Origin of the sequence: Arthrobacter globiformis NBRC 12137, assembly GCF_000238915.1 — a bacterium.
Taxonomy (GTDB): domain Bacteria; phylum Actinomycetota; class Actinomycetes; order Actinomycetales; family Micrococcaceae; genus Arthrobacter; species Arthrobacter globiformis.
This window is the reverse complement of the sequence record NZ_BAEG01000051.1, coordinates 1-55,391: the sequence shown is the minus strand read 5'-3', so window position 1 is coordinate 55,391 and position 55,391 is coordinate 1. Positions and strand designations below refer to the sequence as shown.

56 protein-coding genes, 6 tRNA genes and 1 riboswitch (1 of these 63 running past the window's edge) are annotated in these 55,391 nt (G+C 67.4%); of the genes, 37 read left to right on the top strand and 25 right to left on the bottom strand.

The window, feature by feature from the left end; translation table 11 throughout:
• Positions 1-725, top strand: the 3' portion of a protein-coding gene (locus tag ARGLB_RS09600) for a thymidine kinase (RefSeq protein WP_003801626.1). 49 nt of this gene lie to the left of the window's left edge; the window shows 725 of its 774 coding nt (coding positions 50-774); its start codon lies beyond the left edge, outside the window; the stop codon is at positions 723-725.
• Positions 726-728: 3 nt separating this feature from the next.
• Here the strand turns inward: ARGLB_RS09600 and sepH are convergent, their stop codons facing one another.
• On the bottom strand, positions 729-2,219 hold the full coding sequence (gene sepH, locus ARGLB_RS09595; RefSeq protein WP_003801623.1) for a septation protein SepH: 1,491 nt from the start codon (positions 2,217-2,219) through the stop codon (positions 729-731).
• 259 nt (positions 2,220-2,478) lie between these two features.
• On the opposite strand from sepH, the gene ARGLB_RS09590 reads away from it, so the two are divergent.
• On the top strand, positions 2,479-2,778 hold the full coding sequence (locus ARGLB_RS09590) for a DUF4193 domain-containing protein (protein WP_043418614.1): 300 nt from the start codon (positions 2,479-2,481) through the stop codon (positions 2,776-2,778).
• Positions 2,779-2,845: 67 nt separating this feature from the next.
• Here ARGLB_RS09590 and ARGLB_RS09585 read toward each other — a convergent pair whose 3' ends face one another.
• Positions 2,846-3,334: a DUF3093 domain-containing protein gene (locus ARGLB_RS09585; protein ID WP_003801620.1), complete on the bottom strand. Its 489-nt coding sequence runs from the start codon at positions 3,332-3,334 to the stop codon at positions 2,846-2,848.
• A gap of 59 nt (positions 3,335-3,393) precedes the next feature.
• Here ARGLB_RS09585 and dut point away from each other — a divergent pair, with 59 nt between their 5' ends.
• From dut to ARGLB_RS09565, 4 genes are all read left to right on the top strand, one after another.
• Entirely contained in the window at positions 3,394-3,939 is a 546-nt protein-coding gene (gene dut / locus ARGLB_RS09580; protein WP_003801618.1) for a dUTP diphosphatase, read from the top strand.
• 71 nt (positions 3,940-4,010) lie between these two features.
• A complete protein-coding gene (locus ARGLB_RS09575; RefSeq protein ID WP_003801615.1) occupies positions 4,011-4,724 on the top strand; it encodes a DUF3710 domain-containing protein in 714 nt (237 codons plus the stop codon).
• Positions 4,717-5,046, top strand: coding sequence for a single stranded DNA-binding domain-containing protein (locus ARGLB_RS09570; protein WP_003801613.1), 330 nt, complete (start codon positions 4,717-4,719; stop codon positions 5,044-5,046). The genes ARGLB_RS09575 and ARGLB_RS09570 overlap by 8 nt, the downstream gene beginning before the upstream one ends.
• On the top strand, positions 5,043-5,798 hold the full coding sequence (locus ARGLB_RS09565; RefSeq protein ID WP_003801611.1) for a DUF3159 domain-containing protein: 756 nt from the start codon (positions 5,043-5,045) through the stop codon (positions 5,796-5,798). The genes ARGLB_RS09570 and ARGLB_RS09565 overlap by 4 nt, the downstream gene beginning before the upstream one ends.
• Here the strand turns inward: ARGLB_RS09565 and ARGLB_RS09560 are convergent.
• Both ARGLB_RS09560 and ARGLB_RS09555 read right to left on the bottom strand, forming a co-directional pair.
• Entirely contained in the window at positions 5,768-6,550 is a 783-nt protein-coding gene (locus ARGLB_RS09560) for a potassium channel family protein (protein WP_003801608.1), read from the bottom strand. The genes ARGLB_RS09565 and ARGLB_RS09560 overlap by 31 nt on opposite strands.
• The gene (locus ARGLB_RS09555) at positions 6,551-7,222 is read right to left on the bottom strand and encodes a potassium channel family protein (RefSeq protein WP_003801606.1); all 672 of its coding nucleotides are present in this window, start codon (positions 7,220-7,222) and stop codon (positions 6,551-6,553) included.
• A 94-nt stretch (positions 7,223-7,316) separates the two neighbouring features.
• On the opposite strand from ARGLB_RS09555, the gene ARGLB_RS09550 reads away from it, so the two are divergent.
• The 12 genes from ARGLB_RS09550 to ARGLB_RS24290 all read left to right on the top strand — a co-directional run bounded on the left by ARGLB_RS09550 (position 7,317) and on the right by ARGLB_RS24290 (position 22,537).
• Complete coding sequence (locus tag ARGLB_RS09550) at positions 7,317-9,293, top strand: APC family permease (protein WP_245531507.1); 1,977 nt, start codon at positions 7,317-7,319, stop codon at positions 9,291-9,293.
• On the top strand, positions 9,290-10,651 hold the full coding sequence (locus tag ARGLB_RS09545; RefSeq protein ID WP_003801604.1) for a class I SAM-dependent RNA methyltransferase: 1,362 nt from the start codon (positions 9,290-9,292) through the stop codon (positions 10,649-10,651). Before ARGLB_RS09550 ends, ARGLB_RS09545 begins: the two co-directional genes overlap by 4 nt.
• 149 nt (positions 10,652-10,800) lie before the next feature.
• Positions 10,801-13,626 (top strand): aconitate hydratase, encoded by a 2,826-nt coding sequence (locus ARGLB_RS09540; protein ID WP_003801602.1) that lies wholly within the window; start codon positions 10,801-10,803, stop codon positions 13,624-13,626.
• Between the two features lie 139 nt (positions 13,627-13,765).
• Positions 13,766-15,739 (top strand): 1-deoxy-D-xylulose-5-phosphate synthase, encoded by a 1,974-nt coding sequence (gene dxs / locus ARGLB_RS09535; protein WP_003801600.1) that lies wholly within the window; start codon positions 13,766-13,768, stop codon positions 15,737-15,739.
• Complete coding sequence (locus ARGLB_RS09530) at positions 15,736-16,281, top strand: DUF402 domain-containing protein (protein ID WP_003801598.1); 546 nt, start codon at positions 15,736-15,738, stop codon at positions 16,279-16,281. Before dxs ends, ARGLB_RS09530 begins: the two co-directional genes overlap by 4 nt.
• Positions 16,278-16,838: a hypothetical protein gene (locus ARGLB_RS09525; RefSeq protein WP_003801597.1), complete on the top strand. Its 561-nt coding sequence runs from the start codon at positions 16,278-16,280 to the stop codon at positions 16,836-16,838. Before ARGLB_RS09530 ends, ARGLB_RS09525 begins: the two co-directional genes overlap by 4 nt.
• A gap of 40 nt (positions 16,839-16,878) precedes the next feature.
• Positions 16,879-17,097, top strand: a complete 219-nt coding sequence (locus ARGLB_RS09520; RefSeq protein WP_003801595.1) for a helix-hairpin-helix domain-containing protein — start codon at positions 16,879-16,881, stop codon at positions 17,095-17,097.
• A gap of 88 nt (positions 17,098-17,185) precedes the next feature.
• The gene (locus tag ARGLB_RS09515; RefSeq protein ID WP_003801592.1) at positions 17,186-18,163 is read left to right on the top strand and encodes an aldo/keto reductase; all 978 of its coding nucleotides are present in this window, start codon (positions 17,186-17,188) and stop codon (positions 18,161-18,163) included.
• Positions 18,163-19,194: a nucleoside hydrolase gene (locus ARGLB_RS09510; RefSeq protein WP_003801591.1), complete on the top strand. Its 1,032-nt coding sequence runs from the start codon at positions 18,163-18,165 to the stop codon at positions 19,192-19,194. The genes ARGLB_RS09515 and ARGLB_RS09510 overlap by 1 nt, the downstream gene beginning before the upstream one ends.
• 124 nt (positions 19,195-19,318) lie before the next feature.
• On the top strand, positions 19,319-20,140 hold the full coding sequence (locus ARGLB_RS09505; protein WP_003801589.1) for a hypothetical protein: 822 nt from the start codon (positions 19,319-19,321) through the stop codon (positions 20,138-20,140).
• 19 nt (positions 20,141-20,159) lie between these two features.
• Positions 20,160-20,948, top strand: a complete 789-nt coding sequence (locus ARGLB_RS09500) for an energy-coupling factor transporter transmembrane component T family protein (RefSeq protein ID WP_003801588.1) — start codon at positions 20,160-20,162, stop codon at positions 20,946-20,948.
• Positions 20,945-22,537 carry an ABC transporter ATP-binding protein gene (locus tag ARGLB_RS24290; RefSeq protein WP_003801586.1) on the top strand — a complete coding sequence of 531 codons (1,593 nt, stop codon included), beginning with the start codon at positions 20,945-20,947 and terminating at the stop codon, positions 22,535-22,537. The genes ARGLB_RS09500 and ARGLB_RS24290 overlap by 4 nt, the downstream gene beginning before the upstream one ends.
• A 117-nt stretch (positions 22,538-22,654) precedes the next feature.
• On the opposite strand, the gene ARGLB_RS09490 is transcribed toward ARGLB_RS24290, so the two are convergent.
• The 11 genes from ARGLB_RS09490 to ARGLB_RS09440 form a co-directional block, all read right to left on the bottom strand.
• Positions 22,655-24,823 carry a 3-hydroxyacyl-CoA dehydrogenase NAD-binding domain-containing protein gene (locus ARGLB_RS09490; RefSeq protein ID WP_003801584.1) on the bottom strand — a complete coding sequence of 723 codons (2,169 nt, stop codon included), beginning with the start codon at positions 24,821-24,823 and terminating at the stop codon, positions 22,655-22,657.
• 139 nt (positions 24,824-24,962) lie between these two features.
• Positions 24,963-26,294, bottom strand: coding sequence for an HRDC domain-containing protein (locus ARGLB_RS09485; protein WP_003801582.1), 1,332 nt, complete (start codon positions 26,292-26,294; stop codon positions 24,963-24,965).
• A 130-nt stretch (positions 26,295-26,424) separates the two neighbouring features.
• Entirely contained in the window at positions 26,425-27,792 is a 1,368-nt protein-coding gene (efeB, locus tag ARGLB_RS09480) for an iron uptake transporter deferrochelatase/peroxidase subunit (protein WP_003801580.1), read from the bottom strand.
• Positions 27,789-28,985, bottom strand: coding sequence for an iron uptake system protein EfeO (gene efeO, locus ARGLB_RS09475; protein WP_003801578.1), 1,197 nt, complete (start codon positions 28,983-28,985; stop codon positions 27,789-27,791). Before efeO ends, efeB begins: the two co-directional genes overlap by 4 nt.
• Before the next feature lie 91 nt (positions 28,986-29,076).
• Positions 29,077-29,928, bottom strand: a complete 852-nt coding sequence (gene efeU, locus ARGLB_RS09470; protein ID WP_003801576.1) for an iron uptake transporter permease EfeU — start codon at positions 29,926-29,928, stop codon at positions 29,077-29,079.
• A gap of 136 nt (positions 29,929-30,064) precedes the next feature.
• Positions 30,065-30,736, bottom strand: coding sequence for a DUF3000 domain-containing protein (locus tag ARGLB_RS09465; protein WP_043418649.1), 672 nt, complete (start codon positions 30,734-30,736; stop codon positions 30,065-30,067).
• A gap of 68 nt (positions 30,737-30,804) precedes the next feature.
• A complete protein-coding gene (locus ARGLB_RS09460) occupies positions 30,805-31,917 on the bottom strand; it encodes a threonine aldolase family protein (protein ID WP_043418647.1) in 1,113 nt (370 codons plus the stop codon).
• A 21-nt stretch (positions 31,918-31,938) separates the two neighbouring features.
• Positions 31,939-32,730: an SDR family NAD(P)-dependent oxidoreductase gene (locus ARGLB_RS09455; protein WP_003801568.1), complete on the bottom strand. Its 792-nt coding sequence runs from the start codon at positions 32,728-32,730 to the stop codon at positions 31,939-31,941.
• Positions 32,727-34,130 carry a DUF6421 family protein gene (locus ARGLB_RS09450; RefSeq protein WP_003801566.1) on the bottom strand — a complete coding sequence of 468 codons (1,404 nt, stop codon included), beginning with the start codon at positions 34,128-34,130 and terminating at the stop codon, positions 32,727-32,729. Before ARGLB_RS09450 ends, ARGLB_RS09455 begins: the two co-directional genes overlap by 4 nt.
• A gap of 145 nt (positions 34,131-34,275) precedes the next feature.
• Positions 34,276-34,734: a peptide-methionine (R)-S-oxide reductase MsrB gene (gene msrB, locus ARGLB_RS09445; RefSeq protein ID WP_003801565.1), complete on the bottom strand. Its 459-nt coding sequence runs from the start codon at positions 34,732-34,734 to the stop codon at positions 34,276-34,278.
• Positions 34,735-34,748: 14 nt separating this feature from the next.
• Entirely contained in the window at positions 34,749-35,240 is a 492-nt protein-coding gene (locus ARGLB_RS09440) for a hypothetical protein (protein ID WP_003801562.1), read from the bottom strand.
• Between the two features lie 147 nt (positions 35,241-35,387).
• On the opposite strand from ARGLB_RS09440, the gene ARGLB_RS09435 reads away from it, so the two are divergent.
• A complete protein-coding gene (locus ARGLB_RS09435; protein ID WP_003801560.1) occupies positions 35,388-36,674 on the top strand; it encodes an alpha/beta hydrolase in 1,287 nt (428 codons plus the stop codon).
• Here the strand turns inward: ARGLB_RS09435 and ybaK are convergent.
• From ybaK to ARGLB_RS09420, 3 genes are read right to left on the bottom strand one after another with little or no spacing between them, the layout of a single operon-like run.
• Positions 36,662-37,165: a Cys-tRNA(Pro) deacylase gene (ybaK, locus tag ARGLB_RS09430; RefSeq protein WP_003801558.1), complete on the bottom strand. Its 504-nt coding sequence runs from the start codon at positions 37,163-37,165 to the stop codon at positions 36,662-36,664. The genes ARGLB_RS09435 and ybaK overlap by 13 nt on opposite strands.
• A 14-nt stretch (positions 37,166-37,179) precedes the next feature.
• Positions 37,180-37,638, bottom strand: a complete 459-nt coding sequence (locus ARGLB_RS09425; protein WP_003801556.1) for a SufE family protein — start codon at positions 37,636-37,638, stop codon at positions 37,180-37,182.
• A gap of 50 nt (positions 37,639-37,688) precedes the next feature.
• Positions 37,689-38,612 (bottom strand): sulfurtransferase, encoded by a 924-nt coding sequence (locus tag ARGLB_RS09420; RefSeq protein ID WP_003801554.1) that lies wholly within the window; start codon positions 38,610-38,612, stop codon positions 37,689-37,691.
• Between the two features lie 218 nt (positions 38,613-38,830).
• On the opposite strand from ARGLB_RS09420, the gene zapE reads away from it, so the two are divergent.
• Positions 38,831-39,868 carry a cell division protein ZapE gene (gene zapE / locus ARGLB_RS09415; RefSeq protein WP_003801552.1) on the top strand — a complete coding sequence of 346 codons (1,038 nt, stop codon included), beginning with the start codon at positions 38,831-38,833 and terminating at the stop codon, positions 39,866-39,868.
• 150 nt (positions 39,869-40,018) lie between these two features.
• Here the strand turns inward: zapE and ARGLB_RS09410 are convergent, their stop codons facing one another.
• The 6 genes from ARGLB_RS09410 to ARGLB_RS09385 form a co-directional block, all read right to left on the bottom strand.
• Complete coding sequence (locus tag ARGLB_RS09410) at positions 40,019-40,255, bottom strand: antitoxin (RefSeq protein WP_003801548.1); 237 nt, start codon at positions 40,253-40,255, stop codon at positions 40,019-40,021.
• A gap of 148 nt (positions 40,256-40,403) precedes the next feature.
• Positions 40,404-40,475, bottom strand: a tRNA-Val gene (locus tag ARGLB_RS09405).
• A 52-nt stretch (positions 40,476-40,527) separates the two neighbouring features.
• Positions 40,528-40,600 (bottom strand) — tRNA-Gly (locus tag ARGLB_RS09400).
• Positions 40,601-40,657: 57 nt separating this feature from the next.
• Positions 40,658-40,732: transfer RNA gene (locus ARGLB_RS09395), tRNA-Val, on the bottom strand.
• A 38-nt stretch (positions 40,733-40,770) separates the two neighbouring features.
• Positions 40,771-40,841: transfer RNA gene (locus tag ARGLB_RS09390), tRNA-Cys, on the bottom strand.
• Positions 40,842-40,888: 47 nt separating this feature from the next.
• A tRNA-Gly gene (locus ARGLB_RS09385) sits at positions 40,889-40,961 on the bottom strand.
• A 308-nt stretch (positions 40,962-41,269) separates the two neighbouring features.
• Here ARGLB_RS09385 and ARGLB_RS09380 point away from each other — a divergent pair.
• From ARGLB_RS09380 to hisF, 15 genes are all read left to right on the top strand, one after another.
• Positions 41,270-41,341: transfer RNA gene (locus tag ARGLB_RS09380), tRNA-Val, on the top strand.
• Between the two features lie 96 nt (positions 41,342-41,437).
• Positions 41,438-42,283 (top strand): hypothetical protein, encoded by an 846-nt coding sequence (locus tag ARGLB_RS09375; RefSeq protein WP_003801547.1) that lies wholly within the window; start codon positions 41,438-41,440, stop codon positions 42,281-42,283.
• 117 nt (positions 42,284-42,400) lie between these two features.
• Positions 42,401-43,003, top strand: a complete 603-nt coding sequence (gene def, locus ARGLB_RS09370) for a peptide deformylase (RefSeq protein WP_003801545.1) — start codon at positions 42,401-42,403, stop codon at positions 43,001-43,003.
• A complete protein-coding gene (gene fmt / locus ARGLB_RS09365) occupies positions 43,000-43,920 on the top strand; it encodes a methionyl-tRNA formyltransferase (RefSeq protein ID WP_043418609.1) in 921 nt (306 codons plus the stop codon). Before def ends, fmt begins: the two co-directional genes overlap by 4 nt.
• Positions 43,917-45,542 (top strand): RsmB/NOP family class I SAM-dependent RNA methyltransferase, encoded by a 1,626-nt coding sequence (locus tag ARGLB_RS09360; RefSeq protein ID WP_003801542.1) that lies wholly within the window; start codon positions 43,917-43,919, stop codon positions 45,540-45,542. The genes fmt and ARGLB_RS09360 overlap by 4 nt, the downstream gene beginning before the upstream one ends.
• Positions 45,543-45,615: 73 nt before the next feature.
• On the top strand, positions 45,616-46,278 hold the full coding sequence (rpe, locus tag ARGLB_RS09355; RefSeq protein ID WP_003801541.1) for a ribulose-phosphate 3-epimerase: 663 nt from the start codon (positions 45,616-45,618) through the stop codon (positions 46,276-46,278).
• A gap of 114 nt (positions 46,279-46,392) precedes the next feature.
• Positions 46,393-46,541: riboswitch (FMN riboswitch) on the top strand.
• Positions 46,542-46,636: 95 nt separating this feature from the next.
• Complete coding sequence (gene pnuC, locus ARGLB_RS09350) at positions 46,637-47,347, top strand: nicotinamide riboside transporter PnuC (RefSeq protein WP_003801539.1); 711 nt, start codon at positions 46,637-46,639, stop codon at positions 47,345-47,347.
• Between the two features lie 50 nt (positions 47,348-47,397).
• Positions 47,398-48,525, top strand: a complete 1,128-nt coding sequence (gene ribD, locus ARGLB_RS09345; protein ID WP_083839632.1) for a bifunctional diaminohydroxyphosphoribosylaminopyrimidine deaminase/5-amino-6-(5-phosphoribosylamino)uracil reductase RibD — start codon at positions 47,398-47,400, stop codon at positions 48,523-48,525.
• Complete coding sequence (locus ARGLB_RS09340) at positions 48,525-49,193, top strand: riboflavin synthase (protein WP_003801535.1); 669 nt, start codon at positions 48,525-48,527, stop codon at positions 49,191-49,193. The genes ribD and ARGLB_RS09340 overlap by 1 nt, the downstream gene beginning before the upstream one ends.
• Before the next feature lie 38 nt (positions 49,194-49,231).
• Positions 49,232-49,918, top strand: a complete 687-nt coding sequence (ribB, locus tag ARGLB_RS09335; RefSeq protein ID WP_085929196.1) for a 3,4-dihydroxy-2-butanone-4-phosphate synthase — start codon at positions 49,232-49,234, stop codon at positions 49,916-49,918.
• Positions 49,915-50,616, top strand: a complete 702-nt coding sequence (ribA, locus tag ARGLB_RS09330) for a GTP cyclohydrolase II (protein WP_003801530.1) — start codon at positions 49,915-49,917, stop codon at positions 50,614-50,616. The genes ribB and ribA overlap by 4 nt, the downstream gene beginning before the upstream one ends.
• An 18-nt stretch (positions 50,617-50,634) precedes the next feature.
• On the top strand, positions 50,635-51,117 hold the full coding sequence (gene ribH / locus ARGLB_RS09325) for a 6,7-dimethyl-8-ribityllumazine synthase (protein ID WP_003801528.1): 483 nt from the start codon (positions 50,635-50,637) through the stop codon (positions 51,115-51,117).
• A 153-nt stretch (positions 51,118-51,270) separates the two neighbouring features.
• Positions 51,271-51,534, top strand: coding sequence for a phosphoribosyl-ATP diphosphatase (locus ARGLB_RS09320; RefSeq protein WP_003801526.1), 264 nt, complete (start codon positions 51,271-51,273; stop codon positions 51,532-51,534).
• A 58-nt stretch (positions 51,535-51,592) separates the two neighbouring features.
• The gene (gene hisG, locus ARGLB_RS09315) at positions 51,593-52,453 is read left to right on the top strand and encodes an ATP phosphoribosyltransferase (protein ID WP_003801524.1); all 861 of its coding nucleotides are present in this window, start codon (positions 51,593-51,595) and stop codon (positions 52,451-52,453) included.
• 48 nt (positions 52,454-52,501) lie between these two features.
• Positions 52,502-53,278, top strand: coding sequence for an imidazole glycerol phosphate synthase subunit HisF (hisF, locus tag ARGLB_RS09310; protein WP_003801522.1), 777 nt, complete (start codon positions 52,502-52,504; stop codon positions 53,276-53,278).
• 57 nt (positions 53,279-53,335) lie between these two features.
• On the opposite strand, the gene ARGLB_RS09305 is transcribed toward hisF, so the two are convergent.
• Positions 53,336-53,980, bottom strand: a complete 645-nt coding sequence (locus ARGLB_RS09305) for a TIGR03085 family metal-binding protein (RefSeq protein WP_043418603.1) — start codon at positions 53,978-53,980, stop codon at positions 53,336-53,338.
• A 281-nt stretch (positions 53,981-54,261) separates the two neighbouring features.
• On the opposite strand from ARGLB_RS09305, the gene ARGLB_RS09300 reads away from it, so the two are divergent.
• The gene (locus ARGLB_RS09300; protein ID WP_003801518.1) at positions 54,262-55,002 is read left to right on the top strand and encodes a hypothetical protein; all 741 of its coding nucleotides are present in this window, start codon (positions 54,262-54,264) and stop codon (positions 55,000-55,002) included.
• Positions 55,003-55,167: 165 nt separating this feature from the next.
• Positions 55,168-55,391, top strand: a 224-nt coding sequence (locus ARGLB_RS09295; protein ID WP_043418600.1) for a phosphoribosyl-AMP cyclohydrolase, incomplete at its 3' end; no start/stop codon positions are given.

Below are 55,391 nucleotides of genomic sequence, written 5' to 3'. Positions count from 1 at the left end.
CCCTCGCCCTGCAGATGGACTACAACCACCGCGCCCGCGGCCGCGGCGGGGTGCGGTTCAGCCGCAATGACCGCGCCGGAGACTCCCGGATCTCCAGCCGCCTGGGGCTGCAGGCCGAGGCCGTGGAAGTCGTCGACACCACGGACTTCTGGGACGAGGTGGTGCTCCGCCGCACCCAGGGGATTCGCGTGGACTACCTCATCTGCGACGAGGCACAGTTCTATTCAGCCGCCCAGGTGGAGCAGCTGGCGCGCGTAGTGGACGAGATCGAGGTGGACGTCTTCGCCTTTGGCATCACTGCGGACTTCCGGACCCGCCTCTTCCCGGGTTCGCAGCGCCTGATTGAGCTCGCGGACCGGGTGCAGGTCCTGCAGGTTGAAGCGCTGTGCTGGTGCGGCCGCCGCGCCACCCATAACGCCAGGACGGTCGACGGCGTGATGGTCACCGAAGGCGCCCAGGTGGTGGTCGGCGATGTGGACATGGCCATAGATCCTGCGGCAGGCGATCCCGACGGCGACGAAGGCCACGTGCCGGTGGTGGGCTACGAAACGCTGTGCCGCCGGCATTTCATGCGCCGGGTGACTGCCCACGGCGCCAGCATCATTGCCCAGCAGGACGAGCTGCTCCCGTTCGAGGTGGACGCCTGCCTGTGGCACGGTGCTGGTGGAAAGGCGGGCGCCAATGGAAAGGCCGGTGCCAGTGCCAGCGGAAGGGCCTGGAGCTAGTACTCAGTCCCCGCGGGTGCCGAAAACGATTTCGTCCCAGCTGGGAACACTTGAGCGCTTCGGCCGGGACGGCTGGCGTTCCGGTTCCTCCTGATCGGCACGGGACGTCCCCTGGCCAGGCTGCGGCCGGGTCCCCTCAAGGCGGCTTCCTTCAAGGCGGCGGCGGGCATTGCCGCGGCCCAAAAGTTCGTCCAGCCCTGGGTTGGCAGGCCCCGGGCGGCCGGTAACCGGGCCGGGGGACTGCGCCGCCGGTGAGGCGGGATCCTTGGGGTTGGCCGGGCTGGGCTTGGCCGGACCCGGCTGACCCGGGACTATGGTGATTTCGCGCGTGTGGGTGCTGACGCCGTCGTGAAGCTTCAGCGACTCGTCCTCCGTGTCCTCATGCCTGGGCACCAGGTTGAGCCGGGAAACCATCGAAGGCCTGCCGTCACGGCGCCGGGCCAGGGTGAACTCCGCCGCCGGAGCCTCGGCGGCGCCGTCGCCGTCGTCCTCCTGCGCTTCGGATTCCGGACCAGGTTCCGCACCGTCATGTGATGCACTCTCGGAATGGGCTGCACTGTCGGAATGCGCTGAATCACCTGCATGTGCCGAGCCCTCCGCCGGCGGTTCGGCCTCCGTGACCGCGGCCGCCTCCTCCGCCCGAGGGTGGGCGGCCGGAACACCGTTTGCCAGCAGCAGCGCCAGGGCGTCGTCGCTGTCCTCGTCCACGCCAAGCCGCTGGCCGCGCCGCGAACGCAGCATGTCCAGCAGGCCGTCAGGGTCCTTCTGCTGCTCTATGCCTGCACCAATGCCGGTGCGGGCCGCAGCGTCCGCGTCAGTTTCGAAGTCGAAAGGCCTGTCGGACACCGCGGAAAGCCGCCGGGCCGGCACAGGTCCGTCCAGTGGCTCCAGTTCGCTGAGCTGCTGGGCCCAGCGGTTCGCGTTCTGCAGGGATTTCCGGGTGGGGTTGAACGTCCACATCGCGGGAGGTTCCTCGCCAATGCTTGCGTGGCCGCCGGCAGCGGCTTCAAACTTGGCCACCACGGTCCAGGTACCGTCCGGACGGCGCCATGAATCCCATTCCAGCGTTGAGGACTGGATGCCGTGGGCGGTCAGCCGGTGGGCCACCATGTCGCCGAGGGTGGCGGGGTTGTCGCCGAACGCCGAACGGTAGACGTCGTGCCCCGGGGCCGGGGAGGCGACCTCCACCTTCTGGGCCTGCTGCGCGATGTACGCGCGTTCGGCCAGGACCGGCCCTTCATACCGCTCGACCTTTTCCTGCGGCATGCCGGAGGCGGCGGCAACCTCGGCAGCGGTGGAACCGCTGCGGATTTTCGCCTGGATGTCGCGCGGAGACATGGCCACGGGGGTACCCGCGGACGGGCGCGCGGAGGGCCGGCTGGCAGCCAGCCTGAGCGCCTCATTGATCGGCAGCCGGAACATTGCGCCGGCGGTACCGCTTAACAGGAGATGCTCCCCGTCGTCGTGGACGCCTACAAGCCGTAGATCCTGCATACAATCCTCCACCCTGGCATTACTATCATTCGAAACTCTGCCACCCCGCACTGTCTTTTCCCGTTAGGGCAGAGGGCGCGCCGCGAAATTCCGGGAGTTTCGGGCAGCCGGTGGAGGTGCAGGGGAGCCGCTGGATGTGGCTATGGCTTTTCCGCCCGGCGTGGAGAAAAATGTGCGCCTACCGGGCACAAACCAGATTCACCCGGCGTTGTCCCGGATGAATCATTCAAGCGATTCGACGGAGTGTGAGCAGCAGGCCATGGCGACTGATTATGATGCGCCGCGGAAGTCCGAAGAGGACCTCAACGAGGACTCGATTGAGGAGCTGAAGACCCGCCGCGCCGATAAACCAACGGCAGTGGTGGAGGAGGACGAGGCCGACCTCGCCGAAGGCTACGAGCTGCCCGGAGCCGACCTGTCCGGCGAGGAGCTCATGGTCCGTGTCATGCCCGCCCAGGCGGACGAGTTCACGTGTGCCTCGTGCTTCCTGGTCCGGCACCGCTCCCAGATCGCCCGCGAAAAGAACGGGCTGCTGTACTGCCGCGACTGTGAAGGCTAGGCGCGACTGCGGATTCTAGGCGCGACTGCGAAGGCCAGGCCAGGCCAAGGGTGAAGGCTGTCTGAGGCTACTTGCCGGTCAGCGCGGCGACGAGTTCTTCCGGGCGCCGCGTGGAGGTCAGCCAGTACGGCGTGGGGTCCGACGGGTCGGCGATCTCGATCCTGACCACCGGGTCAATCCACCCCCGGATGCAGAGATAGGCCAGGCCGTTCAGGCGCGTGCCGCGCTCCGCCGTCGCCTCCTTACCGCGGTACGCCGCTGCCGCGCCGATCAGGGTGCGTTCGATGCTGGCCCGGCCCACCTGCAGTGTCCGCGCGGTCACCACCACTGCCGGCGTGGACAGGACCAGCAGCACTGCCTCGATGGCGAACAGCACAGCCGCCGCCGTGAAGCCGGCAGCCGGGCTGATGGGGGCGAAGACCAGGATGCCTGCCGATGCGATGCCCACTGCGACCACCCAGATCCACACGCCGGGCCACAGCTTTTCGGAGAAAATTGCGGTTTCATCCGGTGAAGACGGGTTGCGGGCGGGGACGGCGGCGCTTGATTCGGGCATGCCCCCAAGCTTAGTGGCCAGTATGAGGAGGAGCCGCGCGGGCGATAGAGTGAGGGACTGTGACTGACGAATCAACGGCCATGACATCCCTTGCGCAGCAGGCCCCGGCGACTGACGCGGCGCAGCCGCCCAGGGCGGAGTTCGGAGCACCCACCGTGCAGGTGCAGCTGAAAATGCTCGACGACGGCCTGGAACCTCCGTCGTACGCCCACCCCGGTGACGCCGGTGCGGACCTGCGGGCCCGCGAGGACGTGGTGCTCGAGCCGGGCGAGCGGCGGCTCGTCCCCACCGGTGTAGCCATCGCCCTGCCGGATGGCTTTGTAGCCCTCATCCACCCCCGCTCGGGCCTCGCCACCAAGCACGGGCTCACGGTCGTGAACGCACCCGGAACCGTCGACGCCGGATACCGGGGGGAGATCTCGGTGACCCTGCTCAACACCGACCGCGACCAGGCCATAGAACTGCGGCGCGGCGATAGAATTGCACAGATGGTGATCCAGCGCGTGGAGCACGCGCAGTTCGTCGCCGTGGGGGAGCTGAACGACTCTGTCCGCGGTGCCGGCGGGTTCGGCTCCACGGGCGGGTTTGCCGTTCCGGGCACGTAGCGGCTCAACACCGGCTGGGCTGCACACCCGCCTCTCGGGGCGCGGCATGATCACAACTAAGGAGACAACGCATGGTTTTTGGGCTGGGCAAGAAAGCCAAGAAGCAGGAATCGGCGGAACCGGAGGACGTCCAGGAGGACGCCGCCCCGGAACCGGCCGAGAAGGCTGCCGATGACCGCAGGGCCAACGGTCCCTTCGACGTCTCCGAGATCAGCAGCCGCGACGGCTACGTGGACCTCGGCGCCCTGCTCATTGCCCCCCGCGACGGACTCCAGCTCCGGCTCGAAGTCGAGGAAGCAACCCAGCGCGTCGTCGCCGTGACCATGGACCTCGAGGGGTCGAGCCTGCAGCTGCAGGCGTTTGCCGCGCCCCGTTCCGAAGGGCTCTGGGATGAGATCCGGGAGCAGATCGGGCAGTCTGTCGGCGGCCAGGGCGGCCAGGTTGAGGAGATCCTGGGGGAGTACGGTGTCGAACTTGTGGCCAAGCTCCCGGCGGGCGCCCCGGACGGCAGCCAGGGTTACCGCGTGGCCCGCTTCGTCGGCGTCGACGGCCCCCGCTGGTTCCTTCGCGGCGTTTTCGGCGGCGCGGCCGCGCTGGACCGTGAAGCTGCCGCCAGCCTCGAGGACCTGTTCCGGAAGATCGTGGTCATCCGGGGCGAGAACCCCATGCCGCCGAGGGACCTGTTGCAGCTGCGCCTGCCCAAGGACACCGCGGCATCCGTGCCCCCCGCTGCGCCGGACCTGCAGCAGCCCGAGCGCGGGCCGGAGATCACCCAGATTGGTTGACGCAGGCGGCCCGCAGGACCCGGCGGTACCCATCCGCGGGCTGCCGGAGCGCGGGCGCGTCCTCTGCCATGGATTCATTGAGTCGGTCACCTACGCGCCCCCGTCGGAAGTGGCAGCCTTCACGGCTATCGTCTCGGACCACGACACCCCTGTCGCAGAGCGGCGCGGCCGGCTGCGTGTCATCTGGCTGGGCCGCCGCCGCATTCCGGGGATCGACGCCGGGACGGAACTCAGGCTCGATGGCATGCTAACCGTTAAGGAAGGCATGCCCACCATGTTCAACCCCCGCTACGAGATACTGTCTCGCCAGGAGAACCAATGACTTTGCCTGAGAACCCCGATTCGGGACCGGGCCGCGAGGAACCCAAGCCCACGCCCGAGACCCCGGCTTTTGCAGGGCTGGCCGAGGACTACGCGGCCAAGGCAGGGCTGCACCGCACGCACGACGGACGCATCGACGTCCTGAAAAGCGCCGGCGGCTACCAGGGAATCGCAGAGAGCATCCTGCCAGGCCTGGTCTTCCTGGTCGCTTTCACCGCCACCACCGCGCTGACGCCGTCGCTCATCGCCGCGCTGGGCACCGCCGCCGTCTTCACCGTGGTCCGGCTCGTGCAGCGCCGCCCGCTGACCCAGGCGCTGGCCGGCGTGGTCGGTGTGGGCATCTCAGCCTGGCTCGCCAACACCACGGGCAAGGCCGAGGACTTCTACCTTCCGGGATTCCTGACCAACGCGGCCTACATTGTGGCGATGGTCATCTCCATAGCCGTCCGCTGGCCCATCGCCGGACTGCTGTTCGGGTTCATCCGCAACGAAGGCCTGGACTGGCGCAAGGACCCGGTCCGCGTCCGCGCCTACCGGCTGGGAACGTGGATCATCGTGGGTGTGCTGGTGCTGCGCCTGCTGGTGCAGGTTCCCCTGTACCTGATGGGTCCGGACGGGTTGGCGGCGCTGGCCACCACCAGGCTCATCATGGGTGCACCGCTGTACATCCTCGGCGTGTGGATCGCCTGGCTCATTACGCGTCCGGCGGCAACGCCTGACGGTCAGCCGTCGAAGCCGTCGTCATCCAGCTGATCCGCGGTTGCCGGGCCGGCTTCCTCTGACGAAACGGCCGACGCCGGGACCTCGCCCCGTGCGTGCCCGTCGCCTGGCGCCTGCCCCTCGCTTGAGCCGGGCGACAGCAGTTCGCGCAGCTGGTCCTCGGCCGCGATGGTGGTGACAAAAAACAGTTCGTCACCGCCGTCGATGACGTCGTCGCGGCTGGGTGTGATCGGTGCCTGGTCCCGCAGGATGGCCACGAGAGTGGAGTCCTCGGGCCAGTCGATGTCGCCCACCGTCAGTCCGATGGCGTGCGAGTCATGCGGCACCGTGAACTCGACGAGGGACGACACGCCTGTCTGGAGGGTCAGGAGCCGGACCAGATCGCCGATCTCCACGGCTTCCTCCACCAGCGCCGTCATGAGCTGCGGCGTGTTCACGGCAACGTCCACGCCCCACGAGTCGTTGAACATCCAGTCGTTCTTCGGGTTGTTCACCCGGCCCACCGTGCGCCCGATGCCGAATTCGGTCTTAGCCAGCAGCGAGACGACGAGATTCACCTTGTCATCGCCTGTCGCCGATACCACCACATCCGCGTCCTCGAGCTTCGCGTCCTGCAGGGTGCTCAGCTCACAGGCGTCGCCCACCAGCCAGTGCGCCCCGCGCAGGCCGCTGCGCCCGATCACCTCGGGCTTGAGGTCAATGAGCAGGATCTCGTGCTTGTGGGCCAGCAGCTCACGGGCAATCGAGGAGCCGACGCTTCCGGCCCCGACGATGACGACTTTCACTTAGGACTCCTTGGCGGGTGCTTTGGCGAGGATGTGGGCGACTTCGGATGAGCGGTCCACCCGCAGCATGGCGTGCACCGTGTCGCCGTCCTGGTAGGAGGTGCCCGCGGCGGGCAGCATCCCCTCGCCGAACCTGGTCAGGTAGGCAACCCGCACGTCGGCCACCTTTTCGATAGAGGAGACCGGATGGCCCACCCATTCAGGGTGGAGGTCGAGTTCGGCCAGCACGAGGCGGCCGGACGGGTCGCGGAAGTCCCCGGCCAGGTGCTGTTCGGGAAGGATGCGGCGCAGGACCTGGTCGGCGCTCCAGCGCACCGCGGCCACCGTGGGGATGCCCAGGCGCTGGTAGATCTCGGCGCGGCCGGGATCGTAGATGCGGGCCACCACGTGCGGCACGTGGAATGTCTCGCGCGCCACCCTGGTGGCCAGGATGTTGGAGTTGTCGCCGCTGGACACGGCCGCAAACGCATAGGCATCGGCGACGCCGGCCTGCTTCAGGGTGTCGCGGTCAAAGCCGACTCCGGTGACTTTCCGGCCGGTGAAGCCCGAGCGGAGGCGGCGGAAGGCGCGGTCGTCCTGGTCGATGATGGCTACGGAGTGGCCCGCATCCTCGAGCGTGTGCGCCAAGGTGGCCCCGACGCGTCCACAACCCATGATCACGAAGTGCGCCACGCGTTCTCTCCTCAACTCTCGCCGACTGCTCCGTAAGACTCTACCGCCGGAAACCTGCCATGACATCGCGTGCGAATCAGACTAACTTTGTGTGGTGCTGACAATTCTGAATGCCGTGAAGCGCGTGCTGGTGGGAAGGCCCTTCCGGAACGACAGGATGGCCCACACCCTCCTGCCGAAGAGGATCGCGCTGCCAATCTTCGCGTCGGATGCATTGTCCTCCGTGGCCTATGCCCCCGATGAGATTCTCCTCACGCTGGCGCTGGCCGGGGTGAGCGCGGTGACCATCTCCCCGCTCGTGGGCCTTGCCGTCATGGTGGTCCTGCTCACGGTGGTGGCGTCCTACCGGCAAAACGTCCACGCCTACCCGTCCGGTGGCGGGGACTACGAGATCGCCAATGAAAACCTGGGCAAGTTCGCGGGGCTGACGGTGGCGTCCGCCCTGCTGGTGGACTATGTCCTGACCGTCGCTGTGTCCATGTCCTCCGCAGCCACGTACCTCACCACTGCCATCCCTTCGCTCCATGGGCAGCAGGCCATGATCGCCACCATCGGCGTGGTGGTCCTGGCGCTCGTCAACCTGCGCGGCATCAAGGAAGCCGGCAGCGTTTTCGCGGTGCCGACGTACATCTTCATGGCCTCCATTCTGGGTATGACCCTCGTCGGAATTTTCCAGGCGGTGACCGGCCAGCTGGGCCAGGCGCCGTCGGCCGCGTTCACGATTGTCCCCGCACCCGGCTTCGACGAGGGCCTCGTGGGGCTCGCCGGCGCGTTCCTGCTGCTGCGCGCCTTTTCCTCCGGGGCCGCAGCCCTGACCGGTGTGGAAGCGATCAGCAACGGGGTGCCGAACTTCCAGAAGCCCAAGAGCAAGAACGCGGCCACCACGCTGCTGCTGCTCGGGATCATCGCCTCGGCCATGCTGGCAGGGATCATCTACCTGGCCAACGCCACCAAGGTGCATATCGTGCTGGATCCGGCCACGGAGTTCCTGCTTAACGGGCGGCCGCTGCCCGAGGGATACATCCAGAACCCGGCCATCAGCCAGATCGCGCAGACCATTTTTGGGGCCGGGTCCATTCCGTTCTACATCGTGGTCGCGGCCACGGGCGTCATCCTGGTGTTTGCCTCCAACACGGCCTTCAACGGCTTTCCGGTGCTGGGCTCCATCCTTGCCCAGGACGGTTACCTTCCGCGGCAGCTGCGGACCCGCGGCGACAGGCTCGCCTTCAGCAACGGTGTGCTTGCCCTGGCCGCCGGGGCGCTGGTGCTGATCCTTTCGTTTAACGCTGACGTGACCAAGCTCATCCAGCTGTACATCGTCGGTGTTTTCATCTCCTTCACGGCGAGCCAGCTGGGCATGGTCCGGCACTGGGGCCGCGAGCTGAAGCTGGCCAAGGACAAGGCGGTGCGCCGCCGGATGATCAAGTCGCGCACCATCAACATGATCGGCTTCGGCATGACCGCGCTGGTGCTGGTGATCGTGCTCATCACCAAGTTTGAGCAGGGCGCCTGGATTGCCCTGCTCGCCATGTTCGTGCTGTTCCTCATCATGTGGAGCATCCGCGCCCACTACGACAACGTGGCCAAGGAACTGGCGGTCGACGAGGATTCCTCGCCGCGCGCCCTGCCCACCCGCGTGCACGCCGTGCTGCTGGTGTCCCATGTCCGCAAGCCGGTGCTCCGGGCGCTGGCCTACGCCCGTGCCTCCCGGCCGTCGCGGTTGGACGCCATCACGGTGGACATCAACGCCGAGGAAACAGCGCACACCCTCGCCGACTGGGAGAAACTGGAGATCCCGGTGCCGCTGACCATTCTGGCCAGCCCCTACCGTGAGACGGTCACGCCGATCATGGACTACATCAAGAACATGCGCCGGGACTCGCCCCGGGACCTGATCGTGGTGTACATCCCCGAGTACGTGGTGGGTAAATGGTGGGAGCAGCTGGTGCACAACCAGACAGCCCTCCGCATCAAGACCCGGCTCCACTTTGAGCCGGGCGTCATGGTTGCCAGCGTTCCCTGGCAGCTCAAATCATCCGAAGAAGCCAAGAGACTGCAGGACATTCAATGAGCCCGGACACCCAAACCACTTCCACCGGACTCGAACTGGTTGTCGACGTCGGCCCCGTGGCCCACGGCGGACACTGCGTTGCCCGCCACGAGGGCCGCGTGGTCTTCGTCCGCCATGGCATCCCGGGGGAGCGGGTGCGGGTCCGGCTCACCGACGCGGAAGAGAAGGCAAAGTTCTGGCGCGCGGACGTCGTGGAAGTCCTGGATGCTTCGCCGGACCGGGTGCCGCACTTCTGGCGGACCGCCGATTCGGCCAGCTCCTGGGCACACGGGCGCCCGCCGGTGGGCGGCGCCGAACTTGGCCACGTGTCGCTGCGGCGCCAACGGAGTCTTAAGTCGGAGGTGCTGGCCGAACAGCTTAAGCGGCTGGCCGCCGTCGAACTCTCCCCGGACGTGGAAGCGGTAGGACCAGCAAACGCTGGAGAAACGGACGACGGCGGGTCCGGCCTTGGGTGGCGCACGCGCGCCAGCTTTGGCGTCACCCAGAGCGGCCGGCTCGGCATGCATGCCCACCGCTCCGACCAGGTGATTCCCGTCCAGGAAATGCCGCTGGCCGTCGACGGGATCAACGCCCTGCGGCTGTGGGACGTGGACCTGCAGGGCATCGAGCGGGTGGAGGTGGCCGCGCCCGCCAACGGCTCGCGGCCGCTCGTGCTGCTGGCCCCGGCCCCCGGGACGCGCGCCAAACGGCTGAACTCCATCCTGTCCCAGCTTCCCGCGGACGTGTCCGTGGCCAGTTACGATCCACTCAAGAATGAGACCCTGCAGCTCCGCGGCCGGACCTGGGTACAGGAATCCGCGGCCGGCCACGACTACCGGGTCACGGGTGCGGGGTTCTGGCAGATCCACCGCGATGCGCCGGAAACCCTGGTGGGTGCAGTCACCGGATTCCTGCACGACGGCGGGTTCCTGGAACCCGGCGCTGCGGTGGCCGACCTGTACGCCGGGGCGGGCCTGTTCACCGCACCCCTGGCTGACGCGGTGGGGGAGACCGGGTCCGTCCTGTCGGTGGAGGGAGCCCCCGGCACCAGCCGGGACGCCCGGAAAAACCTGCACGGTTCACCGCAGGTGGAAATCGTGCAGGGCAAGGTGGAACGGGTGCTGCGGCAGCGGCCGCGCCAGTTCGATGCCCTCATTCTCGACCCGCCGCGCGCCGGTGCGGGCAAGGCCGTGGTCAGCCAGCTGATTGACTCGAAACCCCGGGCCATCGCCTACGTGTCCTGCGACCCGTCGTCGTTCGCACGCGACATTGGTTACTTCCAGCAGGGCGGCTGGCAGCTGGCCGGGCTGCGGGCCTTCGACCTGTATCCGCACACGCACCACCTTGAGACTGTCGCACTGCTGACTCCCCGCGGCTGATGCCACTACTATGGGCCGTGTAGCCCCTGTCGCGCCCGTGTTCCCGGCTGACCATGCAGTTTGATGCGACCGGCACTAATTAGGGTGTCCTAACTAGCAAGCGGTCAACCGCGCGACAAAGATGAAACTGTTGCGAGAGGAGTCCTGCGATGAGCACTGTGGACAGCTTCGGTTCAAAAGGCAAACTTGATGTTGCCGGAACCGAATACGAAATTTTCCGGTTGAACTCCGTTGAAGGTTCAGAAACCCTTCCGTTCAGCCTTAAGGTACTGCTTGAAAACCTGCTAAGGACCGAGGACGGCGCGAACATCACCGCCGATCACGTTCGCGCCCTGGCAGGATGGGACCCGAATGCCCAGCCCGACACCGAAATCCAGTTCACGCCCGCCCGCGTGATCATGCAGGACTTCACTGGTGTTCCCTGCGTGGTGGACCTTGCCACCATGCGCGAGGCAGTCAAGGAGCTCGGCGGCGATCCGAAGAGGGTGAACCCGCTTGCTCCGGCCGAGATGGTTATTGACCACTCCGTCCAGATCGACGTTTTCGGTAACTCCGGCGCACTGGAGCGCAACATGGAGATCGAATACCAGCGCAATGGTGAGCGCTACCAGTTCCTGCGCTGGGGCCAGACAGCGTTCGACGACTTCAAGGTCGTCCCGCCGGGAACCGGCATCGTGCACCAGGTCAACATTGAATACCTGGCCCGCACCATCATGACCCGCGAAGTGGACGGCGCCCTGCGCGCGTACCCCGACACCTGCGTCGGCACCGACTCGCACACCACCATGGTCAATGGCCTGGGTGTGCTCGGCTGGGGCGTCGGCGGCATTGAAGCCGAGGCGGCCATGCTTGGCCAGCCGGTTTCCATGCTCATCCCGCGCGTGGTCGGCTTCAAGCTCAGCGGCAGCATCCCTGCCGGTGCCACCGCCACCGACGTGGTGCTCACCATCACCGAGATGCTGCGCAAGCACGGTGTTGTGGGCAAGTTCGTGGAGTTCTACGGCGAAGGCGTTGCCGCGGTGCCGCTGGCCAACCGCGCCACCATCGGCAACATGAGCCCGGAGTTCGGCTCCACGGCCGCCATGTTCCCGATCGACGACGTCACCCTCGACTACCTGCGCCTCACCGGCCGGCCCGACGAGAACGTTGCCCTGGTGGAGGCCTACGCCAAGGAGCAGGGCCTCTGGCACGATCCGTCCCGCGAACTGCGCTTCTCCGAGTACCTTGAGCTGGACCTCTCCACTGTGGTTCCGTCGATCGCCGGCCCGAAGCGTCCGCAGGACCGTATCGAGTTGACCGAGGCCAAGGACGAGTTCCGCCACGACCTCAAGAATTACGTCACCCACGACGCCGACGCCGGCTCGCTGGATGAGTCGCTGGAGGAATCCTTCCCGGCTTCCGACCCGCCCTCCTTCACCACCGGCGCCACGCACGTGACCGACAGCGACCGCGTTCCGCCCAAGTACTCCGCCGCGCACGGCGCCGAGGGCCGCCATTCCAGCCCCGTCGCCGTGAAGATGGAAGACGGCCGCGAGTTCGACCTGGACCACGGAGCGGTGACCATCGCGTCAATCACCTCGTGCACCAACACGTCCAACCCCTCGGTCATGCTCGCCGCCGCAGTGCTGGCCCGCAACGCCGTGAACAAGGGCCTCACCGCCAAGCCGTGGGTCAAGACCTCCGTCGCCCCCGGCTCCAAGGTGGTCACCGACTACTACGAGAAGTCCGGCCTCACTCCGTACCTCGAGAAGCTCGGCTTCTACACCGTGGGCTACGGCTGCGCCACCTGCATCGGCAACTCCGGTCCGCTGGAAGCCGAGATCTCCGAAGCCATCCAGGCCAACGACCTCGCCGTCAGCGCCGTGCTCTCGGGCAACCGCAACTTCGAAGGCCGCATCAACCCGGACGTCAAGATGAACTACCTGGCCTCCCCGCCGCTGGTCATCGCCTACGCCCTGGCCGGTTCCATGGACTTCGACTTCGAAACCGACCCGCTGGGCAAGGACGAAGCAGGCAACGACGTCTTCCTGAAGGACATCTGGCCCAACCCGGTCGAGGTCCAGGAAGTCATCGACTCCTCGATCGACAAGGAGATGTTCGCCAAGGGCTACGAGGGCGTCTTCGAGGGCGACGACCGCTGGAAGGCGCTCGATACCCCCGCCGGCGACACCTTCGCCTGGGATCAGAAGTCCACGTACGTCCGGAAGCCACCGTATTTCGAGGGCATGAAGGCCCAGCCGGAGCCCGTGCAGGACATCGCCGGTGCCCGCGTGCTGCTCAAGCTCGGCGACTCCGTCACGACCGACCACATCTCCCCGGCCGGTTCGTTCAAGTCGGACACCCCCGCCGGCCAGTACCTGCTGGCCAACGGCGTGGAGCGCAAGGACTTCAACTCCTACGGCTCGCGCCGTGGCAACCACGAGGTCATGATCCGCGGCACGTTCGCGAACATCCGCATCAAGAACCAGCTCCTGGACGGCGTGGAGGGCGGCTTCACGCGCGACTTCACCCAGGCTGACGGCCCGCAGGCCTACGTCTACGACGCCGCACAGAACTACCAGGCAGCCGGCACCCCGCTCGTTGTCCTGGCCGGCAAGGAGTACGGCTCCGGTTCGTCCCGTGACTGGGCAGCCAAGGGCACGGCACTGCTGGGCGTCAAGGCCGTCATCGCTGAGAGCTACGAGCGCATCCACCGCTCCAACCTCATCGGCATGGGCGTTCTTCCGCTGCAGTTCCCGGCCGGCGAATCCGCTGCCACGCTGGGCCTGACGGGCACGGAAACCTTCGCTGTGGAGGGCGTCACCGCCCTGAACGAAGGCACCACGCCCAAGACCCTCAAGGTCACCGCCACCGCCGAGGACGGTTCCACCAAGTCCTTCGACGCAGTGCTCCGCATCGACACCCCCGGTGAAGCGGACTACTACCGCAACGGCGGCATCCTGCAGTACGTCCTGCGCCAGATCTCCGCTAACTAGCGGGAATTTGCCGGGCCAGCCCCGGCGGGCAGTGCGATGAGGCCCCGGCCGGTCACTTGACCGGCCGGGGTTTCTGCATTGCTGCCACCGCGGAGGCGCTACAGTTAATAGGCATGTCTACCAGCCGAAGGAGGGGCCGTTGGGAATTTTGGAGACCATCCGGAATCCGCAGGACCTGAGCAAGTTGTCTGCGGCGCAGCTGGACCAGCTGGCCGCCGAGATCAGGGAATTCCTGATCGGCAACGTCTCCCAGACGGGAGGGCACCTGGGTCCCAACCTCGGCGTCGTCGAACTGACCATGGCGGTGCACCGGATCTTCGATTCGCCCCGCGACAGCATCGTCTTCGACACCGGCCACCAGTCGTACGTGCACAAGCTCCTCACCGGACGGCACGATTTCAGCACCCTCCGACAGCAGGGCGGCCTGTCCGGCTACCCGGACCGCGCTGAATCGGAGCACGACATCGTCGAAAGCTCCCACGCTTCCTCCTCGCTGTCCTGGGCCGACGGCATTTCCCGCGCCCGCCAGCTGACCGGTGACGGCGACCGGTACGTCGTGGCCGTCGTCGGTGACGGCGCCCTCACCGGCGGCATGGCGTGGGAAGCCATCAACAACATCGCGGCGGACAAGAAGCGCCGCGTCGTCATTGTCGTGAACGACAACGGCCGCTCCTACGCACCTACCGTCGGTGGCTTCGCTGACTACCTGGCGTCGCTGCGCCCCACCATCGACTCCCTCCGCGCCGCCCCGGCCTACGAGGGTGCCCTGGACTGGTGGAAGAAAAAACTTCAGAACGGCGGCCCGGCCGGCCAGTTCACCTACAAGAGCCTGCACGCCATGAAGAAGGGCATTAAGGACTGGTGGGCCCCGCAGGGCATGTTCGAGGACCTCGGCATGAAGTACATCGGCCCGGTGGACGGCCACAACCTCCAGGCCATGGAACACGCACTCTCCACCGCCAGGCACTTCGCCGGCCCGGTCATCGTGCACGCCATGACGGAGAAGGGCCACGGGTACGCGCCTGCCCGCGCGCACGAGGCGGACCAGTTCCACGCCGTCGGGATCATTGACCCTGAAACCGGCGAGCCCGCGGAAGCCGGCGGCGCCAAGTCCTGGACGTCCGTGTTTGCTGATGAAATCGCCGCCATCGCCGATGAGCGCAAGGACATTGTCGGCATCACCGGCGCCATGCTCATCCCCGTCGGGCTGCACAAGTTCGCCGCGCGGTACCCGGAGCGCGTGTTCGACGTCGGCATCGCCGAACAGCACGCCCTCACCTCCGCGGCGGGCATGGCTTTCGGTGGGCTGCACCCTGTGGTCGCCGTCTACGCCACGTTCCTCAACCGCGCCTTCGACCAGCTGCTGATGGACGTCGCCCTGCACAAGGCCGGCGTGACAGTTGTGCTGGACCGCGCCGGCGTCACCGGTCCGGACGGCGCCAGCCACCACGGGATGTGGGACATGGCCATGGTCCAGATCGTTCCCGGACTGCACCTGGCAGCACCACGCGACGCCACAAGGCTGCGCGAGGAGCTCCGCGAAGCCGTCGCCATTGAGGACGCACCCACTGTCATCCGCTATTCCAAGGGAACCGTCGGCGCCGAGGTTGAGGCCATCGAGCGGCTGTCCGACGGCGTGGACGTGCTGTCCCGCCGCCCGGCCGGATCCACCGAGAACGATGTCCTGATCGTCAGCGTTGGCGCCATGTCCGAGCTGGCCCTGAACGTCGCCAACCGGCTGGGCGCCCAGGGCATCAGCAGCACCGTCGTGGACCCGCGCTGGGTCCTCCCGGTCCGGAAGTCGATCATCGCCCTGGCTGCCAGGCACCGCCTCGTCATCTGCATCGAGGACGGCGTCCGGGCCGGGGGAGTCGGGTCCAGGATCCGTCAGGAGATGCGCGCCGCCGGCGTGGATACCGCTTTGAACGAGGTTGGCCTCCCGGTCGAATTCCTGGACCACGGCAGCCGGAGCCAGGTGCTGGAGCGCGTGGGCCTGACCGCCCAGCAGATCACCCACGACGTCGTCGCCCAGGTTCTCGGGACCAAGGTTCCGTTCGCCCGCCCGCTGCCCGGCCAGGAACACCCCACCACAGGAAGCCTGCCCAAACTGTGAGGGAGCCCGATTCCCTGCAGCCAGGCGAACTGGTGGTGTCCCGGAACCGCAAATGGGACGGCTCGGCACACTGGGTGGTTCCCGGCAGGTACCTCGGAGAGGACCAGCACGGCTGGTGGATTTTCCAGCCGGCCAATGAGTTCTGCTCCCGCCCTGGCGCCGCCTTCTACACGGCATCCGATGCCGTGCTCCTGGTCCCGCGGACCGGGGAGTTCGTGGTCACCTTCTACGACGACACCTACCCGGGCGATTTCCGCGTCTACGTCGACCTGGCCACCGGCCACGAGTGGCGCAGGATCAAACCGGACGTGACGGAATTCCATGTCATCGACATGGACCTCGACGTGATCCGCTCGGTGCAGCGCGGCGTGTTCGTCGACGATGAGGACGAGTTCGCCGCACACCGGCTCCGCATGGAGTACCCTGAGACGCTGGTGCGCGCCATGCAGGCTGAGTGCGACGCCCTGTTCCTTGCCGTCAAGGGCCAGGATGCCCCTTTCGACGGCACCGACACCATTTGGTTTACGAGAGGACGGGCATGAGCGGAATAATCCGGGTCTACAAACGCGACGACGAAGGGACCCTGCTGTTCCGGGAAGCCTGGTACGACGAGGACTACAGCCAGTTCGTCATGAACCACGGCGCCGTGGGCCACCAGAGCAAGACCCAGGAAACGGATGTCCCGGACGCCGAGGCGGCCGAACGCCTGATGGACGCCTTCGAGATGGCGTGCACCGAGGACGGCTACGCCGAGATTCCGGATGAGGAGCAGTACTGGGTGGTGGCCCAGTACGCACTGAAGACCCGGGAAGGCACCAGCCGCGACCGCTATCTGGAGGAAAAGGCGAAGGATGCACTTTCCGGCCACCTGGCCTGGCGCGGCCTGGGCATCGTGGACCGCTCGGAATTCGGCGACGCCAAGCTCAACATCTTCTGCCTCTGCCCGGACGTGAACAAGGCCGTGAACGCGATCAAGGTCTGCATCCGCGGCGAGGACCTGGACTTCACCAAGCTGAGCATTGGAGCCGCCCCGTTCGGCGACCTCTCGGCCCTCAAGCTCAAGCATTCACCCAAGCAGGCGACCAGCTTCACCCTCTAAGGCAGTTCCAGCAGTCACAGCACCAGGAAGGCAGAACGTCATGACGAAGAAGTCAGCCCAGCCGGGACGCACGCCGCTTCCGCGGGGCCTCGCCTCGCCCGACCGCAGAATCCTCGCCCACTCCGGCGTGGAGTCCCTTGAACAGCTGGCACAGTTCGGCCGGCGCCAGCTGGCCGCACTGCCGGGCATCTGCCCGCGGACCCTGGCCCAGCTCCAGGATGCGCTGGAGGAGCACGGCCTGGATTTCGCCCCCGCCTGAGCCCGCCCTCGAAGCGACGGTTCCCCGAAGGGACGGCCGGAAAGGCCGGCCGCGAAAGCTGCCGCCGGAGCCGTTATAGGGTGATTCCATGACTGAATACCGCCGTCTTGGAAAATCCGGGCTGACCGTCTCCGTCGTGGGCCTTGGCTGCAACAACCTGGGCCGGGCAAACACGGTGACCGAATCGCAGGAGGGCTCGGACGCCGTCGTGCATGCCGCCCTCGACGCCGGGGTGACGCTCTTCGACGTCGCGGACACCTACGGCCGCGAACCGGGACTCAGCGAAACGATGCTCGGCAGGGCCCTGGGGGCCAGGCGGGACGATGTCGTGGTGGCCACCAAGTTCGGCATGGATATGCGCGGGGCCAACGGCGAGGACTTCGGCGCCCGCGGTTCGCGGCGCTACGTCATCCGCGCCGCGGAGGCTTCGCTGCGGCGGCTCGGAACCGACTACATCGACCTGTACCAGTTCCACACGCCCGACCCCCTGACGCCGATCGAGGAAACCCTCGACGCGCTGAACGACCTCGTCACCAGCGGCAAGGTGCTCTACATCGGCCACTCGAACCGCGCCGGGTGGCAGATCGCCGAGGCCGAATACGTGGCGCGCGCCCGCGGCGGGGCCCGGTTTGTCTCCGCGCAGAACCACTACAACCTCCTGGACCGCCGCGCCGAGCAGGAGGTCACCCCGGCGGCCGAGGCGTACGGGCTCGGTGTCCTGCCTTACTTCCCGCTGGCCAACGGCCTCCTGACCGGCAAGTACGCGCAGGACCAGGCACCGGAAGGATCGCGCCTCAGCCACACGCGGACCAACCTGGTGCATGACGCCGACTGGCAGCAGCTGAAGGCGTTCAGCGCCTTCGCCGCCGCCCGCGACCTGACCGAAGTGCAGGTGGCCTTCTCCTGGCTGGCGGCGCAGCCCTCGGTCAGCAGCGTGATTGCCGGCGCCACCCGTCCCGAACAGGTCCGGCAAAACGCCGCGGCGGTGGCCTGGGTGCCGGACCGGGCCGAACTCGACGAACTGGACGCCATTTTCCCGCAGACCCCCAAGGTGGCCCTGTTCTGATGCCCTCCATCCTCATGGATGTTGACACCGGGATCGATGACGCCCTCGCGCTGGTCTACCTGCTGTCCCGCCCGGAAGTCCGGGTCGAGGCCATCACGTGCACGGCCGGCAATGTGGGCGCCCGCCAGGTGGCACTGAACAACCTCGCACTGCTGGAACTTTGCGGCCGGGCAGGGATTGAAGTTGCCGTGGGCGCGGAGGTGCCCCTGGAGATTCCGCTTGTCACCACGGAAGAAACCCACGGGCCGCAGGGGATCGGCTATGCCGAGCTCCCGCTGCCGAAGCAGGAGATCTCATCGCGGCACGCCGTGGAGGTCTGGGTCGACGCGGCCCGGTCACACCCTGGTGAGATCACGGGTCTCATCACCGGGCCGCTGACGAATTTCGCCCTGGCCCTGCGGGCGGAACCTGACCTTCCCAAACTGCTCAAGGGGCTGGTCATCATGGGCGGCTGCTTCAACTACCAGGGCAACACGACGCCGACGGCGGAGTGGAACGTTTCCGTGGACCCGCACGCGGCCGCGGAGGTCTTCGCCGCCTACAGCGGCCTTCCGGAGGAGAACCTTCCGGTGGTGTGCGCGCTTGAGACCACGGAACGCATTGAGCTGCGTCCCGAGCACCTGCAACGGCTGGCCGAGGCCGCCGGAGCCGAACCCGAACTGGTGCTGCCCGAACAGCCAGAGGGCCAGCGCAGCCGCTCGGGCAACCCGCTGGTGGCGTGCCTTTCGGATGCCATCCGCTTCTACATGGAGTTCCACCGGCTGTACGACCAAGGCTTCATCGCACACATGCATGACGCCTTCGCCGCCGCTGCGGCCATCGAGCGCACGCCTTACGGCACCCGGCCGGCAACCGTGCACGTGGAGACTGCGGCGCCCCGCCTCGTGGGGACCACCGTCGCCGACTTCCGGGGCATCTGGAAGGAGCCGTCCAATGCCCGGATCGTCACCTCGAACGACCCCGCGAAGTGCTTCGACGAACTGATCTCCTCGGTGGGCGCCCTGGCCGCCGCCGTGGGGAAACGGCCGTAGCACGCCGTGCCCGCGGGTCGGTAGGATGGTAGCCGCGCCAAGGTGACATAGGCGCCTGCTTCCGCGCACGTGGAAGATCACGCCACGGGTGCGGGACCCGCCGTTTTCAGCCTAAGGATCCACCATGTCACAGCCGTCCCTGACCCTTCCTCCCACGGACCGGCAAGCTGTCCGCCGCCGGAGGCTCCTCGAACTGCTCGGCGCCGCGGCCATCGCCGCCACATTCGTCTTCCTGGTCCTCACCCAGCCTGCCGACATTGCGGGCGGGCTCGGCAGCGTTTCCTCGCTCGTCGCGCTCGGTGGCTTCCTCCTCGGCGCCCTGCTGCTGATCGTGGGCGTGCTCCCCACCCTGCCCACGTCCACCGTGGTGCTCATCCCCGTGGCCCTGGTCCTCAACATCGTGCTGGGACAGCTCATGGGCACCAGCGGACTGCCGTTCTACCTCGACTCCATCGGCACCGTGCTCATCGCCGTGCTGGCAGGACCTGCGGCCGGCGCCGCCACCGGCGCCCTGAGCAGCATCGTGTGGTCGTTCTTCAACCCGACGGTCCTGCCCTTCGCAGCCGGCGCCGCGCTGATCGGCTTCCTGGCCGGCGTGGCCGCGCGGTACGGGCTGTTCCGCCGGTTCTACCTGGCCCCGGTTGCCGGGTTCGTCACCGGCATCATCGCCGGCGTGGTGTCCGCACCGATTGCCGCGTTCGTCTTCGGCGGCACCTCAGGGGCTGGCACCGGCGCGATCGTCAGCGCCTTCCGGGCCATGGGCGACACCCTGCTGGCCGCCATCACCAAGCAGGCACTGATCTCCGATCCCATGGACAAGGCCATCGTCTTCGCGATCGCTGCCATGCTGGTCTACGCCCTGCCACGGCGCACCACGTTCCAGTTCCCGTTCGTCCGCCGCTTCCGCGTCCTGGCCGGCAGGGAGCCGGCCGCGCGGAATTCCTGACACCGGAACCGCCGGCCAGGTGTTCCCGCGCCTCAACCCGCTGACCACGCTGACGGCCGCCGTCGCCGTCCTTGTTATGACGACGGCGGCCGCCAGTTGGGCGGTATCCCTCACCGTGGCAGTCGGCGCAGTCCTGCTTTCCGCCGCCGGCGGCACGCTGCGGCGGGTCCTTGTGGCCTCAGCCGCCATTATTGTGCCGTTCTGGCTGTCGCTGCTGGTGATCCACGGGCTCTTCTTCCCGGAGGGGCGCACCGTCCTGGCCAGCTGGGGCCCCGCCCGGGTCACGGCTGAGGGGTTGTCCTTCGCCTTGGAGATGGGTCTCCGCACCGCCGCCTTCGTCCTGGTGCTGATGGTGTTTTCCTTCAGCGTCAGGGTCCCGGAACTGGTTGCCGCCCTGACTGCCCGCCGTGTCCCGCCGCAGGTTGGATATGTCCTGGCGTCCACGCTGCTGCTGGCCCCGCTGGTCGCCGCGCGGCTGGAGAAGGTCCGCCAGGCGCAGGAGTCGCGCGGGCTAGTGGTGGGCCGGGGGATTGGCAGCCGGGCTGCGGCCATCCGGCTGCAGATGGTCCCGCTGGTGCTGGGCCTGGTTCACGACGCCGGCATCAGGGCACAGGCCCTGGACGCCAGGGGGTTCAGGAGCGCCGGTCCCCGGACCAGCTACACGGAGGCCCGCGATTCAGCCGCGCAAGCGGCCTTCCGCCTTGTGGCCATCCTGCTTGCACTGGCGGCCGTGGGCTGGCGCATCGTGGAATCGCTTTCGGCTGGGTCACTCGCTGCATTGTCCCTTTCCGGGGGTGGCCCGGGATGATCGCGGACAGGACCGGTGCAACCACGCTGCTGGCCTCCGTTGCCTCATTTTCGTACCACGGCGATGCCGGCCCCGCGCTGCTGGGGGTGGAGATGGCCGCCGCGCCGGGCACGCTCACGGCGGTGCTTGGCGGATCCGGCAGCGGCAAATCCACCCTGGGACGGCTCCTTGGTGCCTGGGTCCTTGGCGGTCGGGACGGAACCCTGGCCGGGAGCCTGCAGCTGGACGTGGCCGGGGTTCCGGCCAGCAGCCGTCCGCTGGCCTTTACCGGAGCGACGGATGACCCGCGGATAGACCCCGGGGCGTGGGCACGGCACGTCGGCTACGTGCCGCAGGACGCAGCGTCCATGCTGTCGGCGGTTCGCGAGACCGTGGAGGAGGAGCTCGCCTTCAGCCTGGAAAACCGCGGAGTTCCGCGCGCCGAGATGGTGCGCACCGTCGCCGGCATCGCCCGCCGGACGGGACTCGGGGGACTCCTGCACCGGGACCCCGCAACCCTGTCCGGCGGCGAGCTGCGGCGCCTGGCTGTGGGCTGCGCCGTGGTGGACGGCCCTGGCGTCCTGGTCCTCGACGAGCCGCTCGAGTCCCTGGACCAGGCCGGGGTCCGGACGGTGATGGAACTGGTCCATGCCGAGCTGGCCCTGGGTACCGCCATTGTGGTGCTGAGCCAGTACGCCGACGCGCTGACCCGCGCCGCGGAGCGGTGGCTGGTACTGAAGGACGGGGAGGTGACGGCGGCGGGGCCGCCGGGACAGATCCTGCAGGGTCACGCGTTGGCCGAGTCCGGCGTCGTCATCACGTCCCCGGAACCGGACGCGGAGCCGGAACCGGAGCCGGCCGCGGAGTCCGGGCTCCCGATGCCTGCGCCGCCTGCGGCGCTGCCCCTTCCCGTGGTGGAGGCCCGTGCCGGGACGGCCGCGGCTTTGGAGCTGGCCAATGTCGCGTTCGGGTTCGGCAGACTGCCCGGCAGCGTGCCTTCGGAGGACAGCATGCTCCTGCAGGATGTAAACCTGCAGGTGATGCCCGGGGAAGTCCTTGCCGTGACCGGGCCCAACGGCGCCGGCAAGTCCACACTGCTCCGGCTCCTCAACGGACTGCACCGGCCGCTTCGCGGTGATGTCCGGGTGGCCGGCGAGTCCATTGCCGCGGTTCCCACGGGACTGGTGGCCCGAAGGTTGGGGCTCCTGTTCCAGCACTCCCATGACCAGCTGTTCGAGCGGACTGCGCTGCGGGAGGTGCTGTTCGGGCTGGACCGCCTTTTCGCTGTCGGGGCGCCGGAACGGGCACGGGCAGCCCTGGCCGCCGTCGGCCTTGAAGCCAGCGAAAACGCCCACCCCCATGAGCTGCCGGCCTCGGGCCAGCGGCTGCTCGCCCTCGCCACAGTCCTGGCGCGCGACCCGTCGGTGCTCGCGCTTGATGAACCCACCGTGGCCCTCGACGCCCATGGCCTGGAGCGGCTCACGGCCGCCGTCTCAGCGGCCGCCGGCCGCGGCGCCGCCGTCGTATTGGTCACGCACGACATCGGATTCGCGAAGGCCCACGCACACCGGCTGCTCAGGCTCGACGGCGGCCGGCTCCTGCCGCACTGAGCGCGAACGTGCAGTTGAGGCCCAATCAGCTGCCGGGGCTGCCCGGAACGCCTGTGCTGAGCGCGAACGTGCAGTTGAGGCCGCTGTTGCCGGGTCCAAGTGTCCGTTCGCGCTGGATCAGGAGCGGGATGCCACACCCGGCGGCAGGAACCGCCTGCCATTGACGCGCTCCGAGGCCCCCACCCTGTCGAGGTACGGGGTGATCCCGCCCAGGAACATCGGCCAGCCGGCACCCAGGATCATGCACAGGTCGATGTCCTGGGGCGCTGCCACCACGCCCTCTTCGAGCATCAGCCCGATCTCCTCGGCCAAGGCGTCCTGGGTCCGCCGCAGCACTTCTTCTGCGGTTGACGGTGTGCTGCCAAAGGACATCAGGGCCGCGGTGGCTGCGGGGATCTCCTGAGTGCCGTCCGCCGCGGCGGACCACAGGGACCTGACATTGTTGTCGACCAGTTTCTGAAGGTTTTGCGAGAGCGGGAACCGGTCGCCGAAGGCCTCATTCAAAGATTCCTGCACATGCTGGGCCACCGGCAGTCCCACCATGGCGAGGAGGGTGAACGGCGTCATGGGAAGACCCATGGGGCGGAGCGCGGCATCCGCAACCCTGGCGGGCGTGCCCTCGTCGAAGGCGGCAGTGACTTCGCCCATGAGCCGCAGCAGGATCCGGTTGACCACGAACGCTGGGGCGTCCTTGACCAGTACGGCCGTCTTTTTCAGGCCCCGGGCGAGTTCGAACGCCGAGGCGAGCACGGCGTCCTCGGTCTTCGGTGCCCGGACGATTTCCAGCAGCGGCATGACGGCTACGGGATTGAAGAAGTGGAAGCCCACCAGGCGCCCGGGGTGCTGCAGGTCCGCCGCCATGGCGGTCACGGACAGCGAGGACGTGTTGGTGGCGAGGATGCACTCCGGTGAGACGACCGCTTCAAGCTCGGCGAACACCTGCTTCTTGACGCTCAGTTCCTCGAACACCGCCTCGATGACGAAGTCGGCGTCCGCGAACGGCTCCTTGGAAACTGAGCCTGTTACGAGCGCCTTGGCTTTCGTGGCAACGTCGGTGGCCAACCGGCCCTTCGCCACCAGCTTGTCTACTTCGTTGTGGACATAGCCGACTCCCTTGTCCACCCGCTCCTGGTCGATGTCGGTCAGGACCACGGGAACCCCGAGCTGGCGCGCGAACAGCAGGGCAAGCTGGCTGGCCATCAGGCCGGCGCCCACCACGCCGATCTTCGTGATGGGCCGGGCGAGCTCGCGGCCGGGGGCGCCGGCGGGCCGCTTGGCCCGCTTCTGCACGAGATCGAGGAAGGCGTAGACGGTGGCGCGGAACTCGTCTGTCTGCATGAGGCCTGCCAGCGTTTCGCATTCGAGTGCGGCAGACTCGGCCTGGGTCAGGGTGCGGTTCGCTGCCATGATGTTCAGCACCTCGGCCGGTGCGGGGGAGGCATTGGACGTTTTCGTTTCGACGTAGGCACGGCCGGCAGCCACGGCGTCCGCCCACCGCGCGGCAACGGCCTGGTCGGCAGGATCGACGGCGGCGGGCCGTTCCGGTGCTGTGCTCGAGAGTGCGCCGCCAGCCACAACGCGCCCAGCCCAGGCGACGGACTGCTCAAGGAAATTCTCCGGTGCGAACAGCGCATCCGCGATGCCGAGTTTGAAGGCTTCCGGGCCGGACAGTGTCCGGTTGTTGTTCAGCGGGTTCTCGATCATCACCTTCACCGCATTCTCCGGCCCGATCAGCCGCGGCAGCAGGTACACGCCGCCCCATCCGGGCACCAGTCCCAGGAAGGCCTCGGGAAGTGCCAGCGCCCCGGCACCGGTGGACACCGTGCGGTAAGTGGACTGCAGGGCGATCTCCAAGCCGCCGCCAAGGGCCACGCCGTTGATGAAGGCGAAGCTGGGAACGCCCAGGTTGGCCAGTGTGGAGTAGACCTCGTGGCCGAGCTGCGCCATCCAGAGGCCGTGCTCCCGCTCCTGCAGGGAGGTGACCGCGGAGAGGTCAGCGCCGGCTACAAAGCAGCCCGGCTTGCCCGTCACGCCCACGGCCGCGATCTCGCCCGCGGCCGCCCGCTCGCGGAGGCCTTCGAGGACGGATCCCAGTTCCACAAGGGTGTTTGGGCCAAGCGTGGTCGGCTTGGAAGGTCCCAGACCGTTGTCCAGGGTGATCAGGGCAAGGATGCCCGGGCTGGGCTGGCCGTCGGCTGCCGGGAGGTCAATATCCTGGACGGAGGAATGAGTGACCATCTCATCAGGGAAGAGATCGGCAAGCTTGCGGAAATCTGCGGCGCTCATTCTGGGGCTCCTCATTGAGACGGGCATGCGGTCCGTACCGGGATGGCGGGACCGAACGGGACCGGACATCGGTGAACCCAACGTTACTCGCGAGTAACATTGGCTGCAAGCGGTGCCGTGCCTGCCTGAGGCGCCAGGCTTACGCGGAGGTTTCCTTTATCTCTCTGGCTTCCTTGGGCGGAAGCGGCTGGGGGTTGAGGAATGCCGAGGTGATCAGCGGCGCTACCAGCCCTACCTGCCACGGCCGGGCACCCAGCTCGCGCAGTTCGGCGGCGATCGCGGCTTCACTGACGTCCGCCGGTGGCCGCCACGCGACGCGGCGGAGGTAGTCGGGGGTCAGCAGGTTTTCGAGCGGCAGCTTGAGCCCGTCCGCCTTTTCCTGGAGCAGCGGCCTGGCGGTCTGGAGCCGCTCGGCCGCGGCAAGGTCACGGTCCGCCCAGACCCGCGGCGGCGGCGGGGCGTTCGTGGGCAGGTGGAGCGGGGGAAGGTCATCGAGCGTCCGGGCCGCTGCGATGCACCGCAGCCACCGCGGTGCCTCCCGCTGGGCTGCCCTGCCGTGGAACCCTTTGGTGCCGAGGAGCTGAGGTACGGTCGTGGGCATCGCCTTCGCGGCGGCGACGAGGGCAGAGTCGGGAATGAGCCGGCCGGGGGCGACGTCGCGCTTCTGGGCCAGGGCATCGCGTTCCAGCCACAGCTCCCGCACTGCAGCCAACTGGCGGCGGTCCCTGATCTGGTGGAGACCGGAGGTCTTGCGCCAAGGGTCCACTCTGGGCGCTGCGAGCCCTGCGGACAGGATTGCTGCGAACTCCTGCTCTGCGTATTCGAGTTTTCCGTCGGCTTCGAGCAGTTCGATGAGCTCCTCGCGCAGTTCCGTCAGAACCTCGACGTCGAGCGCTGCGTACCGGAGCCAGGGTTCGGGCAGGGGGCGGGTGGACCAGTCTGCCGCCGAGTGTTCCTTGGCGAGGCCGAAGCCGAGGAGCTGCTCGATCACGGCTGCGAGGCCGACGCGGGGAAGGCCTGCCAGCCGGGCCGCCAGCTCAGTGTCGAACAGTTTGTCCGGCCACATGCCCAGTTCCGACAGGCAGGGCAGGTCCTGGCTGGCGGCATGCAGGATCCATTCGACGCCGCGCAGGGCGTCGTTGATGATCCGCAGGTCCCCGAACGGTTCGGGGTCAATCAGCCAGGTTCCCGAACCTTCCCGGCGGATCTGGACGAGGAATGCGCGCTGCCCGTAGCGGAAGCCTGAGGCGCGCTCCGCGTCAACGCCGGCCGGGCCCGTGCCCGCGGCGATTGCGGCAGCGCAACGTTCCAGCCCGGCCTGGGTTTCAATGACCAGAGGCACGCCGTCGCGGGGGGAATCGAGATCGATGACAACGGGGACCCGGCTGTCAAAGCCTTCCACCGTTATGTGGGGTGTGGTTTCATCAGCCGGAGCGCCGGCTGTGGTGTTATCCGGATTTTGAGGGGTCATGATGACCCTAGTTTACCGGCAGCAGGCGCAAGGACGGTTCGGGGACGACACCGCGCCGCCGTCGGAACCGACGGCGGCGCGGTGTTCATGGCACTCCGCAAGGACGAAACTGTGACCAGGTAAACACAGCTCAGTCGAAGAGGCCCTCCCCGACGAAGCCGCCCTGACTGACGCCCGGCGGCACCGCGAAGAGGCCGGACCCTGTGTGCTTGAGGTACTCCAGGGCGAGGACGTCCTCCTTGGCCATGGTCATCTGCATCGGCACGTAGTGCGTCCGCGGGTCCTTGACGAAGGCAATGAAGAACAGCCCGGCGTCGAGGTGGCCCAGCCCGTCCGAACCATCGGTGTAGTTGTAGCCGCGGCGGAGCATCCGCACGCCGTCGTTCTGGTCCGCGTGGGCCAGCCGCACGTGCGCGTCCATGGCTATGAGCGGCTCGCCGTCGTTGCCCTTGACGGAGAAGTCGGGGGCGGTGAACTCCTTGCCGCCGGACAGCGGTGCGCCTTCTCCCTTGGTCCGGCCGATCAGGCCTTCCTGTTCGCGGAGCGAGGTGCGGTCCCAGATCTCGATGTGCATCCGGATGCGGCGCGACACCAGGTAGCTCCCGCCCTCCATCCAGGCTTCGCCCGCACGGGATCCGGCGCCGGCCCACACGTGCTCGTCGAGCAGGGCCGTGTCCTCGGCCTTGAGGTTGTTGGTCCCGTCCTTGAAGCCGAAGAGGTTGCGTGCGGTCTGCTGCGCGCGTGACGTCGACGATGTGCGGCCGAAGCCCAGCTGCGACCAGCGGACGCGGGCCTTGCCGAAGCCGATGCGGGCCAGGTTGCGGATGGCGTGCACCGCCACCTGGGGATCGTCGGCGCACGCCTGCACCACGATGTCGCCGCCGGTGCGGGCCGGCTCGAGCGCGTCGCCGGGGAAGTGCGGCAGATCGATCAGGGCATCGGGCCGCTTTCCGTCGAGGCCAAAGCGGGCCTTGCCGTCCTTTTCGAACAGGGAAGCACCAAAACCAAACGTGATGGTGAGTCGGCCCGCGTTGAGGTCGAGTGCCTCGCCGGTGTCCTCCGGCGGGGCGTCGTACGGGCCGTCGACGGCGCCGGTGGTCCCGGTGGTCCGGCCGGCGGTCATGGCCTCTGCGGCGGCGGTCCAGTCCTTGAGGAGTTCGATGAGCGCCGCGCGGTTGTCGGTGGTGACGTCGAACGCTGCCATGTGGAGGCGGTCCTGCGCAGCGGTGGTGATCCCCGCCTGCCGGTCTCCGAAAAAGGGGATGACGGAATCGTCGGCAGCCGGGGGTGCTGCGGCGGCCGCCAGGGCGTCGTGGCCAAGCAGGCCGGCGGCGATTCCCGCCACCGCTCCCGCGCCGCCCACGCCGGCCAGTCCCAGAAGTCCGCGCCGGGACAGCCGGCGGTTATCGCCGTCGGACGTCCCCGCCGGCGCTGCGGAAGCGCCGGAGTGCGTGCCGGCAGGCGCCTGCTGGTCGCCGCCGAAGGGGCAGCCGCTCACAGCACTACAGCCGCGGTGAGCTTGGACAGCGGCTCGCCGAGGGAATCGACCAGGGCGCTGAGCTGCTGGACCTCGTCCTTGCTCAGCTCGTTGTAGTAGGCAAAGCCGTCGCCCTTGGCGTGCTTTTTCAGTTCGGCCTGGAGGGCGCCGAACTTGGCGTCGAGGTCCGTGGCCAGTTCGGCGTCCTTCTGCTGCAGGGCGGGCTTGAGGTTCTCGAACGCAATCCGGGCGCCGTCCACATTGGCCTGGAAATCCCAGAGATCGGTGTGCGACCAGATTTCCTCCTCACCGGTGACCTTGCCGCGGGCCACTTCATCCAGGAGTTCCTTGGCGCCGTTGCCCAGCTTGTCCGCGCTGAGCTCTACGGTGCGGGTGCGGGTGCTGAGTTCCTCCGTGTCGGCCACCAGCTGCTTGGCGATTGCCGAGCGCTCAGCGGCGGTCAGCGCCTTGTATCCGGCTGGCGGGAAGAGGTCCTTCTCGGCCCGGTGCCAGCCGGTCCACTTCTGTCCCGGTTCAAGGTCCGCCTCACGGGCATCGAGCTTGGGATCGAGATCCCCGAAGGATTCGGCCACGGGTTCGATCCGTTCCCAGTGCATGCGGGTGGCGGCGTACAGGCTCCTGGCCTTGGCTGCGTCGCCGGCCGCGTAGGCTGCGGCGAATTCCTTGGTTCCGGCCACCAGCTGTTCGGTCTGGTCCTTGACGTAGGCCGTGTACTGGGTGACGCCGGTGTCCACGAGCTTCTGGAGGTCGGCGTCAACGGTGGCCTGCTGGCCCGAGTCCTTGACGGTGAAGTCCGCGCGGATGCCGTCACCCTTCATCCCCGGCTTGCAGGCGGTGATGTACTTGCCTGCCGGCGCGGTGAGTACCAGGTTGCGGGTGATTCCCGGGCCGATGTTCTCCACTTCGGCCACGATCCGCAGGCCGTCTTCGGCGAGCACGTAGAACTCGGTGACCTCGGTGCCGTCGTTCTTCACGGCGAAGGTCAGGTTTCCGCTCGGGGCCTCCGTGGCGGAGACCTTGCAGTCGGAAGCGGTGCTGGTCACCTGGATGGGTCCGTCGGTGGTGCCGGATGAGGTGGCGCTGGCGTTGTCGGTGCAGGATGCGAGCGCCAGCGGGAGGACTGCGGTGGCTGCCACGACGGCGAGGCGGGCACCGGCGGTCCGGCGGATTTTGGGCGAGGTCAAGCCTGGCATGGGGATTCCTTGGGGGTGTTGGGGGTGCGGGGTGTTGGGGATACAGCGGGTTTGTTGGGGTGCGGTGCCGGGGTGGTGGCCGGCGCGTCGGTCAGGAGGCGACAGCGGCACCTGCGGCAGGAGCTTCCGCCGGCCGGGGCGTCGGGCGGAAGTTGGCCCGCAGGTAGAAGAACATGACGGGGATTACGTAGAGGACCCAGGCGGCTGATTCCAGCCACGTCGTGGCGGGGGAGAAGTTCAGGGTCCCCTTCAGCAGGGTCCCGTACCAGGACGACGGCGGGACGGCGGTTGAGACGTCGAAGGCCAGGCTGTGCAGCCCCGGCAGGATGCCGGCCTCCTGCAGGTCGTGGACGCCGTAGGCGAGGACGCCGCCGGCGATGACCACCAGGGCCACGCCCGTCCAGGTGAAGAAGCGGGACAGGTTGACCTTCAGGACGCCGCGGTGCAGCAGATAGCCGAGCCCGGCTGCCACGGCAAGGCCCAGCAGGGCGCCGAACAGAGGGGTTCCGGATTCACCGCTCGCCTGGGCTGCGGCCCACAGGAACAGGGCCGTCTCCAAGCCTTCCCGCCCGACGGCCAGAGCCGCAACAAGCACCAGTCCCCAGGCGGCGCCGTCTGCCACGCCATCGACCCGGGAGCGCAGTTCGCTGCCGAGCGTGCGGGCGGTGCGCGCCATCCAGAAGACCATCCAGGTGACCAGTCCGACGGCGACGATGGACAGGCCGCCGCCGATGGCTTCCTGCGCTTCGAAGGTCAGTCCGCGCGGGCCGAAGGTCAGCAGGGCGCCGAATCCGACGGACACGGCAACAGCGATTCCCACGCCCGCCCACAACCGGGGGAGCAGCGCGCGGCGGCCGCTCTTGGTCAGGTAGGCCATCAGCAGGACGACGATGAGGGTCGCCTCGAGGCCCTCCCGGAGGCCGATGAGGAAGTTGGCTGTCATGTAAAGCACCTTCTGCCGGGGGAGCCCGTCTTAGGCTCACCTAAGCACGGGACTTTACACGGCCAAGGCGATTAGGCAAAAGAATCGTGCCGTAATTACCGGAGAAATTACTCCACCGGTTTGGGTAGGGCGATCCCTAGTTGCGGCGTCTGCGGGGGAGCGCGGAGACGCCGTCAGGCAGCGGCGGAAGACCGGCGAAGGTGCACACCATGTCCGACCATGCCTCGAGGTGGGCCTGAACGTCGGCGCTGGCCGGAGTCCACGAGGCGCGGAGTTCAATGTCGATGGAGGCGGGCCGGTCCGCCAGCGTTCCGAAGCTTTCGGACAGCACCCGGGTGGCTGTCCCGCCGGCCGCGCGGTAAGGGGCATTGTGGGTTTCGAGTGCCTCCACGAGCCATGTCCAGGCCACCGAGCCCAGCATCTCATCGTTGCCCATTTCGGCGTCGAGCTGGGCCCGGATGTAAGTGACGATCCGGAACTCGCCGTCCCACACGGCCGAGCCGTCGGGGTCATGCAGCAGGATGAAGCGCCCGGTGGCGAGCTCCTCGCCGTCGTCGGCGTCGTCCCCGGCGGCGGCTCCGGCGGCGGCCGACCGGGCCAGCGCCATCGCCGCCGGCCCGTGGACGGGCGACCGGTCCTTGCCGCCGCTGGGAACTATGACCTCGGCGCCGAGGGCGACGGCAAATGGCGCCAGCCGGGCGGGCGCCGGGATCTCGTCGAGGCGCAGTTCGCTGCGGCAGCGTGCTTTCCGGAGCGTCCCCAGCGCATACAGGAAATTCGCGGGAACCTGGGCAAGTGCGTTCACAATGGCAGGGTACGCATTGGAAGTCGCCGTATTCGGCAGGCTCGCCGCCTGCTCACGCAATCCTGCGCATGTTACTGCGCTGCCGCCGGTGAGGACCCGTGCCGGGCGAGTTCGGCCCTGATGGCCGCCACGAACGCATCGACGTCCTCCTCGCTCGTGTCGAAGGAGCACATCCAGCGGACCTCCCGGGTGGCCTCGTTCCAGTCGTAGAAGCGGAAGGACTCGCGGAGCCGGTCCGCCACCCCTTCAGGCAGGACCGCAAAGACGCCGTTGGATTCGGTTTTCTGCGTGGGTTCCACACCGTCGATGTCCTCCACCGCCGTCCGCAGCCTCGCCGCCATGGCGTTGGCGTGGGCGGCCGAACGAAGCCACAGGTCACCTTCGAGCAGGGCGATGAACTGCGCGGACATGAACCGCATCTTGGAGGCCAGCTGCATGTTCATCTTGCGCAGGAAAAGCAGCCCCTGGGCGGCGTCGGGGTTCAGGGCCACCACCACCTCGCCGAACAGCAGCCCGTTCTTGGTTCCGCCGAAGGACAGGATGTCCACGCCGGCGTCGCGGGTAAACGCCCGGAGGGGAACGCCCAGGTGCGCCGCCGCATTGGCCAGCCGCGCGCCGTCCATGTGCAGTTTCATGCCCTTGGCGTGCACGTGCGCGGCGATCGCCCTGACTTCATCCGCTGTGTAGCACGTGCCCAGTTCGGTGGTCTGGGTGATGGACACCGCCAGCGGCTGGGCGCGGTGCTCGTCGCCCCAGCCCCACGCTTCGCGGTCGATGAGTTCCGGCGTGAGTTTGCCGTCCGGGGTGTGCACCTGCAGCAGCTTCATGCCGCCCACGCGCTCCGGGGCGCCGTTCTCGTCCATGTTGATGTGTGCCGTCGACGCGCAGACCACCGCACCCCAGCGCGGGAGGAGGGACTGCAGGGACAGCACGTTGGCGCCCGTGCCGTTGAAGACCGGGAAGCACTCGATGCCCGGCCCGAAGTGCGCCTCCATCAGCTCCTGCAGGCGGGCCGTGTAGGCGTCTTCGCCGTAGGAAACCTGGTGCCCCTCATTGGCGGCGGCCAGCGCGGCCAGCACTTCGGGGTGCACCCCTGAGTAGTTGTCCGAGGCAAAGCCGCGCACCGACGCGTCGTGCAGCCTGGGCATGGTGCCGCTCCCGGCAGTTTCAACCGTTGTTGTCATCTCGTTGGTCACGCTTTCAGTCTAGGTAGTTGCGGCACTCTGTGTACGGGCAGCGCTGTCGGGCACAGGGGCCAGCAGCAGCCGCTGCCCGTTCAGCTCCGCGGCGGGCTGGCTGAAGAGCCCGACGGCGGCCGCGGCCAGCTGCTCCACGTCCGTGTACCCGGGGAACTTCCGTTCGGGTTGCTTGCTGCGCATGCCGGCGTCCACCAGCGCCTTCACGACGAAGACGACGGCGGCGCTGTGCTGGGCGCCGTCGGCTTGGCTGACGCGGCCGAGCCCCTCCGCCACGGCCATGGTCCACGCTTCCGCGGCGGCCTTGGCCGCAACGTAACTGGCGACGCCGGCGGCGGGACTGCCCACCGACGTCGAGGACACCATGGCAAGCCGTCCGCAGGGCGAGGCGGCGAGGTCGTCATAGAAGACGCGGGTCACGTTCCGGAGCGTCGTCACAGCGCTGCGCTCCAGGAAATCCCAGTCCTCATCGGTCTGGTCCGTGATGCCCTGCGCGCCGCGCCACCCGCCCACCAGGTGGATGACGCCGTCGATCCTTCCCGCAGTGCGCATGAGCCCTGCGTGCAGTTCGCGGACGGCGGCGAGGTCGCCGAGGTCGCACACAAGCGGTGTGGCGCCGCCTGCGGCTTCCGCAGCCGCCTCGATGCGCGCCTTGTCCGAACCCACGGTGAAGACGGCAAAACCGGCCCGAAGCAGGGCGCGGGCGGCCGCGACCCCCGAAGGTCCGCTGCCGCCATTGACCAGCACGCGCAGTGGGCTGCCGTCCGTCAGGCTGGAGTCGGTCACGCTGCCGTCAGTCATGCTGCGGCAGCCGCCGGGCCGTTCGCCGGCAGGGCAGGGTCCGTGGCGCCGGTAATGCCGGCGGTGGATTCGATGACTGGGCGCATCTTCTTTTCCAGGGCTTCGTAGAACATGGACAGCGGGAACTCGTCGTCCATGACCTGGTCGGTGAGGCCCCGCGGCGGCCCGTCGAGGGGGAGGGCGCCCGGCCCCTTGGCCCAAACGGAAGCCGGGTTCGGCGTGACGGTGCCTGAGATCAGCTCGTAGGCCGCCAGCCAGTGGGCAGTCTTGGGCCGGTCGATGGAGCGCCAGTAGAGTTCCTCGATCCGGGCACCCAGCTCCACCACGACGCCGGCGACGTGCTCCCAGTCGATGGTCAGCCGGCTGTCGGTCCAGTGGAGGACGCGGTGCTGGTGCAGCCACGCGAAGAGCAGCTGGCCGCCGAGCCCGTCGTAGTTGCGCACCCGGCTGCCGGTGATGGCGAACCGGAAGATGCGGTCGAAAATGACGGCGTACTGCACGAGCTTGGCGTGCCGGCGGGCCTCCGGATCCGCCGCCTCGTCCTTTTCGATTTTCACCGCTTCCCGGAAAGCCGTCAGATCGCAGCGCAGCTCCTCGAGGGAGTACAGGAAAAAGGGCATCCGCTGTTTGATCATGAAGGGATCGAACGGCAGGTCCCCCCGCATGTGCGTGCGGTCGTGGATCAGGTCCCACATGACGAAGGTCTTTTCGGTGAGCTCCTGGTCCTCGAGGAGTTCCGCGGCCCGGGCCGGCAGCTCAAGTGAGGTGATGTCGGCGGCTGCCCGCAGCACCCGGCGGAAGCGTGCCGCTTCCCGGTCGGCGAAAATGGCGCCCCAGGTGAACCTGGGTGTGGCGCGCACGCCCACGGTTTCGGGGAACAGTACGGCGGAGTTGGTGTCATACCCGGGGGTGAAGTCGATGAAGCGGATGGGCACGAACAGACGGTTTGAGTAGTCGCCCTGTTCCAGGCCTGCAATGAAGTCGGGCCAGAGGACGTCAATGAGGACGGCCTCCACGAGCCGGCTGGTGCTGCCGTTTTGCGTGTACATGGGGAATACCACGAGGTGCTGCAGGCCGTTCTCGCGGTCCGCCTGCGGCTGGAACGCCAGCAGGGAGTCCAGGAAATCCGGGACGCCGAACCCGCCCGCGGCCCAGCGGCCAAAGTCGCGGCACACCAGGTCCAGGTACAGGGCATCGTGCGGGAATGCCGGTGCCATCGCCTTGACGGCGCTGACAAGGGCTTCGACGTAACCGTGGGCAGCCGCATGGGCGGCCGGGTCGGGGACCGAACCGTCCTGTGCCTGCAGCTTCCGCAGGGCAACGGCTGCGGCCTTGACGCGCTGCCATGCCGGGTGTTCTGCGGAGATCCGGGCCGGTGCTGTGTTTACGGTTACGGTCATCCCTGGCCTCGCCTTTCGGGTTATCTGAGCTACTTAGGCGAGCGTAGCAAGCAGACAGGCTTACTAATCGATCAGAGGCCTGAGCATAAGAAACTGTAGTGCTTGAGGCTGTCGAAATAACCGGTAGGCGCAGCGCCGGGCAGCCTCAGGCTGAGGTGTCGTCGGCGGCGGGCACCAGCTTCAGTGAGACGGAGTTGATGCAGTAACGCTGGTCGGTCGGCGTTCCGTAGCCCTCACCCTCGAAGACGTGCCCCAGGTGGGAGTCGCAGTTGGCGCACCGCACCTCGATGCGGTCCATGCCCAGGGTGCGGTCGTGGATGTAGCGCACGCGCCCTTCGGCCAGCGGGGCCCAGAATGACGGCCAGCCGCAGTGCGAATCGAACTTCTCCTTGCTGGTGAACAGTTCGGTCCCGCATGCGCGGCAGTTGTAGACGCCGGCGGTGTGGGTGTCCCAGTACTCGCCGGTATACGGGCGTTCTGTGCCGGCCTGGCGCAGCACGTGGTATTCCTCCGGCGTCAGTTCCTGCCGCCAGTCTTCATCGGATCGGCCGGCGGCAGGGTTTGCGGCGGTAGTGGTGAGGTCGGACTTCTCAGGAGTGCTCATAGTCGGACCAACGCTCAGGAGTCCCCGATAAATCCCGAGCCGGCATACAGATGCAGTACAGGGAGCCCAAGCTTGTCTTGCGCCCTGTTGGCCCAATCGGTATGGAAGGTGTCCGACACTGCATGCGGTCTGGTGATGACGACTGCCTGGGCGGCCCCAAGCTCCTTGACCTTGGCCACGAGGCCGTTAACGGCGCCCCCGTCCACCACCTCGCCGGCAACGCCGCCGCCGAGTCCTTCCAGGGCGCTGACCGAGGTGGCCAGCGTGGCGTCCGCCGCTGCCCGTTCCTCCGCAGGGTCCGGCGCGTGGGCGGTCAGCTCGCGGAAAGCCTTGGCGATGTCCAGCATCGACAGGTTCTCAAGGAAATCCACCAGCAGATGCCGTTCCGTGTTGGCAGGCACCAGCACAACCAGGGGCGCGTCACCTCCGTCCACCAGGCGTTCGATGTTCACGCGGTCGTCCGCACCCAGCGGCTCTTCAGTCAGAATGACGATTGGATCGCTCATGGCATCAGCCTAGTCCCGCCCGCCAACGCCCGCATGTATTTGGCCCGCATGTATTTGACCCGCAAGTATGTGGCCTGCAGGCGTCAGGCCTGGAGGCATCTGGCCGCGAATGTGCCGGAAGGGGCCGGATCCGTCAAGATGGGTGGCATGGATTCCGCGCACGCTGCTTTGACAACCCCGTCTGCTACCAAGGGCAACGCGATGACCCTGAGGGCGAAGTGGACACTCGGGGGAATCATCGCCGGCGGCACCGCCGCAGCCCTGCTCGGTGCCGGGTCGTCCGCGCTCGCGCTCTACTTTGCCCGCCGCGTCCTCACCCCGGCCCGGGTGCGGCCGGCGGACCAGGAGATCCTGGCGGTCATCAGGGAGGGCAGGGACCTGCAGGTCATCCTCGCGGCCACGCCGGAGACGACACACAATGGCGTGTACAGCCTCTTCTTCGAGGCCGGTGCCGGGCACGCCCGGATCGGCAGGATCCTGTCCTATTCCCCGGCCGAACGCACCGTGCTGCGCGAAGTTGAGGCCGTCTACAGCGGCAACCTTGAAACCGCGGGGCGCGGCTGGTGGGGAGGCGCCACGTACCAGCATCCGTCCGACGTCGGGCTGGCGTCCGAGGATGTCGCTATTGAGGTTGAGGGCGGAACGGCGCCCGGCTGGCTGATCCCGGGTGACGCCGACGCCGGGACCTGGGCCATCATGGTCCACGGGCGCGGGGCCACCCGGCAGGAGTGCCTGCGCGGAGCGCGGGTGGTCCATGAACTGGGCCTGCCGAACCTCCTGGTCTCCTACCGCAACGACGGCCTGGCGCCGGCAGCATTCGACGGCCGGTACGGGCTGGGTTCGACGGAGTGGCGGGACATCGACGCTGCCATTTCCTTTGCCCTGTCCCGCGGCGCCCGGGAAGTTGTCCTCTTCGGCTGGTCGATGGGAGGCGCCATCTGCCTGCAGACCGCGGACCTGTCGGAGCACCGGCACGTCATCCGGGCCATGGTCCTGGACGCGCCCGTCATCGACTGGGTGAACGTGCTGGCCCACCACGCGGAGCTGAACCGGATCCCGTCGGCTGTTGGCCGGTACGGCCAGCTGATGATGGGCCACAAGGTGGGTCGCCGACTCACCGGACTCGCCGCGCCCGTGGACCTGAAATCAATGGACTGGGTGTCGCGGGCCGTCGAACTCCGGACGCCGACGCTCATCATCCACAGCGTGGACGATGAATATGTTCCCTACGAGCCCTCGGCCCTGCTCGCCGAAAAGAACCCGGAAATGGTCACATTCGAGCCTTTCGAGGGGGCACGGCATGCCAAGGAGTGGAACGCCGACCCGGTCCGCTGGGAAGGACTCGCCCGGGCATGGCTGCAGCAGCAACTGGCCCCACGCCGGAATCCGGGGCAGCCGGACCCCGGCCAGCCTGAGCCTGTTCAGCCCGCCTGAGGGCCGGTTCCGATTGCGGCTGTGACGGCCTTGGTGAGGCGAACGAGGTCTCGGGGATCCAGTTCGACATCCAGGCCGCGCCGGCCGCCGGACACCAGGATGGTGTCCAGGGTGAGGGCGCTTTCGTCGACGACCGTGGGGGAGGGCTGCCGCTGTCCCAGGGGCGAAATACCGCCCAGCACGTAGCCGGTGCGCCGTTCAGCCGCCGCGGGGTCCGCCATGGCGGCTTTCTTGCTGCCCAGCGCCGCAGCTATCGCTTTCAGGTCCAGGTTTCCGCTGACGGGAACGACGCCGACCGCCAGTTTGCCGTCGACCTCCACCATGAGCGTCTTGAAGACCCTCGCAGGGTCGATCCCCAGGACTTCGGCTGCCTCCATGCCGTAACTGGCCGCGGCCGGATCATGGCTGTACGGGTGCAGGTTAAAGGAAACGCCTGCCGCAGCCAGTACGGCTGTGGCAGGCGTTCCCTGCGACGTGTTTTTTCGCGCCATGCGGGGTCCGGCTCCTAGGCGTAGAGCCTGGCCGCGGCGGCCACCTTGCGCTTGATGCGCCCGAGCATCGCGGTCATGCCGCGCATGCGCAGCGGCGTGATGGCGCGGGTCAGGCCGAGCAGTTCCGGCATGTCATCCGGTACAGCCAGGATCTCCTCGGCGGTGAGGCCGTCCAGTCCTTCATGCAGCACTCCCGCGAAACCACGCGTGGTGGGGGCCTCCGGCGGCGCCTTGAAGAACAGCCGGACGGCGGGGGAACCGCCGTCGTTCTTTTCCGTCTCAATGGTGAGGAAGAGAGGCGACTGGCATTCCACCACCTGCTCCAGCAGCTCAGGGTGGTCGTTCAGGCGCTCCGGCAGATCCGGCAGGCCGCGGGAGAACTCCAGCAGGAGCTGCAGCCGCTCGGGCTCGCTCAGTGCCTGGAAGTCGTCGACAATCTCCGCCAGGGCGGTGGGAAGTGCTTGAGTACTCATCACTTCCAGCTTACGCAGGTTGTCGCCGTCCGCCGCTTTTTTACGCCTACTTACCTCGAGGCAAGTGCCGGCACCGCGCCGCGTTCCGCGCCCTTGGCGATCGGCACGCGCACTGCGTTGCCCCATTCCGTCCAAGAGCCGTCGTAGTTGCGGACGGTTTCGAAGCCGAGGAGGAACTTGAGTGCGAACCAGGTGTGGCTGGAGCGTTCGCCAATGCGGCAGTAAGCCACAACGTCGTCGCCCTCGGTGAGTCCGGCCTCGCCCAGGTACAGTGCCTCAAGCTCGGCGCGGCTGCGGTAGGTGCCGTCCTCTGCTGCTGCCCGTGCCCACGGGATCGACGCTGCGGTGGGAATGTGGCCGCCGCGCAGCGCGCCTTCCTCGGGGTAGGCAGGCATGTGGGTGCGCTGGCCCGTGTATTCCTCGGGGGAGCGGACGTCGATCAGCGGCTTGCCAAGGTGGGCAAGGACGTCTTCCTTGAAGGCGCGGATGGGGGTGTCGTTGCGCTCCACCACGGGGTAGTCCGCCACGGCCGGGGAGGGGATGTCGGTGGTCAGCGGACGGCCTTCGGCAATCCACTTGTCGCGGCCGCCGTCGAGCAGACGGACGTCCTCGTGGCCGAAGAGGCTGAAGACCCAGAGGGCGTAGGCAGCCCACCAGTTGGACTTGTCCCCGTAGATGACCACGGTGGTGTCGCGGGAAATGCCCTTCGCGGCGGCCAGGGCGGCGAATGCCTCACCCTCCACGTAGTCACGGGTCACTTCGTCGTTCAGGTCGGTGTGCCAGTCGATTTTGACCGCGCCGGGAATGTGGCCGGTTTCGTAGAGCAGGACGTCTTCATCGGACTCCACCACAACGAGCTTGCCGTCGTTAAGGGCGCCGGCGTCGATGGCCGCGGCCAGCCACTCGGTGGAAACAAGCCGCTCCGGGTGCGCGTAGGCGGCGAACTTTTCGTTCTGTTCAACGGGGTAGGACATGCGTATGGCCTTTCACTGAAACGGTCAGGTCAGACCGCCGGGGGACGGCGGGTCACTGGTCCAACACTAGCCACGGGCCGGGACGAATGCTTCTGTGTGTTAACAGGACGAAATGTGTGCTTGCTCACGGCATGGCGGGCAGCAAGGCGATGCCGGCAGGCCGGGCGGCCAATGCCGGTATTCTTGCTGGGGACAAATCACCAGCAGAATGGACCACCTTGGTACAGATCGAAAAGCTCGCCACCCGGACGCCGGCGGTGTCGGTGGATGAGCTCCTCAAAGGTTTCTACCCATCGCCCAGGTTCGGGCAGGTGTCATTTGCAAGCTACCGGCCAGACCCGAAGCAGCCAAGCCAGGCGGCGGCAGTGAACGCGCTGCAGGCTTTTGCCGGAGGAGTCGGCGCCGGGGACGGCGGGGGACTGTTCAAGAAGCTCTTTGGCAAGAAGGACGCGACCCGCGCCGGCATTTACCTCGACGGCGGATTCGGCGTGGGAAAGACCCACTTGCTGGCATCGCTCTGGCACGCTGCCCCCGGCCCAAAGGCCTTCGGCACCTTCGTGGAATACACCAACCTGGTGGGTGCCCTGTCCTTCCGGAAAACCGTCGACGCGTTGAGTTCCTACAAGCTCGTGTGCATTGACGAGTTTGAACTCGACGATCCAGGCGACACGGTCCTGATGTCCCGCCTGATGCGGGAACTGGCCGACGCCGGCGTGAAGCTCGCGGCCACATCCAATACTCTGCCCGGATCCCTGGGCGACGGCCGGTTTGCCGCCGTGGATTTCCAGCGTGAAATCCAGGTCCTGGCGGACCAGTTCGACGTCATCAGGGTTGACGGCGAAGACTTCCGCCACCGCGGCCTCCCGGCTGCGCCTGCACCACTGCGGAACAGCGAACTCCATGCCCACATGAAGGCGGAGTTCGACGGCAAGACCGTTGCCGAGGATGACTTCAGTACCCTCATCTCACACCTCGCGGGTGTCCATCCCAGCCGCTACCGCAAGCTGCTTGACGGCGTGGACGGCGTCGTCTGGCGGGACGTGGAAACCATCACCGAGCAGGCGGTGGCGCTGAGGTTTGTGGTGCTGGCCGACCGCCTTTACGACAAGGACGTTCCGATCCTTGCCAGCGGCGTTCCGTTCGACAAGCTGTTCACCGAGGAAATGATGAACGGCGGCTACATGAAGAAGTACTTCAGGGCGGTCTCCCGGCTTACAGCGCTGGCACGCGAAGGCCAGAACCACGAGCCGTCGTAGGCACCGGCTCGTGTAGGCACAGGCTTTTTGCAGACATGGGCGTTGCAGACACACGGGAATTCTTTCGGGAAAACGAAAGGTGCCGGCGCCGCCTCTCGGCGGGACCGGCACCTTTTTTGACGTTTAGGGGCGAAGCCCGGCAAATCCTGGCTACGGAGCCTTCTCAGCCGGCGGCACGTTGTCCGCCGGTCCCTGGGTAGGCCTCTCATTGGCTTTGTCAACGAGAGTGGAAGCGCCTGTCTGGACCTTATCCACCTGGCTGGTGTATTTGCCGCCCGTCTTGGAGTCGACAAAATCACCTGCTTTGGTGATGCCGTCCTTGATGGCCTGCTCGTTGCCGCGGATCAGACCCTGAGCCTTGCCCTTTAGATCGTCAAGTAAACCCACGAGCACCTCCCTTCAATCGCGGAGCCAGTTCGCTCCTCCGCATTCGATCCTAGCCCCGAAGCCGGCGCCTGCCAAGGAGTTCTTGACAAACTTTGTCAAACTGTATGAGCGCAAGAAAAAAGCAGCTCCGGGGAGCTGCTTTGTTTCGTGGGCGATACTGGGATCGAACCAGTGACCTCTTCCGTGTCAGGGAAGCGCGCTACCGCTGCGCCAATCGCCCGGAGCCGGCAGAACCGGCGGTATCCTGGGTTCGGATCCCTAAGGATCAAGAGAGCGGACGACGAGATTCGAACTCGCGACATCCACCTTGGCAAGGTGGTGCTCTACCAGCTGAGCTACGTCCGCAATTTTGACGTCCAGCCGCGTGGCCGAACGTTCAACTACAAGCAAGTTTCCTTGCTCTGGTGGGCGATACTGGGATCGAACCAGTGACCTCTTCCGTGTCAGGGAAGCGCGCTACCGCTGCGCCAATCGCCCATCGCATCCGGTATCACCGGAAACCATGGCTTTCACCGAGGTGGGTACGGGATTCGAACCCGTGTATACGGCTTTGCAGGCCGCTGCCTCGCCTCTCGGCCAACCCACCGTGTAGGCCTTGATTCCGGGGAACCAGTGCCGTGACAGTGTCCTGCGAGCGGACGACGAGATTCGAACTCGCGACATCCACCTTGGCAAGGTGGTGCTCTACCAGCTGAGCTACGTCCGCATTTCGGAGCTGCGATTCCTTGCCGTATTCGGCAGTTCGTCGCGTTCCAACGAGTAAGAACTCTATAGGAGGTTCCGGGAAACTCCAAATCGAGTGCCGGCGGTGTGGCTCGGGAAGCCGTACTTCCTTGAATTCTAGGGAAATTTTCGAATTACAGGGGTGTAGTTCCGGGGGCCTGGAGTGACGGGCCCCGTGCTGCGTTACGGCCTTGGGCGTTGCTGGAGCACCTTGCTCCGCTGACCTTCTCCATGGGTCAAGGCGCCGATTTCCGTTAACCCGCGATTGTCCGCTAGCATTCAAATGCATCGGGGCGATTGGCGCAGTGGTAGCGCGCTTCGTTCACACCGAAGAGGTCACTGGTTCGAACCCAGTATCGCCCACCGATGGAAAGTCCGTTCAGCCCAGGAGATAGAACTGGGAGGGGCGGGCTTTTCTGTTTCCGCATCAATGTCTGACCCCCGTGAAAGAGTCTCACCATGACCGCTCCACTCCTCGCCCACGCCACGGAATATGGCCGTATGTACGCCCGCTCCACCACGGAGCAGTTCACGGTTCCCTCCATCACCACCGTCATTGGGCAGCAGGCCCATGGACTGGACGGCTGGTTCGGCTACATGGGCGCCAGCAGCCTGGCCAAGGATCCGTCGCTGCCGGAGATCCTTGGCAGCCCAGCGCGGGTGCGGCAGGCGGTGAATCGCGCGGCGAAGGCGGCTGAAACATACCGGGACGAGGCTGCGCAGCGCGGGGACCGGGTGCACTACTACTGCGAGCAGGTGGCCCTGCGTGCCCTCGGCCGGCCGCACCAGATGAAGGAAGCCCGTGAAGCGCTGGCCTCCAACGGAGAGGAAGCCTTCGCCGCCCGCTTCGATGAATGGTGGGAGCTGTTCCGGGTGGAGCCGATCGCCCCGGAGATCACCGTGTGGAACACGGCGGTGGGTTACGCGGGAACACTGGACCTCGTTGCGAAGATCAACGGACGCACCTGCCTCATTGACTACAAGACCAAGGGGACCACCCGCGACGGCCAGGTCAAGCCCCTGGACGACAAAGTGGTCATGCAGCTTGTTGCCGGCATGAAGGCGGAGGAAAGCCTGGTGGATCCCGTGGCCGGCGAGTGGGAGCCGTGGCAGCACGGCGATACCCCGGTGCTGCTCGCCGTGGCGATCGGTGAAACCGAGGTCCGGCCTGTCCGCGCTAATCCTGAAGTCCTGAAGCACCACTGGTGGAAGTTCTGTGCCCTGCGCCGGGTGTGGGAAATGTCCGCGGACACTGTCAGCGCCGGACCCGCGCTGCTGCCGTTGGCGCCGCCGGTGTTCTCCTGACCCTTCCCGCGCCCGGGCTGGCCGGGCCCGACCCCGCCGTCAGCTCCGCCGGGCAGGCCGCAGCAACTAAACTGGACTGGATCCGTTTACCCGTTCACCGTGAGGAAATGACTGCACATGGCAATTCTGAATATCCGTATCATCGGCGATCCCGTGCTTCGCACGGTTGCCGACCCTGTCACGGATTTCGGGCCTGAGCTGGCCAGGCTCGTTGCCGACATGACCGAAACAATGGAGGACGTGGAGGGCGCAGGCCTGGCCGCGCCCCAGATCGGCGTCAGCCTGCGGGTCTTCACCTACCGGATCGGCGGCGTTGAAGGCCACATCATCAACCCTGTGCTGGAAAACAGTGAAGATTTCCAGCCGGATGAGGTGGAGGGGTGCCTCTCCATCCCCGGCCTGGGCTTCCCGGTCCGCCGTTACCGCAGCACCCGTGTCACCGGCGTCGATATTAACGGGAACCCCGTCTCTGTGGAGGCGGAGGGCATGCTTGCCCGCTGCTTCCAGCATGAGACCGACCATCTGGACGGCATCCTCTTCACTGACCGGCTCGAAGGTGAGGACCGCAAGGCCGCCCTGCGCTCCATCCGCAACGCCAACTATGACTCCATCACCGAACAAACCACCGCCAAGCGCGCCAAGACCGTCGGCTCCAGTTTCGGTGGCGGCAGCTTCGGCGCGGCAACGTCCGGAACCGGCAGCTTCGGCGCTGCCGGATGAGGGTCCTCTTCGCCGGAACACCGTCCGTAGCTGTCCCCTCGCTGGATGCCCTGGTGGCCGCCGGCTTCGAGATCGTCGCGGTGCTGACCCGGCCGGACGCGCCGGTGGGACGCAAGCGTGTGCTCACGCCCTCGCCCGTCGCAGCCCGGGCCGCCGAGCTCGGCATCGACATCATCCACGCGTCCCGGGTGGACACAGCCGTCACCGAACGGATCGGCGAGATCCGCCCCGACGTAGCCGCGATTGTCGCCTACGGCGGGCTGGTGCCCCGCGTGGCCCTCGATATTCCGCGGCACGGCTGGATCAACCTGCACTTCTCGCTGCTGCCGGCCTGGCGCGGCGCGGCCCCGGTGCAGCGGGCCGTCATCGCCGGCGACGACATCACCGGTGCCGTGACCTTCCAGCTCGAGGAGGGACTCGATACGGGCCCTGTCATCGGCACGCTGACCGAAGCCGTCGGGCCGGAGGACACCTCCGGGGCACTGCTTGAACGGCTGTCCCACAGCGGCGCCGTCCTGCTCGCCCAGACGCTGTCCGCCATCGGGTCCGGCGCGGCGTCGCCGCTTCCCCAGGAGGGGGAAGTGAGCCTGGCGCCCAAGCTGACCATCGACGACGGCCGCATCGACTGGTCGGAGCCGGCCCTGTCCGTGGGGCGGCGGGCACGCGGCGTGACACCCGAACCGGGAGCCTGGACCACCCTCGACGGCCAGCGGCTGAAGCTTGAGCCTGTGCGGCTCCGTCCCGACGTCACCGATGTCCAGCCGGGACAGCTGGCGCTGGCCGGCAAGAGCGTGCTGGTGGGGACGGGTTCGCATGCCGTCGAACTCACCAAGGTGCAGCCTGCAGGCAAGAAAATGATGGCCGCCGCCGACTGGGCGCGCGGCCAGGCATCCCTCGAAAGCGTGGTATTCCAATGAGTGATTCCGGCAGAAGCGGATCCGGGCAGGGCCGATCAAGCCGCGGCGGCCAGCGCGGTTCAGGCGCCGGCGGCCAGGGCGGGGGAGGAGCCAGCCGCCGCAATGCGCAGGGCCGGGAACGCAACCGCGGCCCCCAGCGCAACTTCACCGAGAGCGCACCGTCGCAGCGCACCCGCAGGGCAGACCCCGCCAGGCTGGTGGCGTTCGAAGTTCTGCGCGCGGTCGCTGCCGAGGACGCCTATGCCAATCTCGTGCTGCCGGCGCGCATCCGGCAGCATGGCCTCGACCGGCGCGACGCCGGATTCGCCACCGAACTGAGCTACGGGGCGCTGCGGAGCCAAGGCACGTACGACGCCATCCTCGCCCGCTGCGTGGACCGGCCCCTGGACAAGCTGGATCCGGCTGTCCTGGATGCCCTGCGCATCGGGGTCCACCAGCTGCTGGCAATGCGCGTACCCGCACACGCGGCCCTTGACCAGACGGTGGGCCTGGCCCGTGCGGTCATCGGTGCCGGTCCGTCGGCACTGATCAATGCCGTGCTCCGGAAGGTAGCGGCCCGCAGCCTGGACGAGTGGCTTGACGAGCTGGTCGCCGGCGAGCCGGACGAGACCAAGGTTGCGTCCGTCCGGTACGCCCATCCGGAGTGGATTGTCCGGGCCCTGCGGCAGTCCCTGGTGGCACACGGACGCCCGGTCGGCGAAATCAATGATCTGCTGGAAGCCGACAACGCGGCCCCCGTGGTCAACCTGGTGGCCCTTCCCGGGCTGGGAAGCCTGGACGAGGCCCTGGAGAACGGCGCCGTCCCCGGCGAACTGGTGGAAGGGTCAGCGCTCTCCAGCGGCGGTGACCTCGGCCGGCTGGAGTCGGTCCGGTCCGGCACTACGCGCGTGCAGGACGTCGGCTCCCAGTTGGTGGCCAGGGCCCTGGCGGCTGCCAGCCTCGACGCAGGGCGTGCCGAAAACGCAGGGCTTGGCGAAAACGCGGCGGATGCGGAAACCGCCGCAACAGGAGAAGACACCGCCGGGGAGGCCTGGCTCGATCTCTGCGCCGGGCCCGGCGGCAAGGCAGCCCTGCTGGGCGCGCTGGCAAACGAACGGGGAGCCACGCTCCTCGCCAACGAGCCCGCCCCGCACCGGGCCAAACTGGTCAGCCAGGCGCTGTCCGCTGTTCCTTCGGACGTCTGGACCGTCAGGACCGGCGACGGCAGGGAGGTTGGCGCGGAACGGCCTGCCGCTTTTGACCGCGTGCTCGTGGACGTGCCCTGCAGCGGGCTCGGAGCCCTGCGCCGGCGGCCCGAATCCCGCTGGCGCCGCACGCCCAAGGACCTTGCCGACCTGGGGCCGCTGCAGCGCGACCTGCTGAACTCTGCCTTGGCGGCCGTGCGGCCCGGCGGCGTGGTGGCCTACGTGACCTGCTCGCCGCACCCGGCCGAAACCACGGCGGTGGTCAGCGACGTCCTGCGCAAACGGGACGACCTGGAACTCCTGGACGCCGGCAGCGTGCTGGACGCCGTCAGCCTGGGCGGCGGCCTGGGCGCCGGTCACGAGAAGACCGCGCAGCTGTGGCCACACGTCCACAGCACGGACGCCATGTTCCTCGCCCTTATCCGCCGCAAATCCTGACTGCCCAGGAAGTGCTGACTTCCGATTGACTGACCCCGCATCTCCGGACTTCCGTCCCGCGAAAGGACCCCGCATGACGCAGTGCTGCATCAACCCCAGCATCCTCTCCGCCGACTTCGTGAACCTCGAAGCCGAGCTGCAGAAAATCAGCAACGCTGATTCCGTGCATGTGGATGTGATGGACAACCACTTTGTCCCCAACCTCACCCTGGGCCTTCCCGTGGTCCAGCGGATCCAGGCAGTCAGCCCGGTTCCGCTGGACGCCCACCTCATGATTTCCGACGCCGACCGCTGGGCTCCCGGCTACGCGGACGCCGGCGTCGCGTCCGTGACGTTCCATGCCGAGGCCTCGATTGCTCCGGTGAAGCTAGCCCGGGAGCTGCGCGCCCGGGGTTCGAAGGCCGGGATGGCGCTCCGGCCCGCCACGGCGGTGGAGCCGTACCTGGACATGCTTCCGGAGCTGGACATGCTGCTGATCATGACGGTGGAACCCGGGTTTGGCGGCCAGGCGTTCCTTGACCTCACCCTGCCCAAGATCCGCCGCGCCCGCGCCGCGATCGAGGGATCCGGCGTAAACGTTGCCATCCAGGTGGACGGCGGAATTACCGAGGAAACCATCGTCCGTGCCGCAGAAGCCGGAGCGAACGTCTTCGTCGCCGGGTCCGCAGTGTATGGCGCCGCGGATCCGTCCGGAGCCATCGACCGGCTGCGCAAGGCCGGCAGCCTTAAGCCCTAGGTCCTCAGGGGCAAGCGTCATGGGGGCACAACCGGTCTCCATGACGCCGGAATGACGGACCGCAGCGGGAATAGCCTGGGCATGCGCCAAGTTGTGTCAGAATAGCAACACACAATACGTGCTCCGGGGTCGGTGTAAGTCCGAACCGGCGGTGACAGTCCGCGACCCGCGAGCCGGTGGTTCCTTTACGGAAGCCCGGCGGACGGTTGAACTGGTGAAATTCCAGTACCGACAGTTAAAGTCTGGATGAGAGAAGCACGTACAGCTGTACTTGTGGCGTTCCACAACGCCGCTGCGTTTCGCTGTCGTACACCCCCGGAGCACTCTCGGCTCTTGAGGGAAGGAACGACACGCACGCATGGACATCCTGCGTTGGCTCTTCGAGGCACAGATTCCCGTTGGCGGATCGGTGCTTATTCTCCGCGAAGTGCTGGGAAACATTTTTGGCCTGGCCAGTGCCCTCGGCGGCATGCGGCGCAAGGTCTGGGCATGGCCGGCCGGCATCGCGGGCAACCTTCTGCTCCTGACGGTCTTCCTGGGCAACGTCTTCGGCTCCGCCACGCCGGCCACGCTCTGGGGCCAGGCCGGGCGGCAGGTCATGTTCATCATCGTGGCCATCTACGGGTGGCAGCGCTGGCGGCAAAGCCGCCGGGCGGCAGGATCCTCGACGGCGATCGCGCCCGCCTGGGCCAGTGCCAGGACCCGGGTGGCGCTGGTACTCGCGCTGGTGGCCGGAACCGCCGCCCTCACTCCGCTCTTCGATTCCCTGGGTTCCTACCCGCCTGTGTGGGCGGACGCCTGGACCTTCATGGGCTCGCTCCTGGCCACCTACGGCATGGCCCGCGGCTGGACGGAGTTCTGGCTGATCTGGGTTGCCGTCGATGTGGTGGGCGTTCCGCTGCTCTTCAGCGCCGGATACTTCGCCAGCGCCTTCATGTACCTGTTCTACGGATTCTTCACCCTGGCCGGCTTCATCGTCTGGTGGCGGGCGTCCCGGACACAGGCCGCGGCGGACGCGTCCAAGGTCAAGGTTGAGACCGCCTTCCCGGACCCGGCGGTGTCCAAGTGACTGCTGCCCAGAACCCGATCTCGGCCTTCACCGCTGCTGAAGCAGCCGCCATGGACACTGCCCTGGAAGCCGCGCTGCAGGGACCCCGGGGGGCCAATCCGCTGGTGGGCGCCGTCGTCGTCGGACCTGACGGCCGCCAGCTGGTGACCGGATACCACCGCGGTGCCGGCACCGCGCACGCAGAAGCCGACGCGATAGCGGCGGCGGCCAGCGCCGGCGTCGACCTTCACGGGTCCACCATGGTGGTCACCCTGGAACCGTGCAACCATGTGGGCCGTACGGGGCCGTGCGCGCAGGCCATCATCGACGCCGGGATAGCGAACGTCGTGTACGCCGTCGACGACCCCCATGACCCCGCCGCCGGCGGGGCCGCCACCCTGCGGGCGGCGGGCGTCAGCGTGCGCAGCGGACTGGCCGCCGAGCGTGCGCTGGAGCTGAACCGGCGCTGGTTCCAGGCGGTCGACGCCAAGCGCCCCTTCGTCACCCTGCACATCGCCCAGACCCTGGACAGCCGGATTGCCGCCGAGGACGGCACCAGCCAGTGGATATCCAGCCCGGAGTCGCTGGCGGACAACCACGGCATCCGGAACCGGATCGACGCCATCCTGGTTGGAACGCAGACCGTGCTCGTGGACAACCCCCGGCTGACAGCGCGCGACGCCAACGGCGACGCCACCGGAAAACAGCCGCTGCGCGCGGTCATGGGACTTCGCGATGTGCCGGCGGACGCTGCCGTGCGCGGCGACGACGGCAAGGTCCTCCACCTTCCCACCCGGGACCCGCGCAAGGCTCTGTCCGTCCTGTTCGCCGCCGGCACCAGGCACGTCATGGTGGAAGGCGGATCGCGGATCCTCAGCGCCTTCCTCGCCGAGGGCCTCGTGGACGAACTCATCGTCTACCTGGCGCCCACGCTCCTGGGCTCCGGAACGCCGGCCCTCAACGGCCTCGGCATCGGAACGCTGGCGCAGGCGCAGCGCTGGGCATGGGACGCAGCGTCCGGCGGCGCGGTCCAGTTCCTGGGCAGGGACCTGCGCCTTCATCTGCTCCCGGAGGAAGCCACCGTGCCCCACCGGACCCAGGACACGCCCGCAGCGGCACAGTCACCATCACCTCAACCAACGTCAACCGATTCACTACCTGTCCGCACAGCAGCGGACACAGCCATGGGAGGCTACTGATGTTCACCGGAATTATCGCGGAACAGGGAAAGGTCCTCTCCGTGGACCGGAACGGGGACACAAGCGCAACGCTGCGCCTGCACGCCCCCGGCACGGCTGACGGCCTGCCGCTGGGCGGCTCCATCGCCGTCAACGGCGTCTGCCTCACCGCCACGGCCATCGACGGCAAGGACTTCAGCGTCGACGTCATGGGCGAGACACTCATCCGCAGCACCATCGGCGAGCTTGCGGCGGGCGATCCCGTCAACCTGGAACGCTGCGTCCCCGCCGGCGGGCGCCTTGACGGCCATGTGGTCCAGGGGCACGTGGACGGCGTCGGCGAACTGCTCGAACGCGAGCCGCAGGGAAACTGGGAACGGCTCCGGTTCGGTGTGCCCCAGCGGCTTGCGCGCTACATCGCGGAAAAGGGCTCCATCGCCATCGACGGCGTCTCCCTCACCGTCACCGCGGTCAGCCCGGCAGCCGAGACGGCGCCGTGGTTCGAGGTGGGGCTTATTCCCACAACCCTGGCCGACACCGGCCTCGGGGCCAAGCCGGCCGGCGCCAGGGTCAACCTTGAGGTGGACGTGCTGGCCAAGTACACCGAGCGGCTCCTCGCTTTCCGCACCGACGGCACGGGGTTCGGCACTGAAGCCCCGGTTGTTACTGAAAGCGGGGTTCAGCTGTGAACGGCACGGCAAAGCTTGACGCCGCGGTCTCTGGCGGCATGGCCTCTGTTCCCCTGACGCTGGATCCGATTGAGGACGCTGTCCGCGCCATGGCGGCCGGCCGGCCGGTGCTGGTGGTGGACAACGAAGACCGGGAAAACGAAGGCGACATCATTTTCGCGGCCCAGCACGCCACGCCCGCTCTCATGGGCTGGACCATCCGGTACAGCTCCGGCGTCATCTGCGTGCCGCTCGACGGCGTCCGGGCCGACGCGCTGGAACTGCCGCCCATGGTGGAGGTCAACCAGGATTCGAAGGGCACCGCCTATACCGTCTCCTGCGACGCCGCCACCGGCGTCAGCACCGGCATCTCGGCCACCGATCGGGCCCTCACCGCACGCGTCATCGCCGATCCGGCCAGCGGCCCGGACACGCTGACCCGCCCCGGGCATATTTTTCCGCTGCGGGCCGTTAATGGGGGAGTGCGTGAACGCCCCGGCCACACCGAAGCGGCCGTCGACCTCTGCCGGCTCGCCGGCCTGGAGCCGGTGGGCGTGATCGCCGAAGTTGTATATGACGACGGGGAGATGATGAGGCTGGACGGACTCCGGGTATTCGCTGCCGAACACGGCTGCCCCTTGATCTCGATCGAGGACCTGGTTGCCTATCTGGGAGCTGACCACCGTGTATCTTCACAGGAGAGCACTTTGGAAGTCAGTCCGGCCGCAGAAGGGGAAACACGATGACGGCATTTCAAACAGCGGAGCCGGGCAGCAACGGCCGGCAGCCGCATCCGGTGAGCAGCGGCCCGGTGGTCCAGCTGCCCACGGCGTTCGGTAATTTCGTGACACAGGCCTGGACCGATCTGGTGACCGGCGCCGAACACCTTGCGGTCAGCTCCCCGAGTGCGCCCAAGGACGGGAAGGCGCCCCTGGTGCGCCTGCACTCGGAATGCCTCACCGGCGATGTCTTCGGCTCCTACCGGTGCGACTGCGGCGAGCAGCTCGCCTACGCGCTGGAGCTGATCGCCGAGAACGGCGGAACGCTGCTGTACCTCCGCGGCCAGGAAGGCCGGGGGATCGGGTTGGCCAACAAGATCAAGGCCTACGCCCTGCAGGAGGCAGGGTTCGACACCGTCGAGGCCAACGAGCAGCTGGGACTGCCCGTCGACGCCCGCTGCTACAAGGCCGCGGCGCAGATCCTGGCCGAGATGGGCCTGCACGAGATCCGGCTGCTGAGCAACAACCCGGACAAGCAGAACCGCCTGGCCGTCGCCGGCGTGAAGGTCGTCGAGATGGTTCCCACCGAGGTGCCGTCCCGGGAGCAGAACCTCAGGTACCTGCAGACCAAAAAGGACCGGATGGACCACCTCCTGACGCTCGACACCGAGACCGCGGGCCTGCCCCGCACCGGCACCGACACTTTTGACCACGAACAAGACTGAACGGATCACGAAGACTTCATGAGCGGACACGGCGCACCCCAGATTGACCTCACCACCCTCGACCCCGCGGAAACCTCGCAGCTCAAGCTGGCGATCGTGGCGGCAAGCTGGCACACGCAGATCATGGACGGCCTCCTGGACGGCGCCCTGCGCGCGGCCAAGGACGCCGGCATCAACGAGCCGACGGTGCTGCGCGTCCCGGGCAGCTTCGAGCTCCCCGTCGCCGCCGCGCGGCTGGCTCCGCACTTTGACGCCGTGGTCGCCCTCGGCGTCGTCATCCGCGGCGGAACGCCGCACTTCGACTACGTCTGCCAGGCCGCGACGTCGGGACTGACCGACGTGAGCGTCAGCACCGGCGTGCCGGTCGGGTTCGGCGTGCTGACCTGCGACACGGAAGAGCAGGGCCTCGACCGCGCCGGCCTGCCCGGTTCCTCCGAGGACAAGGGGCATGAGGCCGTCACCGCCGCACTGTCCACGGCACTGCTGCTCAAAAACTACTAAATACTCGAGCACTACTAACGGAACATTTCCCCAGTTCAGGGGCGCTGCGGGGATGCGGGCGCAAGCATGCACCGTGTGTAATCGCTCACATCCCCGCCGTCATGGAACTGCCCGACAGGCGGGCCCCGGCCCCGAGCAAGTAGGCTGGAGGGCGTGAAGAATTTCGAGACGCTGTTCGCAGAACTGAGCGAGAAGGCAGCGACCCGCCCCGAGGGCTCCCGCACCGTCGCCGAACTGGAGTCGGGAATCCACGGCATCGGCAAGAAAGTCGTGGAGGAAGCGGCTGAAGTCTGGATGGCCGCAGAGTACGAATCCGACGAAGCCGCCGCCGAGGAGATCTCGCAGCTCCTGTACCACCTGCAGGTCCTGATGCTCGCCAAAGGACTCAGCCTGGAAGACGTCTACAAGCATCTTTAGCCGCCTCCGCGTGGCCCCGCTTGCCTGACCCAAACTTCCAAACCAGAAAGACCTCCTAATGCTGCGTGTAGCCGTACCCAACAAGGGATCCCTGTCCGAAGCCGCCTCCGCCATGCTGTCCGAGGCGGGCTACCGCCAGCGCCGGGACAACCGCGAGCTGGTCATGGTGGACCCCGACAACGACATCGAGTTCTTCTTCCTCCGCCCCCGGGACATCGCCGTTTACGTCGGACAGGGAACGCTCGACGTCGGAATCACCGGCCGCGACCTCCTGCTGGACGCGCAGGTGGAAGCTGAGGAACTGCTTCCGCTCGGCTTCGCCGCCTCAACGTTCCGTTTCGCCGGACCGATCGGGGACTTCAGCGTTGTGGAGGAACTCGAAGGCAAGCGCCTCGCCACCAGCTACGACGGCCTCCTGCGCGACTACCTGGCCGAGCGCGGCATCAAGGCGAAGGTGGTCCGGCTGGACGGCGCGGTGGAATCCTCCGTGCGCCTCGGCGTCGCGGACGCCATCGCCGACGTCGTCGAAACGGGCAACACCCTCAAGGCCGCCGGCATGGAGATCTTCGGCGAGCCGATCCTCAAGTCCGAGGCAGTACTCATCCGCCGCACCGGCGAGGGCGGCGCGGCCAACGGCACGGCCAAGGAAATCGACGTCCTGATCCGCCGCCTGCAGGGCGTCCTGGTGGCGCGCCAGTACGTGCTCATGGATTACGACATCCGCAAGGAGCTCGTGGAGCAGGCCGCAGGCCTCACGCCGGGCCTGGAATCACCCACCGTCTCGCCGCTGCGCGATTCCGACTGGGTGGCCGTACGCTCCATGGTGCCCAAGAAGGAAACCAACCGGATCATGGACGAGCTGTACGACCTCGGCGCGCGCGCCATCCTGGTCAGCAGCATCCACGCCTGCCGGATCTGACCCGGTTTTCCTTAACAGCACAACCTCAGCAGTACAACAGGAGAAGTCATGGCTGTAGCCGTCCGCGTTATTCCCTGCCTGGACGTTGATGCCGGCCGCGTGGTCAAGGGCATCAACTTCGAAGGCCTCCGCGACGCCGGGGACCCCGTGGAACTGGCCCACCGCTACGACAACGCCGGCGCCGACGAACTCACCTTCCTCGATGTGACCGCCTCCTCCGGCAACCGGGAAACGACGTTCGACGTCGTCCGCCGCACCGCCGAGGAAGTGTTCATCCCGCTGACCGTCGGCGGCGGCGTCCGCGGCGTGGCCGAGGTGGACAAGCTGCTGCGCTTCGGCGCCGACAAGGCATCGATCAACACCGCAGCCGTGGCCCGTCCCGACGTCATCGACGAAATCACCCGGCACTTTGGTTCCCAGGTGCTGGTGCTGTCCGTGGACGCACGGCGCGTCCGTCCCGGCTCCCAGCCCACGCCGTCGGGCTTTGAAGTGACCACCCACGGCGGCCGCCAAGGTACCGGAATCGACGCCATCGCCTGGGCCAAGGAAGCGGCGGACCGCGGGGTGGGTGAGATCCTGTTGAACTCCATCGACGCCGACGGCACCAAGGACGGCTTCGACCTCGAGCTCATCCGGCTGGTCCGGTCCGCTGTCAAGGTTCCGATCATCGCATCCGGCGGCGCCGGCGAACCAGCGCACTTCGCGCCTGCCGTGCAGGCCGGAGCGGACGCCGTCCTCGCTGCCTCCATCTTCCACTGGGGCCCGGACGACATGATGTCGCAGGTCAAGACCGCAATCCGCGACGCCGGCTTCGAGGTCCGCTGAGGTCCGCTGCTTGAGCTTGTAGAAACCGGATTTCGACAAGCTCAAGCACCGGAGCAGTTACAGCCCTACTTCGGCTGACTGGAGGAGGGCGACGGCGTCTGGCTGGCCTTCGAAGGTCACCAGCGCGTGGCGCGTGCGGCCGTGGGCGTGCATCAGCAGCTCACCGGGCTCCCCGACGATGGCCACGGACACCGGAGCCCGCTTGGCCACGTGGCGGGGGCCGGAGGGACTGACCAGGACGATGCCCAGGTCCACGCCGCGGTACAGGATGGCGGCACGCTTGACCAGCTCATCCCACAGGGCATCAGAGTATTCCTCGTCGAGGGCGCGGGGTGCCCAGCGGTCAACGGCGCGCCGGACGTCCTCCGTGTGCACGAAGTATTCGATCAGGTTGGAGCTCTCATCCAGCGCCTTGATCTTCAGCGGCGAGAGCGGAGGCGGTCCCGCGCGGAAGGAGTTCACGAGCTTGGCGTAATCGTCGGCGGTCCTGAGTTTTGCGGCCAGGCGGGCGGTGGCCTTGTCTGAGGCCTTGGACAGGCTCTTAATAATCAGGCCCAGCCCAACGGCGGCCTTCCGCTCGCGCAGGTAGAGGTGAGCTGCGAGGTCCCTGGTCTTCCAGCCTTTGCAGAGCGTGGCGGAATCAGGGCCGGCCGCCAGCAGGGTCTCGGCCAGGACTTCTCGGGACGGGTCGACGAAATGCATCACTTGGAAAACTAGCACGTCCGCCGGGGAGTTGCGCAGTCTGTGGGTACCGGGGAATTTGTGCCCCTGTTCACGCTGGTCCCGGGCAGTTCCCGAATCCGGCGACGCTTCAAGAAACCCCAAGCTTTTTCCAAGCTGGTCCACCAAGTATGGGCAGGGGGGAGTGCACGCAACTGGCTCCAGCGCATCATCAGACGCTTTTAGGTCTGCTTCCGGGGAGTGAGCGGAAAGGCTGCAGTGGAGCGAACAACAAAACTCCATCTGTGGCGTGAGGAAATGAAATGAGCACTCTCAAGAAAATGGGCACACTGGGCAGCCTCGGGCTGCTTGTTTCGGGCAGTCTGATCTTCGGTTCGGCTAACGCCGCCACAGCGGCGACGTGCCGCACGGGCCTGGCCGCCCCCAGCAGCACAACCTTCACCGGGACGCTCGTGACGGCCACCAACTTCGAGGGAAACACCCTGTCGCCGTTCACCAGAAGCGTCTCGGGGACCGGAACGGTGGCGGTGACGAGCCCCAAGGCGCACTCAGGAACGTGTTCGGTCCGAATCCGTGCGACTGACACATCAGGTTCAATAGCGAAAATGTATGTGGGACTGACCGCCGGAACAAAGCGGGCCAGCGCTGATGCCTGGGTGAACATCACCACCGGCGGCCTTGCCGGCAACAATGTGCCGTACGTCCGGTTCTTCTCGGGTTCCACCCGGGTGGCGGACGTCTTCCGCAACAACGCCAACGGAGAGCTGTGGCTGCGGACCGCAAATCCCAACGGTACGGTCTCCTACGCCAGGCTCCAGGCCGCCAGCGTTCCGCTGAACACCTGGCAGCATGTCAGGATGCAGGTGCGGGCGGACGGCGCCAGGTCTTCCATCCAGGTGTGGTTCGGAACCGTCCAGGTGTTCAACAGGACAGTGAACCTGCCTTCGACGACCCTGAGCAGGGTCCAGTTTGGTGCGGAGCACCCGCGCCAGATGGGTGACAGCTACGTCGACGACGTCGTTATCAAGCGTTCCGCTTCCTGACCGGGTTCCTGACCGGACCAAAATACTCTCTCCCCTTGAATGTGGCTGGCCGCACGGCCCGCAGGTGGCTCAAAGCCCCTGCGGGCCGTGCGGTTGTGTCCAGGGGGGCGGGGAGGCCGGGGGCGTTTGTGCCAGCGTCCCGGGATGGGCACTAGACTTGACGTGATGTCTGAGCAGCCCGCCCCCAGCCCCGCCCCCGCCCCTGCCGCCGGTGCCTCGTCCCCCGACGCCGGTTCCGACGCCGGCGAAAGCCTGCTGCCGGGGAGCCCGCTTCCGGCCGGGATTGCCTCGGCGCTGAAACGGGACGGGGCCGGACTCGTCGCCGCTATCGTGCAGCAGTTCGACACCAACGAGGTCCTCATGCTGGGCTGGATGGACGACGACGGCCC

Bases quoted from the DNA above. Each gene is read 5' to 3' on its own strand.
- ARGLB_RS09340 (WP_003801535.1), top strand. From the start codon at position 48,525: ATGTTCACCGGAATTATCGCGGAACAGGGAAAGGTCCTCTCCGTGGAC.
- ARGLB_RS09545 (WP_003801604.1), top strand. From the start codon at position 9,290: ATGAGCCCGGACACCCAAACCACTTCCACCGGACTCGAACTGGTTGTC.
- ybaK (WP_003801558.1), bottom strand. From the start codon at position 37,165: ATGGCGCGAAAAAACACGTCGCAGGGAACGCCTGCCACAGCCGTACTG.
- pnuC (WP_003801539.1), top strand. From the start codon at position 46,637: ATGGACATCCTGCGTTGGCTCTTCGAGGCACAGATTCCCGTTGGCGGA.
- hisG (WP_003801524.1), top strand. From the start codon at position 51,593: ATGCTGCGTGTAGCCGTACCCAACAAGGGATCCCTGTCCGAAGCCGCC.
- ARGLB_RS09510 (WP_003801591.1), top strand. From the start codon at position 18,163: ATGCCCTCCATCCTCATGGATGTTGACACCGGGATCGATGACGCCCTC.
- ARGLB_RS09505 (WP_003801589.1), top strand. From the start codon at position 19,319: ATGTCACAGCCGTCCCTGACCCTTCCTCCCACGGACCGGCAAGCTGTC.
- ARGLB_RS09525 (WP_003801597.1), top strand. From the start codon at position 16,278: ATGAGCGGAATAATCCGGGTCTACAAACGCGACGACGAAGGGACCCTG.
- ribD (WP_083839632.1), top strand. From the start codon at position 47,398: ATGGACACTGCCCTGGAAGCCGCGCTGCAGGGACCCCGGGGGGCCAAT.
- ARGLB_RS09575 (WP_003801615.1), top strand. From the start codon at position 4,011: ATGGTTTTTGGGCTGGGCAAGAAAGCCAAGAAGCAGGAATCGGCGGAA.
- rpe (WP_003801541.1), top strand. From the start codon at position 45,616: ATGACGCAGTGCTGCATCAACCCCAGCATCCTCTCCGCCGACTTCGTG.
- ARGLB_RS09360 (WP_003801542.1), top strand. From the start codon at position 43,917: ATGAGTGATTCCGGCAGAAGCGGATCCGGGCAGGGCCGATCAAGCCGC.
- ARGLB_RS09375 (WP_003801547.1), top strand. From the start codon at position 41,438: ATGACCGCTCCACTCCTCGCCCACGCCACGGAATATGGCCGTATGTAC.
- ARGLB_RS09450 (WP_003801566.1), bottom strand. From the start codon at position 34,130: ATGACCGTAACCGTAAACACAGCACCGGCCCGGATCTCCGCAGAACAC.
- ARGLB_RS09585 (WP_003801620.1), bottom strand. From the start codon at position 3,334: ATGCCCGAATCAAGCGCCGCCGTCCCCGCCCGCAACCCGTCTTCACCG.
- ARGLB_RS09435 (WP_003801560.1), top strand. From the start codon at position 35,388: ATGGATTCCGCGCACGCTGCTTTGACAACCCCGTCTGCTACCAAGGGC.
- fmt (WP_043418609.1), top strand. From the start codon at position 43,000: ATGAGGGTCCTCTTCGCCGGAACACCGTCCGTAGCTGTCCCCTCGCTG.
- ribH (WP_003801528.1), top strand. From the start codon at position 50,635: ATGAGCGGACACGGCGCACCCCAGATTGACCTCACCACCCTCGACCCC.
- ARGLB_RS09565 (WP_003801611.1), top strand. From the start codon at position 5,043: ATGACTTTGCCTGAGAACCCCGATTCGGGACCGGGCCGCGAGGAACCC.
- ARGLB_RS09420 (WP_003801554.1), bottom strand. From the start codon at position 38,612: ATGTCCTACCCCGTTGAACAGAACGAAAAGTTCGCCGCCTACGCGCAC.
- ARGLB_RS09300 (WP_003801518.1), top strand. From the start codon at position 54,262: ATGAGCACTCTCAAGAAAATGGGCACACTGGGCAGCCTCGGGCTGCTT.
- def (WP_003801545.1), top strand. From the start codon at position 42,401: ATGGCAATTCTGAATATCCGTATCATCGGCGATCCCGTGCTTCGCACG.
- ARGLB_RS24290 (WP_003801586.1), top strand. From the start codon at position 20,945: ATGATCGCGGACAGGACCGGTGCAACCACGCTGCTGGCCTCCGTTGCC.
- ARGLB_RS09485 (WP_003801582.1), bottom strand. From the start codon at position 26,294: ATGACCCCTCAAAATCCGGATAACACCACAGCCGGCGCTCCGGCTGAT.
- msrB (WP_003801565.1), bottom strand. From the start codon at position 34,734: ATGAGCACTCCTGAGAAGTCCGACCTCACCACTACCGCCGCAAACCCT.
- ribB (WP_085929196.1), top strand. From the start codon at position 49,232: ATGGCCTCTGTTCCCCTGACGCTGGATCCGATTGAGGACGCTGTCCGC.
- ARGLB_RS09460 (WP_043418647.1), bottom strand. From the start codon at position 31,917: ATGACAACAACGGTTGAAACTGCCGGGAGCGGCACCATGCCCAGGCTG.
- ARGLB_RS09520 (WP_003801595.1), top strand. From the start codon at position 16,879: ATGACGAAGAAGTCAGCCCAGCCGGGACGCACGCCGCTTCCGCGGGGC.
- ARGLB_RS09540 (WP_003801602.1), top strand. From the start codon at position 10,801: ATGAGCACTGTGGACAGCTTCGGTTCAAAAGGCAAACTTGATGTTGCC.
- ribA (WP_003801530.1), top strand. From the start codon at position 49,915: ATGACGGCATTTCAAACAGCGGAGCCGGGCAGCAACGGCCGGCAGCCG.
- ARGLB_RS09440 (WP_003801562.1), bottom strand. From the start codon at position 35,240: ATGAGCGATCCAATCGTCATTCTGACTGAAGAGCCGCTGGGTGCGGAC.
- ARGLB_RS09305 (WP_043418603.1), bottom strand. From the start codon at position 53,980: ATGCATTTCGTCGACCCGTCCCGAGAAGTCCTGGCCGAGACCCTGCTG.
- ARGLB_RS09490 (WP_003801584.1), bottom strand. From the start codon at position 24,823: ATGAGCGCCGCAGATTTCCGCAAGCTTGCCGATCTCTTCCCTGATGAG.
- ARGLB_RS09425 (WP_003801556.1), bottom strand. From the start codon at position 37,638: ATGAGTACTCAAGCACTTCCCACCGCCCTGGCGGAGATTGTCGACGAC.
- ARGLB_RS09515 (WP_003801592.1), top strand. From the start codon at position 17,186: ATGACTGAATACCGCCGTCTTGGAAAATCCGGGCTGACCGTCTCCGTC.
- ARGLB_RS09455 (WP_003801568.1), bottom strand. From the start codon at position 32,730: ATGACTGACGGCAGCGTGACCGACTCCAGCCTGACGGACGGCAGCCCA.
- sepH (WP_003801623.1), bottom strand. From the start codon at position 2,219: ATGCAGGATCTACGGCTTGTAGGCGTCCACGACGACGGGGAGCATCTC.
- efeO (WP_003801578.1), bottom strand. From the start codon at position 28,985: ATGCCAGGCTTGACCTCGCCCAAAATCCGCCGGACCGCCGGTGCCCGC.
- hisF (WP_003801522.1), top strand. From the start codon at position 52,502: ATGGCTGTAGCCGTCCGCGTTATTCCCTGCCTGGACGTTGATGCCGGC.
- efeU (WP_003801576.1), bottom strand. From the start codon at position 29,928: ATGACAGCCAACTTCCTCATCGGCCTCCGGGAGGGCCTCGAGGCGACC.
- ARGLB_RS09590 (WP_043418614.1), top strand. From the start codon at position 2,479: ATGGCGACTGATTATGATGCGCCGCGGAAGTCCGAAGAGGACCTCAAC.